Source organism: Phormidium sp. CCY1219, from assembly GCF_035615515.1.
Taxonomy (GTDB): Bacteria; Cyanobacteriota; Cyanobacteriia; order Cyanobacteriales; family Laspinemataceae; genus CCY1219.
Window position 1 is genome coordinate 1 of sequence record NZ_JAJENT010000270.1, and the last position, 42,466, is coordinate 42,466.

35 protein-coding genes and 2 pseudogenes are annotated in these 42,466 nt (G+C 51.5%); 17 read left to right on the top strand and 20 right to left on the bottom strand.

Features of this window, described 5'->3' with window-relative positions; translation table 11 throughout:
* The 5 genes and pseudogenes from LKK83_RS03465 to LKK83_RS03485 form a co-directional block, all read right to left on the bottom strand.
* Window positions 1-161: pseudogene (locus tag LKK83_RS03465) on the bottom strand (photosystem II q(b) protein); the annotation flags it as partial.
* A gap of 237 nt (window positions 162-398) precedes the next feature.
* Window positions 399-602 (bottom strand): hypothetical protein, encoded by a 204-nt coding sequence (locus LKK83_RS03470; protein WP_324629457.1) that lies wholly within the window; start codon window positions 600-602, stop codon window positions 399-401.
* A 110-nt stretch (window positions 603-712) separates the two neighbouring features.
* Window positions 713-1,276 carry a peptide deformylase gene (def, locus tag LKK83_RS03475; protein WP_324629458.1) on the bottom strand — a complete coding sequence of 188 codons (564 nt, stop codon included), beginning with the start codon at window positions 1,274-1,276 and terminating at the stop codon, window positions 713-715.
* 186 nt (window positions 1,277-1,462) lie between these two features.
* Window positions 1,463-4,870, bottom strand: coding sequence for a Calx-beta domain-containing protein (locus LKK83_RS03480; protein ID WP_324629459.1), 3,408 nt, complete (start codon window positions 4,868-4,870; stop codon window positions 1,463-1,465).
* Window positions 4,871-6,013: 1,143 nt separating this feature from the next.
* The gene (locus LKK83_RS03485; protein ID WP_324629460.1) at window positions 6,014-8,434 is read right to left on the bottom strand and encodes a sucrose synthase; all 2,421 of its coding nucleotides are present in this window, start codon (window positions 8,432-8,434) and stop codon (window positions 6,014-6,016) included.
* A gap of 460 nt (window positions 8,435-8,894) precedes the next feature.
* Here LKK83_RS03485 and LKK83_RS03490 point away from each other — a divergent pair, with 460 nt between their 5' ends.
* Window positions 8,895-9,104 carry a hypothetical protein gene (locus tag LKK83_RS03490; protein ID WP_324629461.1) on the top strand — a complete coding sequence of 70 codons (210 nt, stop codon included), beginning with the start codon at window positions 8,895-8,897 and terminating at the stop codon, window positions 9,102-9,104.
* A gap of 486 nt (window positions 9,105-9,590) precedes the next feature.
* A complete protein-coding gene (locus LKK83_RS03495) occupies window positions 9,591-9,896 on the top strand; it encodes a WGxxGxxG family protein (RefSeq protein WP_324629462.1) in 306 nt (101 codons plus the stop codon).
* An 82-nt stretch (window positions 9,897-9,978) separates the two neighbouring features.
* On the opposite strand, the gene LKK83_RS03500 is transcribed toward LKK83_RS03495, so the two are convergent.
* Window positions 9,979-11,037, bottom strand: a complete 1,059-nt coding sequence (locus LKK83_RS03500; RefSeq protein ID WP_324629463.1) for a tetratricopeptide repeat protein — start codon at window positions 11,035-11,037, stop codon at window positions 9,979-9,981.
* Window positions 11,038-11,235: 198 nt separating this feature from the next.
* Window positions 11,236-12,417, bottom strand: coding sequence for a tetratricopeptide repeat protein (locus LKK83_RS03505; protein ID WP_324629464.1), 1,182 nt, complete (start codon window positions 12,415-12,417; stop codon window positions 11,236-11,238).
* Window positions 12,418-12,555: 138 nt separating this feature from the next.
* Here LKK83_RS03505 and LKK83_RS03510 point away from each other — a divergent pair, with 138 nt between their 5' ends.
* The 5 genes from LKK83_RS03510 to LKK83_RS03530 all read left to right on the top strand — a co-directional run bounded on the left by LKK83_RS03510 (window position 12,556) and on the right by LKK83_RS03530 (window position 17,593).
* The gene (locus LKK83_RS03510) at window positions 12,556-13,971 is read left to right on the top strand and encodes an aspartate ammonia-lyase (RefSeq protein WP_324629465.1); all 1,416 of its coding nucleotides are present in this window, start codon (window positions 12,556-12,558) and stop codon (window positions 13,969-13,971) included.
* Between the two features lie 156 nt (window positions 13,972-14,127).
* Entirely contained in the window at window positions 14,128-14,448 is a 321-nt protein-coding gene (locus LKK83_RS03515) for a hypothetical protein (RefSeq protein WP_324629466.1), read from the top strand.
* 142 nt (window positions 14,449-14,590) lie between these two features.
* Window positions 14,591-15,550 (top strand): DUF362 domain-containing protein, encoded by a 960-nt coding sequence (locus LKK83_RS03520; RefSeq protein WP_324629467.1) that lies wholly within the window; start codon window positions 14,591-14,593, stop codon window positions 15,548-15,550.
* Window positions 15,551-15,788: 238 nt separating this feature from the next.
* Window positions 15,789-16,547 (top strand): hypothetical protein, encoded by a 759-nt coding sequence (locus tag LKK83_RS03525; protein ID WP_324629468.1) that lies wholly within the window; start codon window positions 15,789-15,791, stop codon window positions 16,545-16,547.
* A gap of 56 nt (window positions 16,548-16,603) precedes the next feature.
* On the top strand, window positions 16,604-17,593 hold the full coding sequence (locus tag LKK83_RS03530) for a sensor histidine kinase (RefSeq protein ID WP_324629470.1): 990 nt from the start codon (window positions 16,604-16,606) through the stop codon (window positions 17,591-17,593).
* A 44-nt stretch (window positions 17,594-17,637) separates the two neighbouring features.
* Here the strand turns inward: LKK83_RS03530 and LKK83_RS03535 are convergent, their stop codons facing one another.
* Window positions 17,638-19,008, bottom strand: a complete 1,371-nt coding sequence (locus LKK83_RS03535; RefSeq protein ID WP_324629471.1) for a CHAT domain-containing protein — start codon at window positions 19,006-19,008, stop codon at window positions 17,638-17,640.
* 612 nt (window positions 19,009-19,620) lie between these two features.
* Between LKK83_RS03535 and LKK83_RS03540 the strand changes: the two genes are divergently transcribed.
* The 5 genes from LKK83_RS03540 to LKK83_RS03560 all read left to right on the top strand — a co-directional run bounded on the left by LKK83_RS03540 (window position 19,621) and on the right by LKK83_RS03560 (window position 23,141).
* Window positions 19,621-19,875 (top strand): SemiSWEET transporter, encoded by a 255-nt coding sequence (locus LKK83_RS03540; RefSeq protein WP_324629472.1) that lies wholly within the window; start codon window positions 19,621-19,623, stop codon window positions 19,873-19,875.
* 88 nt (window positions 19,876-19,963) lie between these two features.
* Window positions 19,964-21,595, top strand: a complete 1,632-nt coding sequence (locus LKK83_RS03545; protein WP_324629473.1) for a B12-binding domain-containing radical SAM protein — start codon at window positions 19,964-19,966, stop codon at window positions 21,593-21,595.
* Between the two features lie 128 nt (window positions 21,596-21,723).
* Window positions 21,724-22,146 carry a hypothetical protein gene (locus tag LKK83_RS03550; RefSeq protein WP_324629474.1) on the top strand — a complete coding sequence of 141 codons (423 nt, stop codon included), beginning with the start codon at window positions 21,724-21,726 and terminating at the stop codon, window positions 22,144-22,146.
* Between the two features lie 223 nt (window positions 22,147-22,369).
* Entirely contained in the window at window positions 22,370-22,558 is a 189-nt protein-coding gene (locus LKK83_RS03555) for a CPXCG motif-containing cysteine-rich protein (protein WP_324629476.1), read from the top strand.
* A gap of 133 nt (window positions 22,559-22,691) precedes the next feature.
* Window positions 22,692-23,141 carry an SRPBCC family protein gene (locus LKK83_RS03560; protein ID WP_324629478.1) on the top strand — a complete coding sequence of 150 codons (450 nt, stop codon included), beginning with the start codon at window positions 22,692-22,694 and terminating at the stop codon, window positions 23,139-23,141.
* A gap of 10 nt (window positions 23,142-23,151) precedes the next feature.
* Here the strand turns inward: LKK83_RS03560 and LKK83_RS03565 are convergent, their stop codons facing one another.
* On the bottom strand, window positions 23,152-26,346 hold the full coding sequence (locus LKK83_RS03565) for a PAS domain S-box protein (protein ID WP_324629480.1): 3,195 nt from the start codon (window positions 26,344-26,346) through the stop codon (window positions 23,152-23,154).
* Between the two features lie 507 nt (window positions 26,347-26,853).
* The gene (locus tag LKK83_RS03570) at window positions 26,854-27,189 is read right to left on the bottom strand and encodes a hypothetical protein (protein WP_324629481.1); all 336 of its coding nucleotides are present in this window, start codon (window positions 27,187-27,189) and stop codon (window positions 26,854-26,856) included.
* Window positions 27,190-27,478: 289 nt separating this feature from the next.
* On the opposite strand from LKK83_RS03570, the gene LKK83_RS03575 reads away from it, so the two are divergent.
* From LKK83_RS03575 to LKK83_RS03585, 3 genes are all read left to right on the top strand, one after another.
* Window positions 27,479-29,323: an iron uptake porin gene (locus tag LKK83_RS03575; protein ID WP_324629483.1), complete on the top strand. Its 1,845-nt coding sequence runs from the start codon at window positions 27,479-27,481 to the stop codon at window positions 29,321-29,323.
* Between the two features lie 402 nt (window positions 29,324-29,725).
* Window positions 29,726-30,283 (top strand): pentapeptide repeat-containing protein, encoded by a 558-nt coding sequence (locus LKK83_RS03580; protein ID WP_324629485.1) that lies wholly within the window; start codon window positions 29,726-29,728, stop codon window positions 30,281-30,283.
* Window positions 30,284-30,547: 264 nt separating this feature from the next.
* Window positions 30,548-31,150, top strand: a complete 603-nt coding sequence (locus tag LKK83_RS03585) for a pentapeptide repeat-containing protein (RefSeq protein ID WP_324629486.1) — start codon at window positions 30,548-30,550, stop codon at window positions 31,148-31,150.
* A 157-nt stretch (window positions 31,151-31,307) separates the two neighbouring features.
* On the opposite strand, the gene LKK83_RS03590 is transcribed toward LKK83_RS03585, so the two are convergent.
* The 4 genes and pseudogenes from LKK83_RS03590 to LKK83_RS03605 form a co-directional block, all read right to left on the bottom strand.
* The gene (locus LKK83_RS03590) at window positions 31,308-31,904 is read right to left on the bottom strand and encodes a molybdenum cofactor guanylyltransferase (RefSeq protein WP_324629487.1); all 597 of its coding nucleotides are present in this window, start codon (window positions 31,902-31,904) and stop codon (window positions 31,308-31,310) included.
* Window positions 31,891-32,943 carry an anthranilate phosphoribosyltransferase family protein gene (locus LKK83_RS03595; protein ID WP_324629488.1) on the bottom strand — a complete coding sequence of 351 codons (1,053 nt, stop codon included), beginning with the start codon at window positions 32,941-32,943 and terminating at the stop codon, window positions 31,891-31,893. The genes LKK83_RS03590 and LKK83_RS03595 overlap by 14 nt, the downstream gene beginning before the upstream one ends.
* A 68-nt stretch (window positions 32,944-33,011) precedes the next feature.
* Window positions 33,012-33,155: pseudogene (locus tag LKK83_RS03600) on the bottom strand (LysR family transcriptional regulator); the annotation flags it as partial.
* 118 nt (window positions 33,156-33,273) lie between these two features.
* Window positions 33,274-33,732, bottom strand: a complete 459-nt coding sequence (locus LKK83_RS03605) for a nitrate reductase associated protein (protein ID WP_324629489.1) — start codon at window positions 33,730-33,732, stop codon at window positions 33,274-33,276.
* Between the two features lie 133 nt (window positions 33,733-33,865).
* Between LKK83_RS03605 and LKK83_RS03610 the strand changes: the two genes are divergently transcribed.
* Window positions 33,866-34,105, top strand: coding sequence for a hypothetical protein (locus LKK83_RS03610; protein ID WP_324629491.1), 240 nt, complete (start codon window positions 33,866-33,868; stop codon window positions 34,103-34,105).
* Between the two features lie 51 nt (window positions 34,106-34,156).
* Here LKK83_RS03610 and LKK83_RS03615 read toward each other — a convergent pair whose 3' ends face one another.
* The 3 genes from LKK83_RS03615 to LKK83_RS03625 form a co-directional block, all read right to left on the bottom strand.
* A complete protein-coding gene (locus tag LKK83_RS03615) occupies window positions 34,157-36,394 on the bottom strand; it encodes a molybdopterin oxidoreductase family protein (RefSeq protein WP_324629492.1) in 2,238 nt (745 codons plus the stop codon).
* Between the two features lie 51 nt (window positions 36,395-36,445).
* Window positions 36,446-37,966 carry an MFS transporter gene (locus tag LKK83_RS03620; protein WP_324629493.1) on the bottom strand — a complete coding sequence of 507 codons (1,521 nt, stop codon included), beginning with the start codon at window positions 37,964-37,966 and terminating at the stop codon, window positions 36,446-36,448.
* Window positions 37,967-38,166: 200 nt separating this feature from the next.
* Window positions 38,167-39,705: a ferredoxin--nitrite reductase gene (locus LKK83_RS03625; protein WP_324629494.1), complete on the bottom strand. Its 1,539-nt coding sequence runs from the start codon at window positions 39,703-39,705 to the stop codon at window positions 38,167-38,169.
* A gap of 483 nt (window positions 39,706-40,188) precedes the next feature.
* On the opposite strand from LKK83_RS03625, the gene LKK83_RS03630 reads away from it, so the two are divergent.
* The gene (locus LKK83_RS03630) at window positions 40,189-41,247 is read left to right on the top strand and encodes a HEAT repeat domain-containing protein (protein WP_324629495.1); all 1,059 of its coding nucleotides are present in this window, start codon (window positions 40,189-40,191) and stop codon (window positions 41,245-41,247) included.
* Between the two features lie 73 nt (window positions 41,248-41,320).
* Here LKK83_RS03630 and LKK83_RS03635 read toward each other — a convergent pair whose 3' ends face one another.
* From LKK83_RS03635 to LKK83_RS03645, 3 genes are all read right to left on the bottom strand, one after another.
* Entirely contained in the window at window positions 41,321-41,443 is a 123-nt protein-coding gene (locus tag LKK83_RS03635; protein WP_324629496.1) for a hypothetical protein, read from the bottom strand.
* A 149-nt stretch (window positions 41,444-41,592) separates the two neighbouring features.
* Window positions 41,593-41,904 (bottom strand): hypothetical protein, encoded by a 312-nt coding sequence (locus tag LKK83_RS03640; protein ID WP_324629497.1) that lies wholly within the window; start codon window positions 41,902-41,904, stop codon window positions 41,593-41,595.
* A partial coding sequence (locus LKK83_RS03645) for a hypothetical protein (RefSeq protein WP_324629498.1) occupies window positions 41,876-42,466 on the bottom strand: 591 nt, incomplete at its 5' end. The genes LKK83_RS03645 and LKK83_RS03640, both read right to left, overlap by 29 nt.

The window sequence follows — 42,466 nt, forward strand, 5'->3', positions numbered from 1 at the left end:
GCGACGAACGCGATGATGTAGCAGACGGTGGCGGTGAGCAGAGTTGGAATCATCAGCACGCCGAACCAGCCGATGTAAAGGCGGTTTTCGGTGCTAGCGACCCACTCGCAGAACCGGTCCCACAGATTGGCGCTTTCGCGCTGCTGTAAAGTGGTCGTCATAGTTCTTATGATTGCTATTTGGTTTTCAAGGTTATGATGTTTCCTATATTAACGACATTGTTAAGGTTTGTAAAGGGTTTTCAGCCACAGGAATCTTAATCAGTCTGATAAGTAATAGTTATGAAAGCTGGGGGACGGGCTGCGAGTGCGGGGAAAAGTGGCTCTAAACAACGGCGGGGACGAGCAGAAAGCCCGTCCCCACCGTGGAAGCGATTGCCCTCGGATAACACCGAGACATTATTTATTGTTGGCTTGGGCGTCGCGCACGGCGGCGATGAAAAACAACACAGCGCCAGGAATACTCAGAGCCAGAATAATGGTATCGATCGTGGTACCGAGATCCGGATTTCCAGAAGCGAGTTCAAAAATCGAACCCACGGCTGCGATCGCGGCGATGCAAGAAGCGGCCAGAAAAAGTCCACTTTTCGGAGTAACTGCCATATTAATGCAAGAGGGGTGAAGTGATCGTCGAAACATTACCAACAGGGAGCGTGAAGTTTCCTACCCAATCAGAGCCAGAAGAACTTCACCCGAGAATATCGGCATCAAAGCTAAGCAAAGGGTTGAACCGCTTTAGAGGAGAATCCATGTTTGGCCAACTCCTGAGTCAGCATCAGTTGATTTTCCACGCGATCGACAAACAACACGCCGGTGAGGTGATCCATTTCATGTTGAATGCAACGGGACAACAGACCTTTGACATTTAACTTGCTCGGACGACCGCGATCGTCTTTATAAGAAACTTCGATCGCTTCTGGGCGTTTCACATCTAAATAAACCCCCGGAATGCTGAGACATCCTTCTTGATAGAGGGTATCGTCGCCCCTGAATTTTTTAATCGTCGGATTGATCAACACCACCGGCGGAGTGGCGGGGTTTTCCGGGTCGCAGTCTACCACGATGATTTGTTTTTGCACCGCCACTTGGGGTGCTGCCAAACCAATGCCATCAGCGCTGTACATGGTTTGCAGCATTTCCTTGACCAATTGGCGTACATTGTCATCCACGCGAGAGACCCGCTTTGCATTTTGACGCAAAGCGCGATCGCCGAGATAGCAAATCTCGCGCGGAGGCTGTTCTAACTTTGTCTTTTCGACGAGAATGGAAGAGGTCATAGGTATTTGGATTGCGGTTCCAGGCTACAGTTCAAAATAATTGCTATCTTTTTCGATCTTACTCGATCGCTCGATTGCCGTCAGCTCTCCCCATCGGCTCAGGGATGGGGATATCCGAAAACTCGGGGCGATCGCGAAAGCTAAATCAGCTTTCGCGATCGCCCCTACCGAGAAATCCCGGCAAACCTACGAGGCATTATTGATCAGTTGTATCGTAGCCGCCGGAATGGCTGTGGGATCCTCGTAACCCGTCCCCGGGAGGAGGTTAAACACGATAAATTCCGTCAGCGCCTCATTCGGCAACCCTGCCGCAATGCCATCATCCACCGGATTAATCGTAATCGGCACCGACTCTTGAGCCACCGGAATGGTGACGCTGCCTTGATTGGTGACCGGATCGAAGCCCGGGAGGCTGCTGGTGTCGTAGTCCTCCCCTGGCGTTGCGGCATTCGCCACCGTGGTATCGATCTCGTAATTAACCGTGATAGGGTTGGCACTTCCGCCAAAGCGAGAGATATTTAAAGCGCCCGTAATATCGTCACCCACTTCCGACGCCAGAGGATCGGCAACCCCGAATAAGAGCTGTGAGGTTTCGTCATCCAAAAAGGTGACAGTAGCTTGTTGGTTATTCTGCTCGGAAGCCAGAGCATACTCTCCCCCAGGGGCAGAAGCTAAACGAAACCGCGCAATTTCATTGGGTTCGCGCACCGCATCATCTTGCGGCGTCACGCTCAAGGTTTTGGTGGCCGTGCCATCGGCACCCACATCGCTGGGATTAAACGTGACGCTGGTACCGCTGACGGTGAAATCGTCACCTTGAGTGGCTGAACCGCCCAAATTCAAGTCTACGGTAATGGGTGCCGTAATGCCCCCGGTGAGGGTAACTGTCAAGGTGGAAGTATTGGCAGGGTCATTTTCTGCCAGTCGGGCATTGCTCGCCGCGATCGAAACCGTAGGCACATCATCATCGACAATCGTCACCGTGGCCGAATTATCTGGTGCCGGACCGACGTTGTAATCCGTGGGATTGGTGGGGGGTTGCACGGTGAGTTCCACGGTTTCGGGTCCTTCTGCATCGGTATCATTAAGCGCCGCCGGAATTTCCACGGGAAGATTAACCGTCGTCTGACCGGCTGGAATGACGACACTGGTGCCGATATTGCTGTAGTCCGTGCCTTCTGTTGCCGTACCCCCGGCGGCAATATTGACCGTTATCCCTCCGGCAGGAGCTGCGAGGTCGCTGGACACCACAAATTGACCCGTATTGGTGGGGTCTCCTTCGTCGGCTTCATCGTCGGCGGCACTGACGGTAATCGTCGGCACATCATCATCCAAAATACTGACTGTGGCACTATTCGGCGTGCCCAGGGTTGCAGTGCCGGAGGGAGTGCCCAAGGATAACTGAATGTTTTCCGTGCCTTCGATCGCGGTATCGTCAACCCCCGTAATGGTGTAGGTCTTGGGTGAGACATCGCGATCGGCGAAGACAATCTGAGCGGGTAAATCGTCGGTGTAGTCGGTATTGCGGGTGGCGTTGGGAGTGCCGGCTCCGATATTTAACGGAACCGTGACCTGTCCGGAACTGCCGCCGACTCGTTGCACTTCTACGGTGACGGTGCCGCCGTTTTCGTCGAGGCTGTATTGGGCTTGGTTAAACTGAATTATCCCGGCGTTATCGATATCGACGATGTTCAGGGTGGCGCTAGTGGTGCCCCCGAGAGTGGCTCCGTTGGTGGGATTGGAAAGCGTCAACTCCACGGTTTCGGTGGGGTTGGCGTCAACGACACCATCATCGATGACGGTTAGGGGCACGCTCGCCGAATTTTGCCCATCGGGGATGTTGACCGTGAGGGGGAAATTGGTATTTTCAAAGTCATCCCCTGCCGTAGCGGTTCCCCCAGTAATGCTGACGGTGACGCTGACATCTCCTTGAGTACCATTGACGCGACTGATGGTAATCTGTGGGGTGCCGTTCTCGTTGACGGTGTAAGTGGCGGTACTAAATTGCAAGGTTCCCGGTTGTTGCGGTGGTTGCGGTGGTTGCGGTGGTTGCGGTGGTTGCGGTTGTTGCGGTGGCGTGGGGATTGGTCCGAGGGTGGGGGGTGGTAAGGGGGTGCCGTCTTCTGCCGGGGGTTCCGGGGCCGGTGGGGGTTCGGGGGGAAGGAAGTCTTCTCGGGTAATGTTGCTGACGTTGATATTCTGCAAGACGGTAATTGCGCCGGTTAAGGAGTCGAGAATGACGGTGTTATTGGCGTTTTCGCCGACGCCTTGCCGGATGATGAGTTGCTCGAAGGTGGTTCCTTGGGTAAATTCGAGGAAGTCTACGCCATCGGTAAAGTCGGTGACGAAGTTGGTGGCGGTTTGCAAAAAGTCTCCGGTTCCGGGGGCGAGGGCAAAGCGATCGGATCCTTCTCCGCCGGTGAGGGTATTGAGACCTAAATCGCCGAAGAGGAAGTCATCGCCTAAATCGCCGAAGAGGATGTCGTTGCCTTGACCGCCTCGGACGGTATCGTTGTTTTGTCCGCCATATACGGTGTCGTCGCCTTGGTTGCCGTTGGTGAAGTCGTTGCCTTGGTTGGCAAAAATCAAATCGTTGCCTTCGCCGCCGTTTACGCGATCGTCGCCTATGTCGCCGTAGAGGAGGTCGTTGCCGAGGTCGCCGAAGATGTCGTCGCTGTCTTTACCGCCGTAGATCGTATCGATTCCCTGACCACCAAATATCAGGTCAACGCCAGTGTTGCCGAAGAGCAGGTCGTTGCCTTGATTGCCGAAGATTTGGTCGTTGCCTTGTGCGCCGAATGCGGTGTCGTCTCCTTCGCCTGCGATCAGGACGTCACTACCGCCGAGGTTGAGTCCGATGAGAAAGGGGTCGGCGGTGGGGTCGCTTGGGTTTTCTCCGCGCAGGAGGTCGTTGCCTATCCCTCCATCGATGCGATCGCTGCCTTGGTTGCCATCGAGTAAATCGTTGCCGGCTTCGCCGAATATCTCGTCGTTGCCATCTCCACCCGATGCCGCATCGTCTCCTTCGCCGCCAAATATCCGATCGTCTCCAGTGTCGCCGGCAAGCAGGTCGTTGCCTGTGCCGCCGATCGCTACATCGTTGCCTTCAGCGCCATTAATGGTGTCGCTGCCGGCTTCGCCATCGAGGCGATCGCTGCCTTGGTTGCCGTCGATGTCGTCGTTTCCCCCTCCGCCTAAGATAACATCGTTGCCGAACCCTTCCAGAAGCGGCGTGCCATCGTTGCTAAAGTCGCCACACAGGCGATCGTTTCCTTCTCCTCCGTCTAGGGTGTCGTCTCCTGCACCGCCATAAACTGTATCGTCATCGTCGTTCCCACTCAGGCGATCGTTGTCGGTGTTTCCCAGTAAGGAGTCGTTCCCACTGTTCCCCTGGATGGTATCTTCACTGAGGGCACCAATTATGGTATCGTCTCCGCTTTCTCCTTGAATGATTTCCTGGAGCGATAAATCTAAAAAAATGCCTGGCTCTTGTTGGCTTCTCGCCCCTAGGAGGGTCTCTTCCTCTATCTGCTCTCTGAGATTTTGCCCGCTATTGAAATTGACAAATAAATTAGATCCGCTATTCCCTGCCATGTTTGGAACTCCTAACTTTACAAAACCGTAAATTCAACTTGGGAAGTTTATGTGAGGCTCTCAGCGCGTGCGGATCGATTTAAGAGAGGGTAGATGCCGCTTTTGCGTTTTGTAACCGATGGTCAGCGGCGATCGCTCGCTACCATTGAGATGCACTCGTTCTATCTTGCTTACAGATGAAAACAATCCCTCGGACTGTTTCCCTTGCCTAACATTTGGAACCTCTATCTATTCCAGCTAAACTGTAAACGCTCTTGAACATCAGATTGTCACCCTTGTGTCAACTACACTGAATCTTTATCTGAGTTGGCGATCGACGAAAATCGAATAATTTTGCCGCTCGTTCAACACTCCGGACAACCTTGGGGCATAATTCAAAATGGCCAAATTACTCCCTAACTTCCATTAACCCACTGACCCAACAAAATCTATCCCTACAGCTTGATAACCGTAGCGATGAGCGGGAAGGAAGTTGTTTCCCCAGAGCCGACACTCTAAGGTTCATCAGAGTATCTTGAGGTTGATTATACCCAACTCAGGGAAAAATCTTATCAGGCTGGTTGGGGTTTTCGGCAAATTAGGGCGATCCGAGGGGGCGCTCGCCAGGAAAAAGCATGTCTGCGTCTTTCCACCTGCTTCTCTAAATTTTATCTGTCGCCGGAACCGTTCATCAAAATCATCCTTTTTGAAATTTCTGCAAAAAATAGAGTATTCTGGCCAATTCAGGGGATAAAATCCAAACAATATTATAGATTTTTTGATGATTAAAATATTTTTACCGAAAACAACAAATAGCCAATATTTCGATTTCGTAGATTTACGATTTCCCCGAATAAAGTACCCTGTTTGGATAACAATTGACAGAGAGGATGACCTGACACTGTTTGAAGGCGGATACAGAAGCCTCTATCATCCTATTTTTTTAATGGGATTTGGGAGATAGGTTGCTAGAAAAACAGCTAATTTTTCCCGCTTAACAGGTGGGAAAGTTCTGGCGGCGTCACTTGGAGAAAAGTGGTGAAGTTGGCCGACGAGAAACGGCAATAAAATTGGGTGGACGCTTGTCCACCCAATGGTTTGTGGCAAGGAACAGGAAGTCCGGAGCCAGTACCGTCTAGGGATGAAAATTAAATGCGCGATCGCTTACCGTTGCCAGTGTGCATCTAGCAATGCTTGGGCGCGAGGTTTGAAAATCAGATAGAACAACGCCTCTAGATAACGCAACAAATCCTCGCGATTTTCCTTAGAAGTGTAATTCCAGAAACCGTAGATTTTCGAGAGGGAAAGCAAGCGCGAGGTGTGAATCTTCCAGGTGTAGGTACTGTAAACGCGCTCGATCGCGCGCTGGGAAATTTCCTCCCAATAATGCGGACTTTGGTCGCACTTGGAAACGAAATCCAGGATTTTCTCGGCAGTTTCTTCCACGTTCGTCGGGTTAATGTAAAACCCATTTTTCTTGTCTTGAATGATTTCCAACGGTCCACCAAACTGAGTAGCAAAGGTGGGCAAACCGGAAATCATGGCTTCCAAAATGGTCAAACCGAAGGCTTCAAACAGTGCCGGTTGGACGAAAACGCCGTGGCGATCGGCGATGACGCGGTAGATTTCGCCGGAGTCGGATTTCGGGAGACGCACCCCCAACCAGCGAATTTTCCCGTACAGATCGTAGTGCTCGATGATGTTGTACAGTTTTTGCATTTCGCTGAGTTCTTCGGAATCAGTGGATTCCTCCGCGCGTAATTTACCCGCCACCAAAATCAGGTTGCAGTGTTCTTGCAGCGCTTCGCTTTGACCGAAGCACTCTGCCAAACCGGTGAGGTTCTTGATCCGGTCGAGGCGGGCCATCGAGAAAATGGGGCGCTTGCTCGGATCCTCAAGTTTGCCGAACACTTGGGTGGGGTCTTCCAGGGTAAACAGCAATTCCTCGAGCCGTTCGCGATCGCTGAGGATGCGATCGTCGGTCCGGGTATAGGGGAAGTACACCGCTTCGTTCACTCCCGGGGGCACCACGTTGAACTTAGGTGAGAAGAGTTCGATGCCCTTGACCACATGATACAGATCGGGCATGGTGAAGCAATCGTATGATTCGTACTGTCCGACGCTATCGGGGGTTCCCACAATTTCTTGATAGGTACTACTGATGACGAAGTTTGCCGCATTCATGGCAATCAAATCAGCCGTAAATTGCAGGGAAAAGTGATATTGATTCTCTAAGTCTTGCCAGTACAAGTTACTGAAGAGGTACTTAGATTTTTCCAGGGCATGGGCAATATTGCATTGGGTGACTTTCAGGCGACGTGCCAGGAGGAATGCCACTAAGTTCCCATCAGAGTAGTTCCCGACGACGAGATCGGGTTTGCCTTCAAATTCTGCGAGGAGTTCTTTTTCTGCGTCTAGGGCGTAGGTTTCCAAATAAGGCCAGATTTCAAATCGCGAAATCCAGTTTTGGGTCATGTTGGGATTGAATTCGCGGAAGGGAATGCGCAGAATCCAGCCGTTTTCGGTGCCGCGTATTTTTTCCAGGCGTTGGTTGCAGCGGGTGCCTTCGGCGTTGGGAATCAAACGGGATAAAACGATGGTTTTCGGATAAACGCCCAACACGTCTAATCCGGCGAGTTTGAATTCTTCTTCGAGTTGCTTCTCTAAACTGCGCGCTTGATCGAGGACGTAGACCACTTGCCCCCCGGTGTCGGGACGCCCTAGCACTCCTTCTTGTCCAAACCAACCGTGAACGGAAACGAGAACCACGCGAAAGATCATCGGGATGCGCGAGACGAACGATTCGAGCACGGCATCGTCTGGGGAGTCAATCAGTTCGTCGAGAATTTCGAGGGTTTCGCCCACTCGACCGGCGGTGTTGCCCCAACCGGGTTCAAATCCGAGGTCTTGCAACTGAAAGCGAAAATCGACGTAGGGTTTGTCCTCGGGCAAATCGCCGACAAAGGCGATCGCATCTTTAATTTTATCGGACAATTCCCGCCGATTTTTAATCCGATGGTTAATCAGCAGTTGCTGCCCATTATATTGATGGAGGTTCAAAAATTCATAGAGCAGTTCGAGCCACTTGCGCCCATCTTGGAACAGTTTGCTGGAAAGATAGCGGTTGAGAAACTGAACGCCTTTGCCGATGTTTTTGGGGTCGCGAATGGTGGGAGAATAGTCGTAAAATGGCGCGAAGTCCAGTTCGAGGACATCTCCTTCTGTGGGTCGGTAGCGGTTAACGATCCGATCGCGCACGTCGAGCAAATCTTGAATGCTCATCGGTTCGACGGTTAAATCGTCCCAGATCCGAAACACTTGCTGCGAGGCAATCTTGGATCGCACGATCGCGCAGATGCTTTCGTCTTCCAGGATAATCTCCTGGGTGTAGTCAATCAGTTTGCCAAGATACGATGACTTATAAAAATATCCCGCCTTTTCATGTTGGCTACAGTAATCGGCAAACGCGCGTACAATATCATTTCGCAGAAAATACCGCTGGTCTGAGCCGCGTAATTCGCTGATAAACTGGCGCAGATCGATTTTTTCATCGCATTTTAGGACGGACTTAATCAGGTCGGACATTCCAACTCCTTTGCTGCACAACAAGACGATAAGAGTTCACACAAATTAAAGGGCAATCTGTGCATAGATTGCCTCTTCCTCTGGGGGAAGATTGCACGCGATCGCTACCCACTTCGTTTACAAACCTTGATAAAATTGTCCGTATTTCTGCCCAAACTAGCGGATAAACGGCTCAATTAGTCTCAGATTTCCCGTTACTCCTTCGGTTAGCTCCCTGGCACTACTCTTCCAACCCGATCGGTTAATATTTCGTTCGAACCACTGGCTCAGGGCAAATCAATTTGCTCCACTAGATATCGACCGGGATTGCCGGATTGGCATTCACGCCTGCTTCTTCTCACCGGGCGTGCTTTCGGTTGCCCCGGGTCTCGCGGACGCAAAATTCCTCCTGTTCAACTACTCTACCAATTAATTGGGTGGATTACATCTTTTTCCCTGCCAATCGAGCATATTTTTTCTCTTGGATCCCTCGATTGTTTCTCCGTTGCGCGAAAATGGGGTACCGAAAGCTGATGCCGACGCCGAAGCGATCGCGGATCGCTCAAACCCCCACCATGATGCAGCGGTTGTCAGTCTGTATTGTCCGCATCTGTGGCATTTCGCCGCCCCTCAATCCCGACGATCCTCCCTCGCCTCCTGTGGGTTTCCTTCCTCGCCGCCTTCGGCGTAGGTGTCGGCGCGCTCATCAGGCAGTGTGTTTTCGAAGGGCGCAAGTGTTCCACCGATTCCCCTTCCCGGGAATTCCTTGGGTTTTCCCTGCCTTTCCCTCGGCGGTTTTGATGACGAGGCATGTTTTGCCTGGGGTCTGCTCGAAAATATCCGCACTAGCAAAGGTCGATCCGAAATCGCAAGGGGTTGCAAAGGCGATCGCCCTCCATCGGCAATCTCAATCCAGGGTAGTGGCTTTTCCGGGCTTTGTCTTCCCACAGAGGGATAAATTTCGGCAGCTTTTACCCCCCGCACCTAACCCGATGTCTGGAAACGATCGCACAACCCATTCCTTAGTTTTCCAAATCCCGGCGTCTTTCTTTGGGCCTATTTCTTCAGAGATAATCTCCCCACCGTTCCAATATCTTTCTTCAGATTGATGTCTGTTCTGTAACCAATTCCTTAAAATTAAAAGCAAGCAAAACAATTCAGGAACTTAAATAGGTTTATGAAACTCACCAATAAATTTTCCAAGGTTATTAGTGCTGGAGTTCTCGGCGCTAGTTTGGCGTTCTTGCCTTTCAACCTGCCGGCATCGGCTCAGGTAGATGATGTTTATGAAACCCCGCGAGAAGAAGTTGCCGAACTAGAATATGAAGACAACGATAACTGGGGTGCTTGGGGGTTACTCGGATTATTCGGTTTGCTCGGTTTAGCGGGTCTCGGCGGTAAAAAACGCCATGAGGAACATACCGTTTATGCCGATCCAGCTCGAGAGCGAGAAGGAGTTGGCACGCGCTCCACTTATCGCTAATTCCTCTAGGGTGAGCATTGCTCACCCTACCTGGGGGTCGGGGCATTTGAGAATGGCGAAAGAATGTCACCTCGGTTGTCGGTTATGAATCCGACTCGCGATCGCGCATTAAGCGATGAAATTGCTCCGAGTGACGCAGGCTATCAAAGCCGGCATCAGCTAAGGCGCGATGGCGATATTCTTCGGCATTTATACGCAAGGCTTGGCGCAAATTGTCCATCACCCGATCGCCTTGTCCGAGTGCGGCATAACAGCAGGCGATCGCATACCACGCTTCTGCAGATTGCGGATTAATAGAGATAGAGCGCTCATAACAGGCAATCGCTTCTTCATACCGTCCTAAATTCTGGAGCAAGTCGCCGCGATCGCACCAGATCCACTCATCATTCGGTGCCAATTCTAAGGCTTTTTCCCAGGAGGCGATCGCTTCTTCAGTTTGTCCCAAACAAGCCATTGCGTGACCGCGATAAATCCAAGAATCCGGAGAATTGGGCTGAAGCTTCAACGCCTTATTAAAACTGGCGATCGCCCGCTCGTATTCCCCAATTGTCTCTAACAAAAACCCCCGATTAAACAATGCAATCGGGTCATTTTCTTCTAATTCTAATGCTTTTTCCCAACTGGCCAATGCCTCTTGATAGCGCTCTAAATCGAACAGGGCATTCCCGCGATTCGTCCAGGCTTCGTGATTGTCGGGATTAATTTCTAACGCTTTATCGTAAGAGGCGATCGCTTCGGAGGCGCGATTCAAGGAAGCCAGAGAAATCCCGCGATTAAACCAAGCAAACTCATTATTTGGCGAGAGTTCCAAGGCGCGATCGTAACTTGCCACCGAAGCTTCGTATTGCCTTGATTTTCCCAAAGCATTGCCTCGCGCCACCCAGAGCATACTCAAATTCGGTTGGCTTTTTATCGCCTCATCGTAGCAGACGATCGCCTCTTCATAACGCCCCAAATCAAACAATAAATTGCCGCGATCGTGCCACGCGGCAAAATAATCTGGTTTTAACTCTAGGGCGCGATCGAAGCTGGCCATTGCTTCATCATACGCGCCTCGTGCCACGAGCATGACGCCTTGGTTCGTCAAGGCGATATACTCCTCGGGTTCGTCTTCCACGGGTGGATAATTGGGATGAGTCATGGGGGGACTTGCCGCGATCGCAGTGTTGACGTTATCTTAACAAGCGGATGCAAGGAGACTCCTGATGGTTGGATATCCCCCTCCCGGTGGGGCATTCCCCAAAAGCAGCAGGGGAGTGGTGCGGCTTTGGGGAGACAATCGGGCAAATTTTCACCCCAGGGGCGATCGCTCAATCATAAAATAAAATTCAATTAATCCTTACATCAACGACCGAAATCGCTCGTCGGCGCGCAACCCTTCAAACTCCGGATTTTGTGCCACGATCGCCCGGTATTCATCCGGATGAATATAAATCGCTTCTTGCAAACAGGCGATCGCCCCCTCAGTTTCCCCCTGTCGGGCATAACAGCGCCCTTGTTCGTACCAAATTTCCGGATCTTGGTGGTGAATTGTCAGGGCTTTCTGAAAACTCCTCATCGCTTCATCATACCGCTGCAACTGAGTCAAAGCTATGCCCAGGGAACACCACACCCAACTGGTTAAGCGTTCGTATTCCTCTCCCCAGTGTTGCCAATCCGGCGTACACTCCAAGGCGCGATCGTAGCTGGCGATCGCTTCATCATAACGCCCCAGGTGACGCAGGGCATTGCCCCGTTGATACCACACCCAATAACTCTCGGGCCTCAACAAACTGGCTTGTTCGTAACTCGCAGCGGCTTTGGCATGGGCATCGCAATCCTGCAGGGCGATCCCGCGATCGTACCAGACGAAATAATCCTCGGGGTCGAGTTCCAAGGATCGATCGTAACTGGCGATCGCCCCTAGGGAATCTCCCAGCAAATCGAGCACTTTTCCCCGGCGATACCAGGCCCGCGCCGCGTCGGGTTTCAATTCCACGGCGCGATCGTAGCAGATGGCAGCTTCTTCATACCGGGCGGCAAAGTTTAAGGCGTCGGCGCGACGATACCAGGCCCAGAAATCATCGGGTCGAATGGCGATCGCCGTTTCATAGCTTTGCGCCGCTTCCAAGTAGCGACTGGCATCCCCCAGGGTGTTGCCCCTTTCGTACCAGGCCCAGTAATCCTCGGGGCGAATCTCTAAGGCGCGATCGTAACTGGCGATCGCTTCGTCGTAACATTGCCTTTTGAGCAAACTGCCGCCCCTTTCGTACCAGGCCCAATAGTCTTTTGGCCTACTTTGCAAGGCTTTGTCATAACTGGCAACTGCTTCTTCATATCGCCCCAATTCATCCAAAACGTTGCCAATCTGATACCAGGTCCAATAATCTTGCGGTTGATACTCTAACGCTCTGTCATAGCTGGCAAGGGCGTCTTCGTAACGACGCATATCTCGCATGGCGCTGCCGAGTTGGTACCATTCCCAGTAGCTATCCGGTCGGCATTCTAGGGGTCTTTCGTAAATCGACATCACTTGATTCATAGCTTATCTGTGGTGGTTGGAAAATCGCTTCGCTCCCTCCTAAAAATTAGGATACTGCGAGAAAACCTCACTTGGATCGGTAAAATTACTTTGATTGTCATCAAAAGATGTGAAACAAAGGGCAGAAAAAACAGTAGAATGAGCGACCAACCCAACTTACAATCCAGAACCGAACGCGACTCGATGGGAGAACGGGAAATCCCCGCCGATGCGTACTATGGCATTCAAACCCTGCGGGCAATGGAAAATTTTCCCATCAGCGGGATTAAACCCCTGCCAACCTATGTGGATGCCTGTGTGCTGATTAAAAAAGCAACGGCGATCGCCAATGCGGAACTCGGCTGCATCCCGCAAGACATTGGGGATGCGATCGTTCGCGCGGCGGATGAAATCCTCGAGGGTTCCTTACGCGACCAATTTGTGGTGGATGTTTATCAAGCTGGGGCGGGCACCTCCCATCACATGAACGTGAATGAAGTCCTGGCGAATCGCGCCCTGGAACTACTCGGAGACAAAAAAGGCAATTACCAGCGCGTCAGTCCCAACGATGCGGTAAACTACGGTCAATCCACTAATGATGTGATTCCTACAGCCATTCGGATCGGCAGTTTGCTGGCACTGCAGCGTCACCTTTATCCGGCGATGGCTGATGCGATCGCGATTTGCGATCGTAAAGCTAGTGAATTCCACGATGTGGTTAAATCTGGCAGAACCCACATGCAAGATGCAGTGCCGGTGCGTCTGGGGGAATCTTTCCGCGCTTGGGCGCAAATCCTTACCGAACATGTCATCCGCGTGGAAGCGGCGGCGAAAGAACTGACGATTCTCGGCATCGGCGGGAGTGCTACGGGGACGGGGTTAAATACTCACCCTCAGTATCGCGATCGCGTGGTGAATGTCCTCTCGGGCTTGATTCGCATTCCGTTACGACCGGCTTTACATTTGATGGCGGCGATGCAAAGCATGGGTCCGTTTGTGAATATGTCCGGCGCATTACGCAATTTGGCCCAAGATTGCGTGAAAATTTCCCACGATTTGCGTTTGATGGACTCCGGTCCGAATACGGGCCTGAAGGAAATTCAGTTACCGCCGGTTCAACCTGGATCCTCGATTATGCCCGGAAAGTACAATCCGGTGATGGCGGAGATGACTTCGATGGTCTGTTTCCAGGTGATGGGCTATGATAGCGCGATCGCTTTGGCCGCACAAGCGGGTCAGTTGGAACTGAATGTGATGATGCCCCTGATTGCTTACAATCTCATCCACAGCATTGAAATCCTGGGCAATACCATTCAAGCCCTCAGCGATCGCTGTCTCCCGGATATTACCGCCAAGCGCGATCGCTGCGAAGCATACGCCGAAAGCAGTTTGGCTCTCGTCACCGCCCTCAACCCGCACATCGGCTATCTCGACGCCGCCGCCGTTGCGAAGGAATCTCTCGAAACCGGCAAGTCCCTGCGCCAAATCGTCCTCGATCGCGGTCTGATGAATGAAGAAGAACTCTCCCGGGTTCTCGATTTGCAGAAAATGAGCGCTCGTCCAGGCACGATTTGAAAATTGAAAATTGACAATTGAGAATTGAGAATTGAGAATTTATCTTTTCTTAATTCTTAATTCTTAATTCTTAATTCTGTGAGGCGTTAGAGTGAAGGGAGCGGGTTCCGTCATCTCGGAATCCCACCTATCGTCGATAATATTAGGAGTGCAATTATGGCCCGAGGTTCATTTGCCTCAATGCAGGCTCAAAGTTCTACCGAAGTGACCTTTTATTACGAAAGCGGTCACAGCGATTCGTTTAAAATTCCCTTGCCAGCACAGCAATTCCAGCAGCAACTTCCCGAAATGTTACAGCAACCTTGGTTAATCTTTCATTTGATAGATGAAACCGTGTCGGTATGTACCGCTAAAGTGGTAAAAGTGGAAATCAAGCCCCCGGTTCCCGGCTATCAAGGGAAAGGGGTGTTTGCCAATGTTGAGCGGGTGACAACCATGCAGCGCGGCGCTGCTGGACGATTACCGGTCAATGGTTAAGGGAGTTTCCCTCCGCAAAGATTCACGGAATCGTTATTCTCTCCTGTAGGGGTATGGCATACCGCCATGCCCCTACAATTGCAAGGTACAATAACAAACTACTACTGGATTGTAAACTGTTTGGATTGGAAACTTCACTGCTATGTCTACGGTTAGTTTAATTCGTGCCGATGCTTACGAACTGCGATCGCTGCGGCACTCTTTAGAAACGCTTCTCGAGCCATTAGGGGGCATTTCGGCTTTCGTCAAACCGGGCGATCGGGTGCTGCTCAAACCCAATTTGCTCACCGGTTCGCGTCCGACCAAAGAATGCGTTACCCGCCCGGAAATCGTCTACTGCATTGCTCAAATGGTGCAAGAAGTGGGCGGAAAGCCTTTTCTGGGAGATAGTCCGGCATTTGGTAGCGCTAAAGGCGTTGCTTTCGCTAATGGTTATCAAGAATTGGTGGAAGAATTGAATCTGCCCATTGTGGAATTTCACGGCAACCGTTATGAAACGGTGGGAGATAATTTTAATCATTTGTTGCTTTCAAAAGAGGCAATCGAAGCGGATGTTTTGATTAATTTACCGAAGGTAAAATCTCACGTTCAGTTAACTATGACCCTGGGGGTGAAAAATCTGTTTGGTTGCGTACCGGGAAAAATGAAAGCCTGGTGGCATATGGAAGCGGGGAAAGATGCAAATCGGTTTGGTGAAATGCTGGTGGAAACCGCGCGATCGCTGAACCCGAATTTGACGATTGTGGATGGCATTATCGGTCACGAAGGCAACGGACCGAGTGGCGGCGAACCCCGAAATTTGGGCATTTTGGCCGCTTCTGCTGATGTGTTTGCCTGCGATCGCGCCTTGTTAGAATTGCTCGGGGTAGAACCACATTTGGTGCCCACTGCTGCAGCTTCGATGCGCTTGGGTGTATGTCCGGAATTGTCAGAAATTACCTTTCCTCACGCCCGCCCAGTGGATTTAAAAGTGGCGGATTGGAAATTACCCGAGGCTTTGGTTCCCATTGATTTTGGCATGCCTCGGGTCCTGAAATCTACTTTCCGGCATTTGTACATTCGCTTTATTAAAGAACCGATGAAAGCTTATGCAAAACGGTAAGTAGCGATCGGGTGGGTTGGTTCGCCAACCCACACTGACTCACAGCACCCCTGGAAATGATTTTAACTCCCGGCTGAGAATACTGCCCATCGGTGGGGTAAGGCGGGGCACAAATCGGTTCGCCGGCGGTTTCGCGAACATCCAGTGGCAAGATGCGATTGAAAAATTGAGAATTATTTGCAATAATTAGAAAAAGTCCCACCTTTGTCTGAGAAAACGATTGGATTTAGCAAACGGAATGCATGACTTAACGCGGTTTGGACTGAGTGACACGATCGCCTGTAGTGCGACGTTACGGCGATTGGGCAAGGATAAAACCAATATGGAAGAAGTTGCCCATGCGATCGTGGATTATCTCTATCAAAATTTAGTAGATACCGCCACTGGGGAAAAATGCTGTACCTTAGTGCGCTTTTTCAAAACCCATCCCTATCAAAAATTACCAGAGGAATTGCGCCAGTTTGTTCGGGCAAAGTTGACGGGGGAACCTTGTACGCCAATGATGAAATGTTTGACCCTCCTGGCGACGGTGGGCGAAAGACCCGCATGGAACCACCGACAGCTTTCGCAAAATTATAAAGCCATTCCCCTGCCCAATCAAGCGATCGCCGCTAAATCTCCCATGTTTTCCCAGCTTATCGCTCAGTTTGGCTTGCAGTTTGATACTGTAATCGAACCGGATCCGGAATTATTCATGCAACTGGAACAGAAAAATTATAATGTGTTTTATGTGGGAGAAGCGGTGGGCAGTCCTTACATTCCGGCGCAACGGGATTTTGTGATTCCGTTTGGCATTAAATCCGTGTTGGGATTTGGCGGGTTATTGCCCTCTTCCTGTGACCTGTTTGCGATTATTCTCTTCTCCAAACACCACATTCCTCGCGAAACTGCCAATTTATTTAAACCCCTTGCCCTCAGTGCGAAATTATCCCTGCTGCCTTTTGTGGGAGAAACGATTTTTCATCCTCCCACTGTCAGCTCTGTACTGCCCACCTGACAATTTGCACTCCCATCAACTGTGCCAAGGATTTTGACAATCGTAGGAGACTCTGCGTGAAAAATAACAGCAAAAATCAAGAAATCGAACGGCTAAAATCCCAGGTGGCGACGTTGGAACAATTGCTGGAAGTGTTTGAAGATACGGCACTAGAACAGGCGCAGAAATTGGAACGAACCCTGGAGGATTTAAAGCGGACGCAAGCTCAGTTAATTCAGAGCGAAAAAATGTCCAGTTTGGGACAATTAGTGGCGGGGGTGGCTCACGAAATTAATAACCCCATCAGTTTTATTTCGGGAAATATTCTCTACGCTAGAGAATATATGGAAGACTTGCTTTATCTGCTGCAGTTATATCAGCAGCATTATCCCGAACCGGTAGGGGAGATTCAAGCGGTGTCGGAAGAGATGAATGTGGATTTTATCCAGAAAGATTTGCTGCATTTGCTCTCTTCCATGCAAGGGGGAAGCGATCGCATTCGGAAAATTGTCTTGTCTCTGCGAAATTTTTCGCGGTTGGATGAGGCGCAGATGAAAGCGGTGGATATTCACGAGGGATTGGAAAATACCCTGTTGATTTTGCGCGATCGCCTGGAAAAAGGGCAGATTAACATTATTAAAGAATTCGGGAATGTACCGCCAGTAGCGTGTTTTGCGGGGGAATTAAATCAGGTTTTTCTCTATATCCTGACCAATGCGATCGATGCCCTAGAAGAAATCCACCGCCAAGGGGAAAGTGCAAGGAAATATGCAGCAATTCGGATTCGCACGGAATTGCGCGATCGCCAGTGGGTGACGATCGCGATCGGCGATAATGGCGTGGGTATCCCGGAAGAGGTTCAGAAACGAATATTTGACCCTTTTTTTACCACCAAACCCGTGGGAAAAGGCACCGGCATGGGATTGGCGATCGCCTATCAAGTGGTGGTGGAAAAACATCACGGTCAATTACACTGCGTTTCTGCACCGGGTGAGGGGACGGAGTTTCGGATTTCGATTCCCATTCCACCGGATAATTCCGAGTGTGAATCCGGTTTGACTCCTTAAAGTGGGGCGGAAAAAACATCGAAATTGCCTCGAAATTTCGCCAATTATTCTGGTTTTCCAATCAGCATAAATCCGGCCCAATGTCGGGGTTCGGGATAAGCTTGCATGGTATCGAGCATTGCCATTCGCAGGGATTTTGCTTTGTCTCCGTTTTGTTGGTAGTGGTGATAAAATTGCCTCATAAATTTGACGTTAGAACCGGGATGAGGCAACCATAAAGACATCACTAAACTGGGTACGCCAGCAGCAATAAAGCCACGGGATAATGCCACGATTCCATCCCCCCAAATGTGACTGCGACTGATATCGCAACCGCTCAAAACCAACAGTTTCGCGTTTAATTTCAATTTGAGGATTTCGCCGAGGGTGAGTAAGCCATTATTTTTGCCACTGGGGGCCAAGGCGATCGCGCATTGCAAAACTTCTGTATCGTCGAGAAAGGTGTGAGTGGCAAGATGAATGATGTCGGCGGTGGGCAGTTTTTCGAGTACGGCGGCTTTGGTGGCGCGATCGCCGGTTAAAGGCACCGTCTGCAGCAATTCGCCAATCGCTTTAGCTTCGGTTTCGGTCCGGGGAAGCTGTAGCAGTTGCACCGGGGGTTCGCCAAATTCTAGGCAAATTTGCGGCATTTTCGGATTGGCAACAATTAAGGAGTCGCGAGTTGCTTTATGCCCGTTTTCGCCCTGTTGTTTCTGCGGTTTTTGCTGTTTACGCAGCTTGTTCGTCCACTCTAATACTTGAATCGCTGGGGCGATCGAGAGGGTGTGTTTTTCGATCAGATACTTTCCCTGGCAATCGATTAAGGCGGCAAAAGGAACTAAAAATAAAAAGTCTTGGGGAATAATAATGACGCGATGGTGTTGTTCTTTGGGCAATAAATCCGCGATCGGTTCGATGAGCAATTGATAGAGAAACTGCAGTTGCTCGCGATAGCTCATCGAATGCGCTTCACTTTCTCCGACATTAATTAACTCGCGCACGCTGCGAACAATGGCGGAAATGGAGGTGTTTTTTTTGTGCCACAAATGTTGCAAGTCTACCTGCTGAAACGTGACTTTTCCGGCGGGCGTTACTACCCAAACGTACAAATCTGTAGCATAGGCGTAGAGATAGTTAAACCCCAGCCGAAACCGCGACATCTGATAGAATTGATTGTAGTCGTACAGCAGGGAATAACTCACCAAGGTCGCATTTTCAGCTTTGGCAATTTGTTTGATTTCATAAATACTCGGCGGATCGACCCAGGGGGGTAAGTTCACTTCTGGCGCTAAATGGGTCGCCAATAGATGCTGAAACGCTTTAGCACGCCCCTGTTCTGCCACTTCCAATGCGGTTTCGGTTCGGTGCTGAATCACCAAAACTCGTTGAAAGCCTCGATAAATATCCGGTTGCCCCTCATGCAAGAAAACATTCATTCTTTTTGCCCCTAATTCAGTATCGCTCGGTTCCCCTGAAGTTGCCGCTACCCATGCATAATGGCGCAAGTTCAATCTAGAAGAATGGCGATCGCATCTATTCTACTGGATTTCTCTTCCACAATAGAGAGGAGTTTCACCCTTCCCTCGCCTGATTTTTTACCCCGTTTTTTTTGGCGTACCCTCCTTGCCGCGATCGCGCCGATGACTCGAGTCAGTTTTGTCGCATCCCCCGAAAAGCTAGCGGTTTTTACATTTTATAACTTTTTCATTATATCAGATTTGCCGCTGCTTTTCGGGCAATTGACGCAACTTTACAAAGCGGATTCACAATCGCGACCTCCTTGGTTTTCATTGCTTGTCAAACCTCAAATTCCTTCCTCTGCTGGCTGTTTCTTAACTCAATCCCACCGCCGCGCCCTATCCCTTTAAGGCACAACTTATCTCACGAAAAACCTGGCCGCCCACAAGTATAAAACCCTCGTCCAACCCCAACCGTCAGCCCCCAGCAACCCCCCAGGGAAAAAACACTCGTCCAGGAGGCGATTTTCTCCGAAAATCCTCTACAATAAAATCAATCCATTTTGTTGCATCTCAACCCCCCTTCCAACCATGACCTTCGTTACCGCCATCGGATTGCTCGCCGGAACCTTCACCACTATTGCCTTCGTGCCCCAAGTCCTGAAAACTTGGAAATCCAAATCCACCAAAGATGTCTCCTTAGGCACATTTTTGTTATTCTGTACTGGCGTATTTCTCTGGCTGGTTTATGGCCTTTTTAACCGCGATATCCCCATCATTGCAGCGAACTTAGTGACCTTTGTTTTAGCCGCAACCATTTTATGGTTTAAGGTGAAATACAAATGAGGGGGTATGTGTCATTTGTCATTTGTCGTTGGTCGTTTGTCCAGTGACCAATGACCAATTCTTCTGCTGTTTTATTGTAATTTTTCCCATGACTGATTCTATGTTTCGCGAAGAACGCTTGCTGTTTTCCCCCGCAATTCCCGATAGCGATGCGATTGGGTTGGTGTACGCTTTTCCCAATGAATATAGCGTGGGGATTACCAGTCTTGGCTATCAAATTGTTTGGGCAACCCTTGCTTCCCGGGGGGATTTGCAAGTCAGCCGTTTGTTTACCGACGTACAGGAACCCTTACCGATCGATTTAGAATTGTGGGGATTTTCTATATCATGGGAACTGGATTATGTCAATATTTTGGGACTGTTGGAATCGATGGATATTCCCGTGCGATCGCAAAATCGTCGGGCGGGGCATCCGTTAATTTTTGGCGGGGGGCCAGTGCTGACCGCAAATCCCGAACCCTTTGCCGACTTTTTCGATATTATTTTACTCGGCGATGGGGAAAATTTGCTCGATGAATTTATCGAGGCTTACAAACAAGTCCGCCACGCCACGCGAACCGAGAAACTCCGCCATCTGGCCCAGGTGCCGGGGGTGTATGTTCCCAGTTTATATCACGTTAGCTACCAAAGTGCGGATGGGGAAATCCAATCCATCGAACCGATTGATGCCGAAATTCCCGCCACGGTGGCGAAACAAACCTATCGCGGCAATACCCTATCTGCTTCCCCGGTGGTGACGGAAAACGCCGCTTGGCCGAATATTTTCATGGTAGAAGTGGTGCGAAGCTGTCCGGAAATGTGCCGTTTTTGTTTGGCCAGTTATCTTACGTTACCGTTTAGAACGGCGAGTATGGAAGCCTCGTTAATTCCGGCGATCGCCAAAGGATTAACGGTGACCAATCGCATCGGATTGCTGGGCGCTTCGGTGACGCAACATCCGGAATTTAGCGAGTTATTAGACTATTTGACGCAATCAAAATTTGATGATTTGCGCTTGAGCATTGCTTCAGTGCGAACCAATACCGTGACCGAACAACTGGCAAGAACTCTGGCAAATCGGGGGACGAAATCCCTCACCATCGCCGTGGAAAGCGGTTCGGAAAAAGTTCGCCAAATCGTTAACAAAAAATTGGCAACCGATGACATTATGCAAGCCGCCGTGAATGCCAAAGCGGGTGGATTATCCGGCTTAAAACTCTACGGGATGGCGGGAGTTCCCGGAGAAACCGCAGATGATTTACAAGCGACAGTGGAAATGATGCGATCGCTGAAAAAAGCCGCCCCCGGTTTGCGCCTCACCCTGGGATGCAGTACCTTCGTCCCCAAGGCCCACACCCCATTTCAGTGGTTTGGTGTCAACCCACAAGCGGACAAACGCCTGAAAAAACTCAAGAAAGAATTGGGGAAAAGCGGCATTGATTTTCGCCCGGAAAGTTATAACTGGTCCGTGATTCAAGCCCTGATTTCTCGGGGCGATCGCCGCTTGTCCCATCTGCTCGAATTAGTGCGTCATTATGGTGAAACCCTCGGCAGTTATCGCCGCGCTTTCAAGCAACTGCGCGGACAACTTCCCGACCTAGATTTCTATGTCTATAATAATTGGTCGCCAGAGCAAATTCTTCCCTGGCAACACATCCAAGGTCCCTTACCCGTTTCTACCCTTAAAAAACATCTCGCTGAGGCCACCAGTTATTTTAATTCCGCCGAGAAAATAAGTTAAAATACTACCTAAATTGCCCATCGGGACAAAAAACATTAAGGAATGTTAAAAACCAGATGCCATTCCAAATTTTCGGTGTTAGAACAGTGGGGTAGAACTCTCGATGGGTTTAACCCTTCTTGATTCCCATGACCCGAAACAAAAATTCCTGGAAAATCGCCCTCATGGGCGCTGGTGCCTCCTTATTGTTTGCTCCGGCTGTGGGTGCAGTTGTGGAGACAAACTCGGCGCGGCAACCCTCCCCTGAAACCCACCGCCAAATGCCCCTAGAACTGGCGCAACAACAGTATTGCCCCGATCGCGCCGGCGGAATGCCGATGGTAGACTTCTTCGAAACTGACAACTTTTGGATCTATATCTGTGAAGGCGATGGCCTCTATTATCATGGGGTCGAAAAAGGCCCAAATGGTGGCTATATCACCATCCCCGCTTATGTGGAAGAAGGCACCGGCTATGTGGCAGAAAATGGCATATACACCTACATTGTTAACGGGGCCAGCCTCAGCATTTATGAAGGGAATACCCTGCTGCAAGAAGATTGGGTGTATTAAGCACTAAGCGAATTCTGGTTATGCTGAAATAAAATAGCGGCGATCGCGCAATTTTACCGCTGCATCTACTTTGGCGATCGCCGCTTATTTTTGCAACCTTTATGCGGGGGATTGAAATCGCACCTCGCCAAACGAAGTCCGCCGACGCGGACTAATTTTTTTACAGCTATTATTTTATCGAATAAGTTATCATATCCCCCAGTAAATCTCATCTGCTCCATTCATGCAAAATACCGCCGAATATTGCTGCGCCTACTGCGGCGAACCCAATGTTACCTTTATTGACCTCAGCGCCGGAACTCAGCAATCCTATGTCGAAGATTGCCAAGTCTGCTGTCAGCCTAATCTGTTATTTATTTACCTAGACGAAGATACCCTAGACATCCAAATCCACAGCGAACCCGAAAGTTAATTTAAGTGGGTTTTCTCCATCCAGACGACAATTACTCAGAGCAAACCGATGCAAATTCTTCCGGTGCAATTCATTCACCAAACATGATTTAATCGATAAAGACCCGCAAACGAGATGAAAATCAATTTCGCCCATGCTGCACTTTAAATACACCAGTCTCATCGATGCCCCAGTGGAAGTGGTCTGGAACTTTCACGAAAGAGAGGATATTTTGCAATTGCTCACCCCACCCTGGCAACCGGTGCGCGCGATCCGTCGCGAAGGCGGGTTAGACGTGGGTGCCATTTCCGAATTTCAGATTTTTTTAGGACCGTTCCCGGTGAAATGGGTGGCGCGTCACACCGCCTGCGAAAAAAACCGCTTATTTATCGACGTACAAGACAGCGGACCGATGGAACAGTGGACGCATCGCCATGAATTTATCCCCGAAAATGGCAAAACCCGCCTGATCGATGCGATCGACTATGCCATTCCCGGGGGGTGGATGGTGGAAACCCTCATCGGGTGGTTTGTAGACGCACGCCTGCGAGATATGTTTCGCTATCGCCACGAAGTGACGCAACGAGAATGCGCCCGTTTGTAACGGTTAAAATTTATATTTTTGCCGCTTTATTTGCCTTTATCGGAATAGCGATCGCAAATTCCGTTCCTTGTCCCAAAGTGGAGAAACACTCTAAAGTACCGCCATGTTTCTCCACAATAATCTGATAGCTAATCGATAACCCCAGTCCGGTTCCTTTCCCCACCGCTTTGGTGGTAAAGAAGGGGTCAAACAAGCGATTTTTGACCGTTTCCGTCATTCCCGGTCCATTGTCTGCAATCCGAATTTCTACCGAATGCTCGTCGATGACTTCGGTTTTAATGAGAATTGTTTTTTGTCCTTGGTCATTGGTCATTTGTCCTTGGTCATTGGTCATTTGTCCTCGGTCGTTTGAACTTGTTAGTGATGAGGAATGACCAGTGACGAATGACTCTACTGCATCGATCGCATTTGCAATGATATTCATAAAGACCTGATTGAGTTGGCCGGCATAACATTCTACCGGGGGCAAATTACCGAAGTTTTTGATAATTTGAATGTCTCCCAGGCGGTGGTGTAAAATGAGTAAAGTATTGTCGATGCCTTCGTGAATATCCACGGGTTTCATCTGCGCTTCGTCGAGGCGGGAGAAATTTCGCAAGGACAACACGATTTGCCGAATTCGTTCCGACCCCATTTTCATGGAAGCGAGGACGCGGGGAAAATCTTCCAGGGTAAATTCTAAGTCCATGTCTTCGATTTCCGCTTGGATTTCCGGAACCGGATCGGGGTAATGCTGTTGATAAAGTTGGAAAATCGATAACAGTTCTTCTAAATAGTTGGTGGCATGAATTAAGTTCCCGTGAATGAAGGTAACGGGATTATTGATTTCATGGGCAACTCCCGCCACCATTTGTCCGAGACTGGACATTTTTTCCGTTTGGATCAGTTGTGCTTGAGTTTGCTGGAGTTGGTGTAGCGCTTCTTGGAGTTGCTGCGCTTGCGATCGCGCGCGATGGGCGGAGGCGCGAGATTCGGCGTAGAGTTCCGCTTGGTCGATCGCGATCGCCAGTCGTTCCGTCACCGACTGCATCAGCGCCACCTCACTTTCATTCCACTGTCGCACTTCGGTACAATTAACGCAACTGAGCGCCCCCACCTCTCCCGATCGCGTTTGCAGGGGAAAACACAGCAGGGATTTCAACCCGATTGTCGCCGCAATTTGCTGTAATTTCAGCTCTTCTAGCGCCTTCACATCATCGATGCGAACGCTTTGCAGTTGCAGGCATTGTTGTGACCACAGTTCGCTGCGATTGAGAATCTCTTCAAACCGGGTAATATCCGTATCTCCCGCTTCTTTTACCGACTCCCAAATCTGCACAGCGGCACCCCTTGACCCCGCTGCATTTCCCTGGGGACGATACCAGCTAAAGTAACACAGATCGATTTGCAACAACTCGCGAATTTCCGCCACCGCCGTTTCCAGAATCCGATCGAGATCCAAAGACTGGCGAATCTGTTCCGTGAGTTGGTTGAGGAGTGCTTCGCGCAGTGCTTTTTCTTGCAATCGTTCCTCCGATCGCCGCAACGCCGCCTCGGCAAGTTTGCGCTTGGTGATATCTTCCACCGTGCCTTCATAGTATAGCACATTTCCCTGGGCATCGCGCACGATGCGAGCATTTTCAGCTACCCAGATAATTCGGCCATCTTTGCGGTAGACTTGCGACTCAAATTCAGAAATCCGATCCGATCGCGCGATCGCCGTCATAAATTCCCCCCGACGATTGGGATCCACATACAGTTCTCGATCGATACTGGCGATCGCGGCGATGAGTTCCTCTGGGGACTCGTACCCGTATATCCGCGCCAGGGCGGGATTCGCGCCGATATACTTGCCCTCTGGGGTACTCTGAAAAATCCCCATAATTGCATTTTCAAAAATGCTGCGATATTTTGCTGACGCTTCCCGTAGCGCCGCTTCTGCTAACTCCCGGGAGGCAATTTCTCCTTGGAGGCGATCCACCACTTGTCGTAATTGCGCGGTTCGTTCCTCCACCCGCGATTCTAACGCTTCTTTCGCCTGTTTGAGCGCCTCTCGATCGCGCTGGCGATCGGTCACATCCTGCACCAAAGACGCCACCCCAATCGTGTTCCCTTCCGGATCGATTAATGGCGTATTATACCACTCGCAAATAATACTCTTTCCGGATTTTGTAAAATTCTCATTCGTACTGCGCTTCCCTCCCTTTTGCTTCAATAAATCTGTCCAAACGCGGTTTACATGCTCTCGGGCACTTTCTGGCACCAATAATCCTGCCGCATGACGTCCGAGCGCTTCGCTTTTGCTATAGCCAAAAATTTTTTCCGCCGCCGGATTCCAGGCGATCGCTTCAAAATTAAAATTCCATTCAATGACTCCCAACGGAGTTTGCTGCACGTGCAGCGCTAATTTTTGTTCCGATTTTCGCAGGGCTTCTTCAGCCGTTTTTCGTTCGGTAATATCGAGCAATATTCCATCCCAAATCATATCCCCATTGCCTTGTTTCTCCGGTTGCGACCACCCTTCAAACCATTTCACCTCCCCCGAAGGCAAAACAAATCGACCCTGCCAATGCCAAGGTTGTAGGGTTGACGCAGACACCGCCACCGATTCCTCGAAGGTATTATAATCATCGGGATGTATCATCTGGGTTAGAATTGCGGCATTGTGTTTGAGATCCTCCGGGTCGAGTTTAAAGAATTGACGACACCTCGGACTGATATAAGGAAAATAGGAAGTGCCATCGGGGCGCAACCCAAATTGATAAATCATTCCCGGCACATTCGCCGCCAATTTTTGCAACCGATCCTCGCTTTGCAGAAGTTTCGCCTCGGTTTGTTTCCGTCGGGTGATATCAAATTGAATGGAAATGTATTTGACAATGATTCCGCCAGGATTCACAATCGGCGTGATTGTCGTGTCCACCCAATACCGCGAGCCATCTTTGCGTTGGTTTTGAATTTCTCCGCGCCACAGCTGTCCTTGACGCAGGATTTCCCACATTTGATGGAAAAACTCCGGGGGGTGACATTCCGAACCCACCACTCGATGAGTTTGGCCCAAAAGTTCCTCCAAATCGTACCCGGAAATTTGCAAAAACTTGTCATTCACCGCCAGCAGTCGTCCTTCGCTGTCAGTTTCGCTGACAATCGCTGCGTTATCTAGGGCTTGCTTCCAATGGGTTAATGTTTCTTGACATTGCTGCAAATCTAGCGGACAGTTCATCATCGGATCCCCCTTTCCGTGTAATTAGCTTTAGTTCCACGATCGCGCGGTTGTACTTCTTACAGCATAGTCTTCCATGTTTGTCCCGGCGAAACCGTGAACTCCCTGATTTCTGTCACCCAACGCAGACAAAAGGCGACGAAAGCCGCGATCGGCGCGACTCAAGTGGATTTTCTATCCCGAATCTCTCAGAACCATCCCCGGACTTCTTTTACATCTAATTTTCATAGCTTTTTATGAGTCTAACTCTTCGAGGGATTAAATGCAGATAATTATTCATCCATTTGCCCCTCGTTCCCAGCATGAGCTGTTCCCCTCTGCCTTGGATATTCAAATCATTTCATTTTGCCCGATTTTATTGCTTGTTTTCAATATTTTGCACAGGTTTATAGAGAAATTTTAATTGGTTAAAATAAAACGGGGTGGGCAATGCCCACCCTACAGTTTAACGGTAAAATTTTGCATAAATCAGCCGCATCCCGAAGGAGCGACGAGAAGCAAATAAATTTTTTATTCTGCAGCACGTTCGCTCATCGAGTCTTCGCGCAGTTCTTCGTGCTGTCGCTTTTGAGCAATTGATTCTCTGGCTTTTTCTTCAGTCCCATTCGCCGGGGGATTTTCTACTTCTTGCGCGGCACGATGGGACATGGATTCTTGTCGCAAATCTGTTTGTTGTCGTTCTTCTGTGTTTAATTTGCGGGCATCTTGCTGGGTAGTCATGGAAAGTTGCTCCGATTGCTGCATTCGTTCTATCTCGAGATTAGCCGATCGCGATTTGCCCAGACATCTAGCAAAAGTTAGAGTTTTGGCTTTGTTGTTGTGACCTTCACTGGCGATCGCACTCAATGAGTTTGGGAATGGAGACGGGAGGGCGGCGATCGCGACGTTGGCTTAAAATGCGGTGGGGGCGGGGGAGGGTCTCCATTCCAGATTTCCGGGAAGGTCTCAGAAACGTAGCAAATCTTTACAAAATCGTTACAATTCTACCCATGCCGAGAGAGATTTTTAGTTTATGCTAGGAACAAAATAATTGGTGTCAATCCTTGGGGTGTACTACAAGCTGTTCGCAAAGCTTAAACCCAACAAATAGACGCACGCAGAAACTATGAGCAAATTGTTTTGGGTTGCCCTCAGAATGAGTGCAGCTCTTGTAGTCGCTACCTTGTGGGGGGAAACGGCTACCCTCGCGGTGCAGGGGAATCGGGATGCAACCGCTGTAGATGCTGTGGCTTCCCCCGGATCTGTCGCCTCCTCCATACAGCCTGCCGATTTTTTAACTCCAGAACTCACAGAGTCGCCCCAGTTCTATGCGGATTTAACTCGCGAAACCGAGGGATGGTTTTCCAGAACCGAAGGCGATCGCTCAGATCCCAAACCAACGGGAGAAGGGGTTTCCCAGTCCACAAGCGCAGAAGGAACCAATCCCTTAGCGGACATTACCTCGGTGTCTCAACTCTCCGACGTCCAGCCAACGGATTGGGCATTTCAAGCATTGCAGTCTTTGGTGGAGCGCTACGGGGCGATCGCCGGCTATCCCGATGGCACCTTCCGAGGCGATCGCGCCCTAACTCGCTATGAATTTGCCGTGGGGCTAAATGCGGCATTAGGGCGCATCGAGCAACTGCTGCAGCGCGATCGCGATCGGATTACCGCAGAAGACTGGCGGGCGATCGAGCGCTTGCAAACCGACTTTGCCACCGAACTGGCGCAAGTGCGACAGCGCCTCGATAATTTAGAAGCGCGCACTGCCTTGATTGCGGGCAATCAATTCTCCACCATCACCAAACTCAACGGCGTCGTCACCTTTAACCTAGCAACTGCAGGCACCCAAGGCGATGTGAGAGTTAACCGCATCGACCCCAACGACGTTTTCAGTGCCGCCGCCCGGGGCGCAAATGGGGAGCCGATCGTCACCAAAGTGAAAGACGACCCCCAAACCACCTTTTCCCAAGTCACCCTCTTGTTTCTCACCACATCCTTTACCGGTGAAGACAGTCTGATCGCCACCTTGGCGGCGGGAAATGGCAACTCCCCCGCCAACAACTATACCTCAGCCGGCTTGTTTAACACCTTTGGCGTTTCCACCTTAGACTTTACCCCCAGCGCCAACCCGAACGAGCTGGTTATCGTGGAAGCCTTTTATAGCTTTCCCGTGACCTCCTCCGTACAACTCGCCGTCGGACCGCAGTTCTTTTGGTCGCGCTATTTCGATACTAACGCCTTTACCTCCTCCATCGGCAAGGGAGCCAGTGGTTTCAACACCTTTGGCAGCCCCCTGGTAAATGACTTGACACGAGGTTCCGGTGCGGTTCTCACTTGGGGGATGAGCGAACAGTTCGATCTGCGCCTGGGTTACGTGGGCGGACTGGATTCCGCCAATCCCACCGTGGGATTATTTGATGGCAACCGTGCCTTTACCGCGCAGTTAACCTATTCTCCCACGCCCAATCTCAATGTGCGATTGCTCTACGATCGCTCCGCGATCGCCCCAGTGGACGGCCAAATTAAAACCCGCCCCCTGCTTGGCGTCGCCGATGATGGCTTCGGTGGTTCCTTGGAAGATGCCACCGCCGATGCCTTTGGCATTAACTTCGATTGGCTCATCGCCCCCAAATTCGGGGTATTCGGACGCTATACCTACGCTACCACTCACTTAACCCCGGAAACCGACAGCATTTCCGGCGGGGATGTCACCGCACAATCCCTGCAACTGGGAGTGGCATTTCCCGACTTGGGAAAACAAGGTGCCTTGGCAACTCTCACCTATGTCGTTCCCTTTGACCTGTTGGACGGTGAGGAATTCCTGGTGTCTGGCGGGGGTGATGGCGGTACCCAATACGAGTTTGAAGCCGCCTATTATTTCCCGCTGAGCGATCGCATTGCCATTATTCCCTCCCTTTACGCGATCGGCAATCCTAACAACTTCGACGCCAACCCCACCATCTACACCGGCACCGTAAACACCCAATTTACCTTCTAGGTCCGATTCGGCCAACCACCAGCATGGGGGCGGTTTTTTTAGCAGCTCAATTGGTGCCAACTGCTAACAGCAAACCCGCCCCCGCCTTATCCCTTTTCTCAGAATTAACGCCATTTGAGTTTCCCACCCGGCACCGGATTACCCGCCAGCGCCTCCGGTTCAATTTTCGGAGGATGGGAATCCAATTCCGCTCTAATTTTATCGCCTCAAACTTGCCGATTTTTAAGCTTTTGTGGTATGCTGTACGTATATACTGAAATCTTTAGCAAAACGAGGGTTGCAAACCACGCCAACCTGTGGCGTTGGTAGGGGGCGGGGCAATCCTGAAAAAATTCAGTAATTGCAAGATTAAGCCGATGGAGTCGGTACAATAATCGCCAACAGCAGGGAGGAAAGGCAAACATGAAACTGACAACTTTAGGAATCACTGCATTGTTAACCGCCACACTGGGATTGAGTACAGCCGCGATCGCCGAAAATCCCACCCCGGTTCAACAGTTGCTCGAAACCCGAGAAGGCCCCGGCTTTAATTTAACCAATACCGACCTCAGCGGTAGGGACTTGGCAAATGCCGATCTGCGGGGAGCCAACTTCAGCGGTGCCAACCTCAGCGGTGCTAACCTCAGCGGTGCCAACCTCCAGGGAGCTAACTTAAGTGGAGCCACTCTCAGCGGTGCCGATTTGAGCGGTGCGGATCTCTCCGTGGCTAACTTAGTGGATGCTAAGGTGAATGAGGCCATTTTCAAAGATGCAAATTTGACGGCGGCTAACCTCGGCGGCGCTCAATTGGTGAATGCCAATTTGCGCGATGCCAATTTGTTTCGCGCCAATCTCAACGCCGCTAACCTCAGAGGTGCGAATTTATTAGGTGCGAATTTTAATGCAGCCAATCTGTTTGGCGCGAATTTGCTGGGGGTTAGAGGGGGGAACTTCACTAATGCGATCGGCTATTCGCGTTAAATTCAAGACAGCGGATTAAATTTTCACCAATGAAATTTAGTTGCGATTTAAACCCTTGGCGATTTGCTAAGGGTTTTTTAAATAAAATGTTACCCTGGGGATGAGAAAGCGAAAGTTGGAGGAATGTAATTGGGGTAGGTTTTTCCGCTGTAGCGAAAAATGTATGGCTATCGCAAAGTGACAGAAAAGAGGCGATCGCGATGTTAGCATTCGCCTTCCCTCGGGAAAGCTAAACAACAAGTTAACCGATGGGGGGGAACATCAATGAAATTCAGCACAGTAGTGGCTTTAGTTTTACCGATCGCGATCGGGTTTGGGAGTCCAGCCACAGCCGAAAATTCGGCAGACCTGCGACGGTTACTCGAAACCAAACAATGTCAGGGGTGCGATCTCCGGGGTGCTAACCTACAAGGTGCTGACTTAAGTGAAGCCAATTTACAAAGTGCCGATTTAAGTGAGGCCATCTTGACCGGGGCGAACCTGTTTCGGGCAAACTTGTCCGATACCAAGCTGGTGAATGCCCATCTGCGCGATGCCAATCTGTTCGAGGCCAATCTATGGAAAGCAAACTTAAGTAATGTGAGGCTAGACAATGCCAACTTGAGCTTTAGCGAGTTGTGCGAAGCTGACTTGACCGGGGCAAATCTCACTGGAGCCAATCTGGGCATGGCAGACTTGCGGGAGGCCAACTTCAGCCAGAGTAACTTAAGCATGGCAAATCTGGCCGGTGCGAATCTCAACGGGGTGCAGTTGGATGAGGCAAATCTGGCCGGTGCGAATCTGAATGGAGCGATCGTGGATGACGGGAGTGCGATCGAGGCAACGGTGATGGAATGGACCGATCCGGCGCGATCGCTGTTGAGATAAAGTCGCGATCGCGCGCGGGCGATTGAAATCGCCCCTGTGCCAGCCGTAGCATAGCCCGGTCGCGCCAGCGCTATAGTCCCCATGACAAAGACTAATTCTTCTTGATTGCTAGTCCTCCAGAGGCGATATAAACAGTTCGGGCAAGCGTAGCCCCCGGCTACGCTTGCCCGCTCAAATCTGCCGGATAGTTACAGTTATATAACATCTGCCGTTCCGCATCTCCCAGGGGAATGCGATAGTGAGACACTCCATCCAGCCAACTTTGGAACGATCGCCCCCCTGCCGCAATAAACCCTTCTAACTGGGGCAAGACCGCAGGGCGATAGAAGCCACACAGGGGTTCCCAACCCGCCTGAGAACGAGCCACCGCAACCCCACAATCCGGGGGATGGGTTGGCAACTCCTGCAGCCAACCCCCTAAAATCTCCCCATCCAAACGCGGTAAATCGCATCCCAACAGCCAAATCCAGTCAATCTCGGTATTCTGACAATCCTGCAACACCTGTTGCAATGCCACTAACGGACCTGCCCCCGGTTGTCGATCGCTCAACCACTCACAGGTAGAGGGCAAAATGTCTGCATAGCGATCGGGCCTAGGCGTCATCACCATCACCTCATCCACCAGACTCGCTGCCACATCATATACCCGTCGTAACAGGGGAACCCCATCCCACAGGAGTAACGATTTATCTTCCCCCATGCGGAGACTTTGACCCCCGGCGAGAATCGCCGCTTTCACGTTAACTGAGTTCATCTTGCAATTCCCGTACTTTCTCCATCAGTTGCCCCTGCAGGAGCATCTCTTCCCCAAGCTTCAACCCTGCCTCCAAACTGGAGCATACCCCACAGCGCCACAGATAAAAGCCCAGATTCCAAATAGCGGCAGGAGTGAGAGGGGTATTTTCCCCCGCTAACGTGCCGCGCAAATCTTCCAGATATGCCGCAACCGATTCCAACGCGACATCTTTGCCACCGAGATCGTACTCCCGGGGGTGAAGGTGTAACCGCTGCCAACTGGGGGATTTACAGCTTGCACCGGGTTTTCCCAATTGTCCGATAATGGCGGGGCGAGTGCGGGGCAAGTCGCAACTCCCTTCTAATCCTTTCACGGTGGTAAAACAGGTTTGCTGCCGCAAACTGAGAGCCGTTTGAAAGAGTCCCTCTGTGGGGGGATGGACGAAACCACAGACCAGATGGGTGTCGCCGGCGTAGGGATTCCACATCAGTTCCATCGTGGCAACCGGGGGACGTTTGCCCAGTTGATCGCGATAGGGAACTAAGGATTCGGCGGCACCGAACCAGTGGGGTTGGTAGTAGAAGCTTAACCCGTGGCGGGCTAAGGTTTCCGCGAGCCGATCGCGCGATAAGACAGTCCAATCTAGCCCTAAACCTCGCCAAACCTCGATGAAGGGCATGCCATATTTCGTCGGCATTCGGTCGCTGCCATGACAGAGGGTGGGAACCCCCTGCACTGCTAACCCGAGGGCAGAGATTGCCGTGACGGGAGCTGTGCGCGATCGCCCATCGTAGGGACAGCCTAACACCGTAACCGGGCGATCGATGGCGGGGAGTTTCTGCGCAAAGCGATCGCAAGCATCCAAAAATCCCGCCAACTCTTCTCCTTGAGGGCGTTGAATGCGATGGGCAATCAAAAAAGCTCCGATCTGCGCGGGGGTTGCTTCTCCACTCAGCATCATCGCCATTGCCGAAGCGGCTTCCTCCCGGCTAAGATTCTTTCCGGTATGAGATCCGCTGCCGACTTTTTGAATAAAGGGGCGAAAGTTGTAGCTCATCGTTATGCCATTGAAAGGGCGATTGTTCGAACCACCTGTGGCTCTGATTCTGGTCTGCTAACTGCTGGGAACTGACTCAACCCCAATGCGGTTTCCAACCCCTGCACCGGGCGGCTGACAGTGGACTGCGTTACCTGACACAAACGGGCCGCTTTCTGAAAACTTCCCATCTGCGCAACGGTTAAAAATGCCTGCAATTGCTCTAATCGCATTCGGCTCTTGGGTCTTTATGTGAACCTTTTTACTCTACAGAAGAAACAACCGCCGAAAAAGTAAGCATTGATACGGCACCACACTCCAGCCGGGGAGAAAGGGCGCAGGGGTATGGACTCACAATAGCCCGAACTCTTGCACGGCGGGATAGAAATTCCGGTTTTCGTGACTGGGGCGACTGAGTTTGAGAAGGGCGAAGCGCTGCAAGGGAGTCAGGGTGGCCCATTGCCGATCGCCGATCGCGATATCGAGCGATCGCGCCTTCTCCCGGACCGTATCCGGAACCGTCTCCCTCAGCCAGGGAGGATTGGAATCCACGGCTAAATCTTTCGGCGTCTCCCCGCTGCGATCGCGCACCAGGCGACGCAACAGATCGCGATAGTGGGCAATTTGCGCTGCAGTTTCGCAGGGGGTCTCCACCAGCATCTCTCGTTGCGCCGTTTCCAACTCATGCCAGTGGTGCAGTTTCAACTTCACGCCACAGGTATCGAGTTTGTAGCGCACCTGCATCGGGATGCAGCGCAACGACTCCACAAAATCGGCTTCAAACTGAAAAAATTTTAGGTCGGTTTGCATGAGTGCTCCGTTAATTCTGTCAATTTTATTACATTTTTTTGCGAAACAGGGAATTTAAGGGCGATCGCCCCTAAAATAAAAGGCACCACAGGTTACTTGCCTACCATTCGCCGTTCACCATGCCCTTATTTCTATGAATGCCGATCGCGATCGATTTAGCCGCCACCGTGATGAGACCAAGCAACCGCCGATTCGGGAGAACATCCATGAAATTATCGTTAGTGTCCTCATCGCCTCATTACTCGTAGGATCCATTCCCATCTTTCAATTAAAAGCCCTGTCCAACTATCCCCAGCGCCACTGGGAGATTCCCAGCGAAGCCACCCTCTGGACTCCCACCCGGAATCCGAGTCCTAAACCGAACATTCGATAGGGGGTGGGGGGGCAATGCCCACCCTACAACTAATCCTGCCCCGGCGGTATTTCAATCCCCCGCTTGGATGAGTTCGTGCAGGGAAATCGGCGGGGGTGCCGAGGAATCCTCAGCAGCGATTTGCAGACCTGACAACTCCACGGTAAGGGGCATTAACCGCACCGCACAGGCTTTTAACTCCGGTTGCAGAGAATCGGGACAGACTTCTGGGTGAGTGAGAGCATTGGCTTCGGCATTGTCTGCCCAGAGGAAGCCCCAGTGCATGGGAACAAACAGCGTTCCTGGGGAAATGGCTTTCGTCACCCGGGCTTTGAACTTTCCTTGTCCCCGACGGGAGAGCAACCGCACCCACATTCCATCTACAATGTCTAATTTTTTGGCATCCCGGGGATGAACCTCAACAAAGGGGTGGGGATGTTTTTTGGTGATTTTAGAAATATGGCCGGTGCGCGTTTGGGTATGCCAATGTTCGTAGACCCGCCCGGTTGTGAGAACAAAGGGATAGTCCGGGTTCGGGGGTTCTGCTAAGCCTCGGGCATGGGCGTGACCGAACCGCGCCCGTCCATCTGGAGTAGGGAAGCGGAAATCTTCATAGAGTCGCTTGCTGTAGCGGGTTTCGGGGTCAAATTCGACCCCTGCCGGTTGGGGCCACTGGATGGGTTCTCGTTGCAGGAGGTCGTAAGTGACCCCACTCATATCACACACTCGGCCTTTTGTCAAGGAGACAAACTCCTGGTGGACTTGGTGAGAATCGCGGAAGGGAAATTGTCGCTCGAATCCCAGTCGTCGTCCGACTTCGGCGAAGATTTCCCAATCCGGGCGGGCCTCACCGGGGGCATCGCGGAACTTGGGACAGAGCGTCACCATGCGTTCCGAGTTGGTCATGGTGCCGGTTTTTTCTCCCCATTGGGCTGCCGGGAGCAAGACATGGGCATATTCGGCGGTTTCCGTAGGGTAGTAGGCATCTTGATACAGGGTAAAGGGCGATCGCCGCAATGCCGCCTTGGTACGTTCGATATCCGGCATACTCACCGCCGGATTGGTTGCCGCCACCCAGAGGAACTGCACCCTATCTGCTTCGAGTCCTAACATCATATCCCACGCCGCCAACCCCGGGGTAGAGTCGATTTGCCCTTCCGGAAGTCCCCAGTGACGTTCTACTGCGGCGCGATGTTCGGGATTGGCGACCACCCGATATCCGGGGAGTAAATGTGCCAGACCCCCGGCTTCCCGACCCCCCATCGCGTTGGGTTGGCCGGTGAGAGAAAACGGACCTGCGCCGGGTTTGCCGATCGCCCCGGTCATTAGATGCAGATTAATCAGCGATCGCACCTTCGCCGTCCCCTCAGAAGACTGATTCAGCCCCATCGACCACATCGACAGCACCCGCTCATTTTCCGCCCAATAGCGCGCCGCCTGTTCCAACTCCTCCAGAGAAATCCCACACTGACGGGCCACCAGTTCCGGGGGATACTTGTCCAGCACTTGGGTATATTTGGCAAAGCCGCGAGTACAATCCTCGATAAACAAAGAATCGATCGCTTGCCAGCGCAATAGCAAGTGCCCAATGCCATGCAGTAACTCGATATCGGTGCCCGGACGAATGGCGAGATGCAAATCCGCCGCTTTGGCGGTGGGAGTTGCTCGCGGATCGACCACCACTAATTTTACCTGGCGGTTTTTCTTGCGATACTCCCGCAGTCGGTTAAAGGCGATCGGGTGACATTCCGCCGCGTTGGTGCCAATCAGGAAGGCGCACTGGGTTTTCTCCAAATCGTCATAACAACAGGGAGGCCCATCGGATCCGAAACTTTGGATATACCCTGCCACCGCTGAAGACATACAGAGGCGGGAGTTAGCATCAAAATTATTCGTGCCCAGACAGCCTTTCATTAGTTTTTGGGCTACATAGTAGTCCTCGGTTTGGAACTGTCCCGACCCATACATACAAATGGTATGGCTGCCATAGGCGGCGCGAACCGCCCGGATGCGGTTGACGATGCGATCGAGTGCCTCATCCCAACTGACGCGGCGGAAAGGCTCATCCAGGGAGTTCCGCATCAGGGGATATTTGAGGCGGTTTTTGTCCAAAGATTCGGCAACGGTTGCGCCTTTAATACAGACACGACCTCGACTCGAGGGATGTTGGCGATCGCCCCGAACTCGCCAAGTTGGGGTGCCCGCCTCATCGCGGTTCGTCGCTTTTCCAGGCAGTGCCGGCGGTTGCACTTCCAATCCGCAACCCACACCGCAATAGGGACAGAGGGTTTTTGTAGGGGCTGTGGTCATCGTCAGTCTCCAGTCAAAAAGTCAAATGTGAGAAAGTGGCACAAGGCGAATTCACTCAGAACCGATTTCATTCACCAAGGTGGGGATATGGGCCGTCTCCTCCATGTCTTCCCCCTCGTGGAAATCGGCAAAAGAGCCTTGGGGTTCTTTCAGGAAGAAAGCACAGAGGAACGCCACCACCATCGAGCAAAGTCCCAAGGTTTGGAAGAAAATCTGATTTCCCATCGCACCTTCGGGCAGCAGGCTGAATAGGGTGAGATACGCCACCGCACCTACATTGCCATACGCGCCCACATTGCCCGCAATCTGTCCGGTAACGCGACGTTTGACCAGGGGAACAATGGCATAGGTTGACCCTTCCCCAGCTTGCACGAAGAAAGAACAAGCCATCGTCAGCAGAATAGCCGCCGGCAGAAACCAAGTATCAGAGACTCGGCTCATAAACAAGTAGCCAATGCTCATGGTTCCCGTTAACACCGTCATCGTCCATTTCCGGCTGCCCAGAGAGTCGGAGATTAAGCCACCACCGGGACGAGACATCAGGTTCATAAAGGCATAACTGGCAGCAATCATCCCCGCCTGTGCTGGGTTTAAGCGAAAGGTGGTTTCAAAGAAAGCGGGTAACATGGACACCACCGCCAACTCAGAGCCAAAGTTAACCACATAGGTGAGTTCTAAAATGGCAACTTGATTGAATTTGTAGCGGTCTTCCGGGGGATAGCGTTTTTCGCCCCGCAGCAGTTTGGCGTTCGTTTGCCAGCAGCCGTAGGTTTGGAAGAGATACAGTCCCACCAAAGCAGTCCACACCAGGAATAATGCGGGGCGATCGAGGAATCCCACTTGATGTAAGCGCCATGCCAGCAGTCCCAGAATGCCCACCAGGGGAACGTTCATCAGCATCAAGAAGAAGAAATCTTTGCGGCTGGTAACTTCTAAACCACTGGCGCGATTCGGGCGGCGATATTCTTTGCCTGGAGGCGTATCTTCCACGTTAAAGAAGTAAATTATACCATAGACAGCCGCCGCTACCCCAGTCAGAGCAATGGCTAACCGCCAGTTGGCTGCGCCTCCGGCGAGGAACGATAAGCCTAGGGCAACGGAGGGCAGGGTAAAAGCTGCCGCCGCCGAACCAAAGTTGCCCCAACCGCCATAAATGCCTTCTGCTAAGCCAATTTCTTTGGGGGGGAACCACTCGGCTACCATGCGAATGCCAATCACAAACCCTGCCCCCACAATGCTGAGCATCAAACGACTCACAACCAGGGTGTTGAAGTCTTGGGCGATCGCAAACAAACCACAGGGAATAGCCGCATAGACTAATAGGATGGAGTAAGTTAAACGCGGTCCGAAGCGATCGAGTAACATGCCAATCAGAATCCGCGCGGGAACCGTAAGCGCCACGTTACAGATGCCCAGGGTGCGGATTTGCTCCACACTTAACCCCAGATCCTCGCGAATGATGGTGGCTAGAGGAGCAAAGTTAAACCAGACCACAAAGGAGAGGAAAAACGCGAACCAAGAGAGATGTAGAATGCGGTAACGACCGCGTAGAGAAAGAAGTTGGGTTAACATAGTTCGACAGACAGGATCTTGATTACGAATTAAAAGGCGATCGCGCAGGGGCAGACGGAGACAATCTCCGCCTCTCGAGTGCATATCGTCTCCGGAGGAATCCTCGCACAAAGGATGACTCCGCGTTGGGCTTCGAGTTTCCTCAGCCTCGGCGCAATTTCAATTGCCCGCTTCGCGTGAGGCATCCACGGGACGCGAGATTAGCAGGGTTTTTCCGTTGCCCCAAATTGTTCGATCAGCAGATCGCGCAGTACGGATTTGAGTTCGTCGCAGGGAATGGCTTTCATCACGCGATCGCCGAGTTTTGCATCTTTCCCCACTTTACCGCCCATATAGATATCCACGGCTTCCACAGTTTTGCCATCTTTGCGAGTTTTGGTTCCCATCAAGCCAATGTCGGCGACTTGAGGTTGACCGCAGGAGTTGGGACAGCCGGTCCAGTGGATGCGGACTTTTTGGCTCAATGCCAGTTCTTCGGTGAGTTCTTGGGCGAGTGCCAAGGCACGCTGTTTGGTTTCCACTAGGGCAAAGTTACAGAATTGCGCGCCGGTACAGGAGACGAGTTCCCGCACGAGGGGCGCTGGGGTGAGGGAAAATTCTCTCAAGAGGGGTTCTTGTTGGAAGGCATCGAGTTTGGCCGTTTCGATGTGAGAGATAATAAGGTTTTGTTCCACAGTGAGGCGAATTTCTCCGTTGCCGTAGACTTGTGCCAGTCGCGCCACTTCAAACATGCGATCGGCTCTCAGGCGACCCACGGGAACGTGAAGTCCGGCATAATGAAGTCCTTGTTGCTTTTGCGGATGGATGCCCACACAATCCCGTTTTTCCCAGGCTATTTCATCTTTCGGGGCGGCTTCCGCAAGGGGAAAGCCCACTTCGGCTTCCACGGCGGCGCGGAATTTTTCCAGTCCCCACTCATCGATCAGCCACATTAATCGCGATTTTTGCCGATTGGCACGAGAGCCATTATCTCGGAAGACGCGCAGAATCGCACAACTGAGGTCGCTGAGTTGCTGGGGTTTCACCCAGGCATTCAAGGGGATGGCGGCGTCGCAGCGTTTGGCGGAGAAGAAACCACCCACGAGCACGTTGAAGCCAAATTCGCCGTTTTTGAAGGCGGGCACGTAGGCGAGGTCGTTGATTTCTGCGTGAACCGAGTTATCTCGACCACCGGCAACGGCAATGTTGAATTTTCGCGGGAGGTTCGTAAATTCGGGATTGCCTTCTCCCTGGTTGGTGATGGCATCCTGAATGGCTTGGCACAAAGGGAGGGTGTCGATAAATTCCCCTGCGTCAATGCCCGCCACCGGGGAACCGGTGATGTTGCGAACGTTGTCCATCCCGGATTGAATGCTGGTTAAGCCGGCTTGGTGGAGTTGTTTGAAGATTTCGGGGAAGTCTTCAAAACGAATGCCGCGCAGTTGCAGGTTTTGCCTGGTGGTGATGTCGGCGCTGCCTTCGTCTCCATAGCGTTGCACGATGCTGGCTAATACTCGCATTTGTTCGGCGCTGAGGATGCCGTTGGCAATCCGCATCCGCAACATGAATTTACCGGGGGTGACGGGTCGGAAAAAAATTCCGAGCCATTTCAGTCGGTGAATTAGGTCGTTTTCATCTAGGGCTTGCCAACCGATTTTGGCAAACTGTTCGAGTTCGTTTTTAACGGCTAAACCGTCTTTCTCGAATTTGTATTTCTCGAATTTGTTGAGTTTTACGGGAGGAGATACAGATTGAATCATGGAATGGGTTTTTTAGACTACTGAGGTTTTTTTGGAGCCAGAAGGACGAAAAATGGTGGTTTGCCTAGGGATACGCTGTTGGTTCTGTTTTTTTGGTAATCATAGGGGTTTGATTGTTTTTGCTAGTTGAAGTCGGAGAAGGGGAGAGAGTACAGAGATGGATGGGTCTGGAAAATGGAGTTTTTTGGTCGAGTTGTCTTCACGTTAAAAGAAGGGAAATTGAAGTTTGGTAATATTCACTACCAAAACTTTTGTTTTTTTTGAATTTTGCATGAGTCTGATGCAATTCCTACATCACATCGGCTGAAATGGGGGCTGAGTGCCTTGGCATCTATGAGGATGGTGGGTCAAGCTAGGGTCAGACGAGTTGCTCGTCTGTTTGGCTGATGTTTGGAATTCCGGATTGCCATGACTTTTGTTTCGTCGTCTTCACCTTCGCGCCGCAATGGATGCGGTCAAGTTGCGTCTGAGAATCGGTCTGAGATGCTAAGTGCGATGTTGGAGGTTTTGGAGTGGGGAGAGTTTGCCGATCGCTGGGAGGCGGCTAAACGGTTGCCGAGTTTTGGGCGATCGGCGTTGGAAGGTATTTTGGAGTTGTTGCGATCGCATCCCGATGATGCTGAGTTAGGTTGGTTTGCGGCTCAGGCGATCGCCCAGTTCGACGATTCGGCGGCGATCGCTACGTTGGTGAATTGGGTCACAACTGCGTCAGTGGATGAGGATGTGCGCGCAATGGCGGCGCGCGGGTTGGCGACTCTGGGGGAACCGGCGATCGCGCCTTTGAGTGAACTGTTACGGGAAAAACCCTGGCAGGTATTGGCGATTCGCACGTTGGCTCAGGTTCGTCACCCAGGGGCGATCGAACCGTTGTTTCCGCTGTGGGATGAGGGGAATCGGGAAGTGCGAGCGGAAATTTTGGCGGTGTTGGCAACTCGTCGCGATCGGCGAGCAATTCCGCTGATTTTGCAAGGGTTGAAGGATCTGGGGGCGCGGGTTCGCCGCGAAGCAACCATCGCCCTGGGGTTGTATGGCGATTTTGCCCCGGAGGTGGATGCGGTGGCGCTGTTGGAGGCGCAACTGCTCGATTTGGATCTGAGTGTGGCGCAACAAGCGGCGATCGCCCTGTCTCGGATTGGCACACCGACAGGGATTTCGGTGCTGGCGCGAATGCTGCGATCGGCCCATACCCCCCCGCCGCTTCAGTTCGATTTGATTCGCGCTTTGGGTTGGATCGAACATCCGGAGGCAATTGAGGGGTTGCTCTCGGCGCTCTCTGTTCCCCATGAGGGCCTCTGTGCGGAGACAATCCGGATTCTCTGCCAAATCCGCGATCCGCTCCTGACACCTCAGGTGGTGCAGGGTTTGGTCAATTGGTGGTATGCCAATCCCCCCCAGCGGGAAAGTCCTCACATCCGTCAGGCGATCGCCCTGGGATTGGGGAATTTCAACCAGCGGGAAAGTCAGGCGATCGTGCGATCGCTCCTGGAGGATCCCGATGAAGCGGTCCGCTGGCACGCTCGCGCTGGCACGAAACAAAGTTAGGCGATCGCATTCCTGAAAAGGGGCGGGGATTTGAAGGAATAAGGAATGTTTTCATCGGCTAACTGTTGCAGCTCTAAATTAAACTGCGATCGGCTTTCAGCAGTCCCCGACTCCTCATCTCAGCAATGAGCAAATCTTGCAGCGCTCCGCCTGCGACCATATCGCCCATCGCCTCTACACCTCCACCCTTTCCCATGAGATTGAACTCTCTATCCACCTCTGTGCAAGGCGGATCAAAAGTATCTCTCAAACTATTTTGGAACAATGGTATAATCTGCTGTGCCCTACTCTCTCAAGCTGGAACCTCCGGATCCGCCGCAAAGCCTTCAACCTAACAGAAGATCCCTAGAATCCTTTCCCAAAAAATCGCCTTTCCCGTGGAAAATCCCCACCCTCCTCGATTCCGGGTAGCTTTAGCTGAATCGGTTCTGAGTTGTCCGATTCGGGGGGTTCTGGCGGTTGTGCTTTCTTCCGTCCCCGCTTTCCAGTGGATTTGGTAGTTTTCGCCTTGGATTTTTTGGCGGTTTTGGCTTTGGGTTGGTTGGCGCGTTCCTCGCGAATGCGATCGAGGAGTACCGAGGCGGGTTCGTCTTTGGGGTCTTGGGGGACTAGGGAAAACGCATCTAATCTACACTCTATTCTTCTCTTCTTCGTCAAACTCCCCTTCACCAAAATCGCGATCGACTAACGCTTTTAAATCGGATTTGCTCCAGGGAGAACCATCGGGTTGCCGGGTGGATTTTAGCAGCGCTTCAATTGCTCCAAGTTCCGAACCCGTCGGTGGTGCTCCCGATGCTAACTCCCGCAACCGCTGCGCCTCGAGGGTCGATTCCGAGGCTAATTTCTCCCATCCGTTCTCAGCTTTCAGCACTCCGCGAGTCATCATCTCGGCAACGAGCAAATCTTGCAGCGCAAGGGTCGCGAGTGTCTCGGCGATCGCTTCCGGGGTTCGACCCATTCCAATGCGATCGAGGTGTCTGCGGAACGGTTGCAAGGCTTGCAAAATCGTTTGGTTGAGCGTTTCCCACAAGCGCAGCCTGTCGGAAAATTTCAGGTAAGGCAAGCGCTCCACAATCTCCTCGAACCCCACTGCACAATTCGGAGCGCTCATCACGTTCCGCACCAGCTTCGTCAGGGGCAAGTCCCCCTCAATATAGGCATTGAGTTCATCTGCCGTCACGCCCAAAAAGTTAAGCAGCGCCTCTCGGTTGCGCTTATA

What these genes read in the sequence shown, in the direction of transcription:
- LKK83_RS03470 (WP_324629457.1), bottom strand. Translation starts at nt 602, where the DNA reads ATGGCAGTTACTCCGAAAAGTGGACTTTTTCTGGCCGCTTCTTGCATC.
- def (WP_324629458.1), bottom strand. Translation starts at nt 1,276, where the DNA reads ATGACCTCTTCCATTCTCGTCGAAAAGACAAAGTTAGAACAGCCTCCG.
- LKK83_RS03480 (WP_324629459.1), bottom strand. Translation starts at nt 4,870, where the DNA reads ATGGCAGGGAATAGCGGATCTAATTTATTTGTCAATTTCAATAGCGGG.
- LKK83_RS03485 (WP_324629460.1), bottom strand. Translation starts at nt 8,434, where the DNA reads ATGTCCGACCTGATTAAGTCCGTCCTAAAATGCGATGAAAAAATCGAT.
- LKK83_RS03495 (WP_324629462.1), top strand. Translation starts at nt 9,591, where the DNA reads ATGAAACTCACCAATAAATTTTCCAAGGTTATTAGTGCTGGAGTTCTC.
- LKK83_RS03500 (WP_324629463.1), bottom strand. Translation starts at nt 11,037, where the DNA reads ATGACTCATCCCAATTATCCACCCGTGGAAGACGAACCCGAGGAGTAT.
- LKK83_RS03505 (WP_324629464.1), bottom strand. Translation starts at nt 12,417, where the DNA reads ATGAATCAAGTGATGTCGATTTACGAAAGACCCCTAGAATGCCGACCG.
- LKK83_RS03510 (WP_324629465.1), top strand. Translation starts at nt 12,556, where the DNA reads ATGAGCGACCAACCCAACTTACAATCCAGAACCGAACGCGACTCGATG.
- LKK83_RS03515 (WP_324629466.1), top strand. Translation starts at nt 14,128, where the DNA reads ATGGCCCGAGGTTCATTTGCCTCAATGCAGGCTCAAAGTTCTACCGAA.
- LKK83_RS03520 (WP_324629467.1), top strand. Translation starts at nt 14,591, where the DNA reads ATGTCTACGGTTAGTTTAATTCGTGCCGATGCTTACGAACTGCGATCG.
- LKK83_RS03525 (WP_324629468.1), top strand. Translation starts at nt 15,789, where the DNA reads ATGCATGACTTAACGCGGTTTGGACTGAGTGACACGATCGCCTGTAGT.
- LKK83_RS03535 (WP_324629471.1), bottom strand. Translation starts at nt 19,008, where the DNA reads ATGAATGTTTTCTTGCATGAGGGGCAACCGGATATTTATCGAGGCTTT.
- LKK83_RS03540 (WP_324629472.1), top strand. Translation starts at nt 19,621, where the DNA reads ATGACCTTCGTTACCGCCATCGGATTGCTCGCCGGAACCTTCACCACT.
- LKK83_RS03545 (WP_324629473.1), top strand. Translation starts at nt 19,964, where the DNA reads ATGACTGATTCTATGTTTCGCGAAGAACGCTTGCTGTTTTCCCCCGCA.
- LKK83_RS03550 (WP_324629474.1), top strand. Translation starts at nt 21,724, where the DNA reads ATGACCCGAAACAAAAATTCCTGGAAAATCGCCCTCATGGGCGCTGGT.
- LKK83_RS03555 (WP_324629476.1), top strand. Translation starts at nt 22,370, where the DNA reads ATGCAAAATACCGCCGAATATTGCTGCGCCTACTGCGGCGAACCCAAT.
- LKK83_RS03560 (WP_324629478.1), top strand. Translation starts at nt 22,692, where the DNA reads ATGCTGCACTTTAAATACACCAGTCTCATCGATGCCCCAGTGGAAGTG.
- LKK83_RS03565 (WP_324629480.1), bottom strand. Translation starts at nt 26,346, where the DNA reads ATGATGAACTGTCCGCTAGATTTGCAGCAATGTCAAGAAACATTAACC.
- LKK83_RS03575 (WP_324629483.1), top strand. Translation starts at nt 27,479, where the DNA reads ATGAGTGCAGCTCTTGTAGTCGCTACCTTGTGGGGGGAAACGGCTACC.
- LKK83_RS03580 (WP_324629485.1), top strand. Translation starts at nt 29,726, where the DNA reads ATGAAACTGACAACTTTAGGAATCACTGCATTGTTAACCGCCACACTG.
- LKK83_RS03585 (WP_324629486.1), top strand. Translation starts at nt 30,548, where the DNA reads ATGAAATTCAGCACAGTAGTGGCTTTAGTTTTACCGATCGCGATCGGG.
- LKK83_RS03590 (WP_324629487.1), bottom strand. Translation starts at nt 31,904, where the DNA reads ATGAACTCAGTTAACGTGAAAGCGGCGATTCTCGCCGGGGGTCAAAGT.
- LKK83_RS03595 (WP_324629488.1), bottom strand. Translation starts at nt 32,943, where the DNA reads ATGAGCTACAACTTTCGCCCCTTTATTCAAAAAGTCGGCAGCGGATCT.
- LKK83_RS03605 (WP_324629489.1), bottom strand. Translation starts at nt 33,732, where the DNA reads ATGCAAACCGACCTAAAATTTTTTCAGTTTGAAGCCGATTTTGTGGAG.
- LKK83_RS03610 (WP_324629491.1), top strand. Translation starts at nt 33,866, where the DNA reads ATGAATGCCGATCGCGATCGATTTAGCCGCCACCGTGATGAGACCAAG.
- LKK83_RS03615 (WP_324629492.1), bottom strand. Translation starts at nt 36,394, where the DNA reads ATGACCACAGCCCCTACAAAAACCCTCTGTCCCTATTGCGGTGTGGGT.
- LKK83_RS03620 (WP_324629493.1), bottom strand. Translation starts at nt 37,966, where the DNA reads ATGTTAACCCAACTTCTTTCTCTACGCGGTCGTTACCGCATTCTACAT.
- LKK83_RS03625 (WP_324629494.1), bottom strand. Translation starts at nt 39,705, where the DNA reads ATGATTCAATCTGTATCTCCTCCCGTAAAACTCAACAAATTCGAGAAA.
- LKK83_RS03630 (WP_324629495.1), top strand. Translation starts at nt 40,189, where the DNA reads ATGCTAAGTGCGATGTTGGAGGTTTTGGAGTGGGGAGAGTTTGCCGAT.
- LKK83_RS03635 (WP_324629496.1), bottom strand. Translation starts at nt 41,443, where the DNA reads ATGGGAAAGGGTGGAGGTGTAGAGGCGATGGGCGATATGGTCGCAGGC.